This is a genomic window from Erysipelatoclostridium sp. MSK.7.34 (assembly GCF_019041935.1).
GTDB classification, from domain to species: domain Bacteria; phylum Bacillota_I; class Bacilli_A; order Erysipelotrichales; family Coprobacillaceae; genus Thomasclavelia; species Thomasclavelia ramosa.
Map to the genome: position 1 here is coordinate 57672 of NZ_JAHPYJ010000009.1, position 56550 is coordinate 114221.

Annotated in this window: 72 protein-coding genes, 3 tRNA genes and 1 other annotated feature (1 of these 76 cut by a window edge); of the genes, 17 read left to right on the forward strand and 58 right to left on the reverse strand. The window is 30.6% G+C overall.

Features of this window, described 5'->3' with window-relative positions:
• From KTF99_RS07970 to KTF99_RS08015, 10 genes are all read right to left on the reverse strand, one after another.
• Positions 1–716 carry the 5' portion of an MFS transporter gene (locus KTF99_RS07970; RefSeq protein WP_003537490.1) on the reverse strand. The gene continues 487 nt to the left of window position 1, outside the view, so 716 of the gene's 1203 nt are visible here — the first part of the coding sequence; the start codon lies at positions 714–716; the stop codon falls past the left edge of the window.
• Positions 700–1071, reverse strand: a complete 372-nt coding sequence (locus KTF99_RS07975) for a MerR family transcriptional regulator (RefSeq protein WP_003537488.1) — start codon at positions 1069–1071, stop codon at positions 700–702. Before KTF99_RS07975 ends, KTF99_RS07970 begins: the two co-directional genes overlap by 17 nt.
• A 157-nt stretch (positions 1072–1228) precedes the next feature.
• Positions 1229–2026, reverse strand: coding sequence for an MBL fold metallo-hydrolase (locus tag KTF99_RS07980; protein WP_003537485.1), 798 nt, complete (start codon positions 2024–2026; stop codon positions 1229–1231).
• 77 nt (positions 2027–2103) lie between these two features.
• Positions 2104–2985: a LysR family transcriptional regulator gene (locus KTF99_RS07985; RefSeq protein WP_003537483.1), complete on the reverse strand. Its 882-nt coding sequence runs from the start codon at positions 2983–2985 to the stop codon at positions 2104–2106.
• Positions 2986–3510: 525 nt separating this feature from the next.
• Positions 3511–3933 (reverse strand): hypothetical protein, encoded by a 423-nt coding sequence (locus tag KTF99_RS07990; protein WP_003537482.1) that lies wholly within the window; start codon positions 3931–3933, stop codon positions 3511–3513.
• 195 nt (positions 3934–4128) lie between these two features.
• Positions 4129–5496: a MalY/PatB family protein gene (locus KTF99_RS07995; RefSeq protein WP_020994566.1), complete on the reverse strand. Its 1368-nt coding sequence runs from the start codon at positions 5494–5496 to the stop codon at positions 4129–4131.
• Positions 5497–5507: 11 nt separating this feature from the next.
• A complete protein-coding gene (locus tag KTF99_RS08000; RefSeq protein WP_029480212.1) occupies positions 5508–6389 on the reverse strand; it encodes a DUF3737 family protein in 882 nt (293 codons plus the stop codon).
• Positions 6376–6813 (reverse strand): cyclophilin-like fold protein, encoded by a 438-nt coding sequence (locus KTF99_RS08005; protein ID WP_003537479.1) that lies wholly within the window; start codon positions 6811–6813, stop codon positions 6376–6378. The genes KTF99_RS08000 and KTF99_RS08005 overlap by 14 nt, the downstream gene beginning before the upstream one ends.
• A 46-nt stretch (positions 6814–6859) precedes the next feature.
• A complete protein-coding gene (locus tag KTF99_RS08010; protein ID WP_003537478.1) occupies positions 6860–7243 on the reverse strand; it encodes a MerR family transcriptional regulator in 384 nt (127 codons plus the stop codon).
• A 32-nt stretch (positions 7244–7275) separates the two neighbouring features.
• Positions 7276–7512, reverse strand: coding sequence for a hypothetical protein (locus KTF99_RS08015; protein ID WP_003537477.1), 237 nt, complete (start codon positions 7510–7512; stop codon positions 7276–7278).
• A gap of 130 nt (positions 7513–7642) precedes the next feature.
• On the opposite strand from KTF99_RS08015, the gene KTF99_RS08020 reads away from it, so the two are divergent.
• Entirely contained in the window at positions 7643–8515 is an 873-nt protein-coding gene (locus tag KTF99_RS08020) for a LysR family transcriptional regulator (RefSeq protein ID WP_003537476.1), read from the forward strand.
• 7 nt (positions 8516–8522) lie between these two features.
• On the opposite strand, the gene KTF99_RS08025 is transcribed toward KTF99_RS08020, so the two are convergent.
• The 4 genes from KTF99_RS08025 to KTF99_RS08040 form a co-directional block, all read right to left on the reverse strand.
• Positions 8523–9122: a PTS sugar transporter subunit IIB gene (locus KTF99_RS08025; RefSeq protein WP_003537474.1), complete on the reverse strand. Its 600-nt coding sequence runs from the start codon at positions 9120–9122 to the stop codon at positions 8523–8525.
• A gap of 126 nt (positions 9123–9248) precedes the next feature.
• Positions 9249–9530 carry a hypothetical protein gene (locus KTF99_RS08030; protein ID WP_003537472.1) on the reverse strand — a complete coding sequence of 94 codons (282 nt, stop codon included), beginning with the start codon at positions 9528–9530 and terminating at the stop codon, positions 9249–9251.
• Positions 9531–9669: 139 nt separating this feature from the next.
• Positions 9670–10023, reverse strand: a complete 354-nt coding sequence (locus tag KTF99_RS08035) for a spore coat protein GerQ (protein ID WP_008791530.1) — start codon at positions 10021–10023, stop codon at positions 9670–9672.
• A 13-nt stretch (positions 10024–10036) separates the two neighbouring features.
• A complete protein-coding gene (locus KTF99_RS08040; protein WP_003537467.1) occupies positions 10037–10459 on the reverse strand; it encodes a cell wall hydrolase in 423 nt (140 codons plus the stop codon).
• A 285-nt stretch (positions 10460–10744) separates the two neighbouring features.
• Between KTF99_RS08040 and KTF99_RS08045 the strand changes: the two genes are divergently transcribed.
• The gene (locus KTF99_RS08045) at positions 10745–11104 is read left to right on the forward strand and encodes a hypothetical protein (protein WP_003537465.1); all 360 of its coding nucleotides are present in this window, start codon (positions 10745–10747) and stop codon (positions 11102–11104) included.
• Positions 11105–11246: 142 nt separating this feature from the next.
• Positions 11247–11597 (forward strand): hypothetical protein, encoded by a 351-nt coding sequence (locus KTF99_RS08050; protein WP_003537463.1) that lies wholly within the window; start codon positions 11247–11249, stop codon positions 11595–11597.
• Between the two features lie 105 nt (positions 11598–11702).
• On the opposite strand, the gene KTF99_RS08055 is transcribed toward KTF99_RS08050, so the two are convergent.
• The 4 genes from KTF99_RS08055 to KTF99_RS08070 form a co-directional block, all read right to left on the reverse strand.
• Positions 11703–12104, reverse strand: a complete 402-nt coding sequence (locus KTF99_RS08055) for a hypothetical protein (RefSeq protein ID WP_003537461.1) — start codon at positions 12102–12104, stop codon at positions 11703–11705.
• On the reverse strand, positions 12104–13423 hold the full coding sequence (locus tag KTF99_RS08060) for a M18 family aminopeptidase (protein WP_008791529.1): 1320 nt from the start codon (positions 13421–13423) through the stop codon (positions 12104–12106). Before KTF99_RS08060 ends, KTF99_RS08055 begins: the two co-directional genes overlap by 1 nt.
• Positions 13424–13496: 73 nt before the next feature.
• Positions 13497–14918 carry an amino acid permease gene (locus KTF99_RS08065; protein WP_003537458.1) on the reverse strand — a complete coding sequence of 474 codons (1422 nt, stop codon included), beginning with the start codon at positions 14916–14918 and terminating at the stop codon, positions 13497–13499.
• 212 nt (positions 14919–15130) lie between these two features.
• Positions 15131–16243, reverse strand: a complete 1113-nt coding sequence (locus KTF99_RS08070; RefSeq protein WP_003537457.1) for a metallophosphoesterase — start codon at positions 16241–16243, stop codon at positions 15131–15133.
• A gap of 113 nt (positions 16244–16356) precedes the next feature.
• Between KTF99_RS08070 and KTF99_RS08075 the strand changes: the two genes are divergently transcribed.
• Positions 16357–16857, forward strand: a complete 501-nt coding sequence (locus tag KTF99_RS08075) for a nitroreductase family protein (protein ID WP_009300184.1) — start codon at positions 16357–16359, stop codon at positions 16855–16857.
• A 162-nt stretch (positions 16858–17019) separates the two neighbouring features.
• Positions 17020–17883, forward strand: coding sequence for an aldo/keto reductase (locus tag KTF99_RS08080; protein WP_254210112.1), 864 nt, complete (start codon positions 17020–17022; stop codon positions 17881–17883).
• A 96-nt stretch (positions 17884–17979) separates the two neighbouring features.
• Here the strand turns inward: KTF99_RS08080 and hydF are convergent, their stop codons facing one another.
• The 4 genes from hydF to KTF99_RS08100 are packed head-to-tail and all read right to left on the reverse strand — an operon-like array spanning position 17980 to position 21928.
• Positions 17980–19167 carry a [FeFe] hydrogenase H-cluster maturation GTPase HydF gene (hydF, locus tag KTF99_RS08085; protein WP_003537453.1) on the reverse strand — a complete coding sequence of 396 codons (1188 nt, stop codon included), beginning with the start codon at positions 19165–19167 and terminating at the stop codon, positions 17980–17982.
• A 2-nt stretch (positions 19168–19169) separates the two neighbouring features.
• A complete protein-coding gene (hydG, locus tag KTF99_RS08090; protein WP_003537452.1) occupies positions 19170–20591 on the reverse strand; it encodes a [FeFe] hydrogenase H-cluster radical SAM maturase HydG in 1422 nt (473 codons plus the stop codon).
• Positions 20592–20622: 31 nt separating this feature from the next.
• A complete protein-coding gene (gene hydE / locus KTF99_RS08095) occupies positions 20623–21681 on the reverse strand; it encodes a [FeFe] hydrogenase H-cluster radical SAM maturase HydE (protein ID WP_003537448.1) in 1059 nt (352 codons plus the stop codon).
• Between the two features lies 1 nt (position 21682).
• The gene (locus KTF99_RS08100; RefSeq protein ID WP_003537447.1) at positions 21683–21928 is read right to left on the reverse strand and encodes a TM1266 family iron-only hydrogenase system putative regulator; all 246 of its coding nucleotides are present in this window, start codon (positions 21926–21928) and stop codon (positions 21683–21685) included.
• Positions 21929–22137: 209 nt separating this feature from the next.
• Between KTF99_RS08100 and KTF99_RS08105 the strand changes: the two genes are divergently transcribed.
• Positions 22138–23022 carry a MurR/RpiR family transcriptional regulator gene (locus tag KTF99_RS08105; RefSeq protein WP_003537446.1) on the forward strand — a complete coding sequence of 295 codons (885 nt, stop codon included), beginning with the start codon at positions 22138–22140 and terminating at the stop codon, positions 23020–23022.
• A gap of 57 nt (positions 23023–23079) precedes the next feature.
• Here the strand turns inward: KTF99_RS08105 and KTF99_RS08110 are convergent.
• Positions 23080–23155 (reverse strand) — tRNA-Glu (locus tag KTF99_RS08110).
• A gap of 333 nt (positions 23156–23488) precedes the next feature.
• Positions 23489–24925: a glutamate--tRNA ligase gene (gene gltX, locus KTF99_RS08115; protein WP_008791524.1), complete on the reverse strand. Its 1437-nt coding sequence runs from the start codon at positions 24923–24925 to the stop codon at positions 23489–23491.
• A gap of 55 nt (positions 24926–24980) precedes the next feature.
• Here gltX and KTF99_RS08120 point away from each other — a divergent pair.
• Positions 24981–25056, forward strand: a tRNA-Gln gene (locus tag KTF99_RS08120).
• A 105-nt stretch (positions 25057–25161) separates the two neighbouring features.
• On the opposite strand, the gene KTF99_RS17395 is transcribed toward KTF99_RS08120, so the two are convergent.
• From KTF99_RS17395 to KTF99_RS08185, 14 genes are all read right to left on the reverse strand, one after another.
• A complete protein-coding gene (locus tag KTF99_RS17395; protein ID WP_003537439.1) occupies positions 25162–25293 on the reverse strand; it encodes a hypothetical protein in 132 nt (43 codons plus the stop codon).
• A 170-nt stretch (positions 25294–25463) separates the two neighbouring features.
• Positions 25464–26447, reverse strand: coding sequence for a D-isomer specific 2-hydroxyacid dehydrogenase family protein (locus KTF99_RS08125; RefSeq protein ID WP_009300180.1), 984 nt, complete (start codon positions 26445–26447; stop codon positions 25464–25466).
• Positions 26448–26513: 66 nt separating this feature from the next.
• Entirely contained in the window at positions 26514–27389 is an 876-nt protein-coding gene (locus KTF99_RS08130; protein ID WP_003537436.1) for a cation diffusion facilitator family transporter, read from the reverse strand.
• Between the two features lie 49 nt (positions 27390–27438).
• Positions 27439–28119, reverse strand: coding sequence for a deoxyribose-phosphate aldolase (gene deoC, locus KTF99_RS08135; RefSeq protein WP_029480269.1), 681 nt, complete (start codon positions 28117–28119; stop codon positions 27439–27441).
• A 63-nt stretch (positions 28120–28182) separates the two neighbouring features.
• Positions 28183–28815: a GyrI-like domain-containing protein gene (locus tag KTF99_RS08140; RefSeq protein ID WP_003537434.1), complete on the reverse strand. Its 633-nt coding sequence runs from the start codon at positions 28813–28815 to the stop codon at positions 28183–28185.
• Positions 28812–29555 (reverse strand): GNAT family N-acetyltransferase, encoded by a 744-nt coding sequence (locus tag KTF99_RS08145; RefSeq protein WP_008791520.1) that lies wholly within the window; start codon positions 29553–29555, stop codon positions 28812–28814. The genes KTF99_RS08140 and KTF99_RS08145 overlap by 4 nt, the downstream gene beginning before the upstream one ends.
• Positions 29556–29609: 54 nt before the next feature.
• Positions 29610–30584: a helix-turn-helix transcriptional regulator gene (locus KTF99_RS08150; RefSeq protein ID WP_254210113.1), complete on the reverse strand. Its 975-nt coding sequence runs from the start codon at positions 30582–30584 to the stop codon at positions 29610–29612.
• Positions 30526–31302 carry an HAD-IIB family hydrolase gene (locus KTF99_RS08155; protein WP_003537431.1) on the reverse strand — a complete coding sequence of 259 codons (777 nt, stop codon included), beginning with the start codon at positions 31300–31302 and terminating at the stop codon, positions 30526–30528. Before KTF99_RS08155 ends, KTF99_RS08150 begins: the two co-directional genes overlap by 59 nt.
• Positions 31303–31382: 80 nt before the next feature.
• A complete protein-coding gene (locus KTF99_RS08160; protein WP_003537430.1) occupies positions 31383–31835 on the reverse strand; it encodes a VOC family protein in 453 nt (150 codons plus the stop codon).
• Positions 31832–32176: an iron chaperone gene (locus KTF99_RS08165; RefSeq protein ID WP_008791519.1), complete on the reverse strand. Its 345-nt coding sequence runs from the start codon at positions 32174–32176 to the stop codon at positions 31832–31834. Before KTF99_RS08165 ends, KTF99_RS08160 begins: the two co-directional genes overlap by 4 nt.
• A gap of 11 nt (positions 32177–32187) precedes the next feature.
• On the reverse strand, positions 32188–32523 hold the full coding sequence (locus KTF99_RS08170; RefSeq protein WP_003537426.1) for an inorganic diphosphatase: 336 nt from the start codon (positions 32521–32523) through the stop codon (positions 32188–32190).
• A gap of 85 nt (positions 32524–32608) precedes the next feature.
• Entirely contained in the window at positions 32609–33430 is an 822-nt protein-coding gene (locus KTF99_RS08175) for a MetQ/NlpA family ABC transporter substrate-binding protein (protein WP_008791518.1), read from the reverse strand.
• A 9-nt stretch (positions 33431–33439) separates the two neighbouring features.
• Positions 33440–34105, reverse strand: coding sequence for a methionine ABC transporter permease (locus KTF99_RS08180; RefSeq protein WP_003537421.1), 666 nt, complete (start codon positions 34103–34105; stop codon positions 33440–33442).
• Positions 34106–35110 carry a methionine ABC transporter ATP-binding protein gene (locus tag KTF99_RS08185; protein WP_003537420.1) on the reverse strand — a complete coding sequence of 335 codons (1005 nt, stop codon included), beginning with the start codon at positions 35108–35110 and terminating at the stop codon, positions 34106–34108. It abuts the gene before it with no gap.
• 37 nt (positions 35111–35147) lie between these two features.
• Positions 35148–35377 (reverse strand) — a binding site (T-box leader).
• A gap of 176 nt (positions 35378–35553) precedes the next feature.
• On the opposite strand from KTF99_RS08185, the gene KTF99_RS08190 reads away from it, so the two are divergent.
• From KTF99_RS08190 to KTF99_RS08220, 7 genes are all read left to right on the forward strand, one after another.
• Positions 35554–35844, forward strand: coding sequence for a nucleotide pyrophosphohydrolase (locus KTF99_RS08190; protein ID WP_003537419.1), 291 nt, complete (start codon positions 35554–35556; stop codon positions 35842–35844).
• A 101-nt stretch (positions 35845–35945) separates the two neighbouring features.
• A complete protein-coding gene (locus tag KTF99_RS08195) occupies positions 35946–36155 on the forward strand; it encodes a helix-turn-helix transcriptional regulator (protein ID WP_003537418.1) in 210 nt (69 codons plus the stop codon).
• Positions 36148–36615 carry a hypothetical protein gene (locus tag KTF99_RS08200; RefSeq protein ID WP_003537417.1) on the forward strand — a complete coding sequence of 156 codons (468 nt, stop codon included), beginning with the start codon at positions 36148–36150 and terminating at the stop codon, positions 36613–36615. The genes KTF99_RS08195 and KTF99_RS08200 overlap by 8 nt, the downstream gene beginning before the upstream one ends.
• Positions 36616–36681: 66 nt before the next feature.
• Positions 36682–36897, forward strand: a complete 216-nt coding sequence (locus KTF99_RS08205) for a helix-turn-helix transcriptional regulator (protein ID WP_009009025.1) — start codon at positions 36682–36684, stop codon at positions 36895–36897.
• Complete coding sequence (locus KTF99_RS08210) at positions 36884–37345, forward strand: hypothetical protein (RefSeq protein ID WP_003537415.1); 462 nt, start codon at positions 36884–36886, stop codon at positions 37343–37345. The genes KTF99_RS08205 and KTF99_RS08210 overlap by 14 nt, the downstream gene beginning before the upstream one ends.
• A 14-nt stretch (positions 37346–37359) precedes the next feature.
• Positions 37360–38091 (forward strand): ABC transporter ATP-binding protein, encoded by a 732-nt coding sequence (locus tag KTF99_RS08215; RefSeq protein ID WP_008791516.1) that lies wholly within the window; start codon positions 37360–37362, stop codon positions 38089–38091.
• Positions 38084–39256, forward strand: a complete 1173-nt coding sequence (locus tag KTF99_RS08220; RefSeq protein WP_003537413.1) for an ABC transporter permease — start codon at positions 38084–38086, stop codon at positions 39254–39256. The genes KTF99_RS08215 and KTF99_RS08220 overlap by 8 nt, the downstream gene beginning before the upstream one ends.
• A 34-nt stretch (positions 39257–39290) precedes the next feature.
• Here the strand turns inward: KTF99_RS08220 and KTF99_RS08225 are convergent, their stop codons facing one another.
• The 11 genes from KTF99_RS08225 to KTF99_RS08275 all read right to left on the reverse strand — a co-directional run bounded on the left by KTF99_RS08225 (position 39291) and on the right by KTF99_RS08275 (position 47898).
• The gene (locus KTF99_RS08225; protein ID WP_003537412.1) at positions 39291–40457 is read right to left on the reverse strand and encodes a cation diffusion facilitator family transporter; all 1167 of its coding nucleotides are present in this window, start codon (positions 40455–40457) and stop codon (positions 39291–39293) included.
• The gene (locus KTF99_RS08230) at positions 40457–40804 is read right to left on the reverse strand and encodes a hypothetical protein (RefSeq protein ID WP_008791514.1); all 348 of its coding nucleotides are present in this window, start codon (positions 40802–40804) and stop codon (positions 40457–40459) included. The genes KTF99_RS08225 and KTF99_RS08230 overlap by 1 nt, the downstream gene beginning before the upstream one ends.
• Before the next feature lie 85 nt (positions 40805–40889).
• Entirely contained in the window at positions 40890–41675 is a 786-nt protein-coding gene (locus KTF99_RS08235) for a histidinol-phosphatase HisJ family protein (protein ID WP_008791513.1), read from the reverse strand.
• A gap of 1 nt (position 41676) precedes the next feature.
• Positions 41677–42315 (reverse strand): bifunctional phosphoribosyl-AMP cyclohydrolase/phosphoribosyl-ATP diphosphatase HisIE, encoded by a 639-nt coding sequence (hisIE, locus tag KTF99_RS08240; RefSeq protein WP_003537400.1) that lies wholly within the window; start codon positions 42313–42315, stop codon positions 41677–41679.
• Positions 42315–43079, reverse strand: a complete 765-nt coding sequence (gene hisF / locus KTF99_RS08245; protein WP_022007557.1) for an imidazole glycerol phosphate synthase subunit HisF — start codon at positions 43077–43079, stop codon at positions 42315–42317. Before hisF ends, hisIE begins: the two co-directional genes overlap by 1 nt.
• The gene (gene hisA, locus KTF99_RS08250) at positions 43061–43786 is read right to left on the reverse strand and encodes a 1-(5-phosphoribosyl)-5-[(5-phosphoribosylamino)methylideneamino]imidazole-4-carboxamide isomerase (RefSeq protein ID WP_009009021.1); all 726 of its coding nucleotides are present in this window, start codon (positions 43784–43786) and stop codon (positions 43061–43063) included. Before hisA ends, hisF begins: the two co-directional genes overlap by 19 nt.
• Positions 43780–44388 (reverse strand): imidazole glycerol phosphate synthase subunit HisH, encoded by a 609-nt coding sequence (gene hisH / locus KTF99_RS08255; protein ID WP_003537396.1) that lies wholly within the window; start codon positions 44386–44388, stop codon positions 43780–43782. The genes hisA and hisH overlap by 7 nt, the downstream gene beginning before the upstream one ends.
• A 19-nt stretch (positions 44389–44407) precedes the next feature.
• Positions 44408–44995 (reverse strand): imidazoleglycerol-phosphate dehydratase HisB, encoded by a 588-nt coding sequence (gene hisB / locus KTF99_RS08260; protein WP_008791509.1) that lies wholly within the window; start codon positions 44993–44995, stop codon positions 44408–44410.
• Positions 44996–44997: 2 nt separating this feature from the next.
• The gene (gene hisD, locus KTF99_RS08265) at positions 44998–46296 is read right to left on the reverse strand and encodes a histidinol dehydrogenase (protein ID WP_029480278.1); all 1299 of its coding nucleotides are present in this window, start codon (positions 46294–46296) and stop codon (positions 44998–45000) included.
• Positions 46296–46925 (reverse strand): ATP phosphoribosyltransferase, encoded by a 630-nt coding sequence (gene hisG, locus KTF99_RS08270; RefSeq protein WP_029480280.1) that lies wholly within the window; start codon positions 46923–46925, stop codon positions 46296–46298. Before hisG ends, hisD begins: the two co-directional genes overlap by 1 nt.
• Positions 46918–47898 (reverse strand): ATP phosphoribosyltransferase regulatory subunit, encoded by a 981-nt coding sequence (locus KTF99_RS08275; RefSeq protein ID WP_009009018.1) that lies wholly within the window; start codon positions 47896–47898, stop codon positions 46918–46920. The genes hisG and KTF99_RS08275 overlap by 8 nt, the downstream gene beginning before the upstream one ends.
• Before the next feature lie 524 nt (positions 47899–48422).
• Between KTF99_RS08275 and KTF99_RS08280 the strand changes: the two genes are divergently transcribed.
• Entirely contained in the window at positions 48423–48920 is a 498-nt protein-coding gene (locus KTF99_RS08280) for a sporulation initiation factor Spo0A C-terminal domain-containing protein (RefSeq protein WP_003537379.1), read from the forward strand.
• A 32-nt stretch (positions 48921–48952) separates the two neighbouring features.
• On the opposite strand, the gene KTF99_RS08285 is transcribed toward KTF99_RS08280, so the two are convergent.
• The 3 genes from KTF99_RS08285 to KTF99_RS08295 all read right to left on the reverse strand — a co-directional run bounded on the left by KTF99_RS08285 (position 48953) and on the right by KTF99_RS08295 (position 50561).
• Positions 48953–49294, reverse strand: coding sequence for a sporulation initiation factor Spo0A C-terminal domain-containing protein (locus KTF99_RS08285; protein WP_227174142.1), 342 nt, complete (start codon positions 49292–49294; stop codon positions 48953–48955).
• Positions 49295–49619: 325 nt separating this feature from the next.
• Complete coding sequence (locus KTF99_RS08290; RefSeq protein WP_003537377.1) at positions 49620–50165, reverse strand: DUF6431 domain-containing protein; 546 nt, start codon at positions 50163–50165, stop codon at positions 49620–49622.
• A 165-nt stretch (positions 50166–50330) separates the two neighbouring features.
• Positions 50331–50561 carry a helix-turn-helix domain-containing protein gene (locus KTF99_RS08295; protein WP_003537376.1) on the reverse strand — a complete coding sequence of 77 codons (231 nt, stop codon included), beginning with the start codon at positions 50559–50561 and terminating at the stop codon, positions 50331–50333.
• Between the two features lie 145 nt (positions 50562–50706).
• Between KTF99_RS08295 and KTF99_RS08300 the strand changes: the two genes are divergently transcribed.
• Positions 50707–51414, forward strand: coding sequence for a hypothetical protein (locus KTF99_RS08300; protein ID WP_003537374.1), 708 nt, complete (start codon positions 50707–50709; stop codon positions 51412–51414).
• Between the two features lie 70 nt (positions 51415–51484).
• Here KTF99_RS08300 and KTF99_RS08305 read toward each other — a convergent pair whose 3' ends face one another.
• The 4 genes from KTF99_RS08305 to KTF99_RS08320 form a co-directional block, all read right to left on the reverse strand.
• Positions 51485–51823 carry a hypothetical protein gene (locus KTF99_RS08305; protein ID WP_003537373.1) on the reverse strand — a complete coding sequence of 113 codons (339 nt, stop codon included), beginning with the start codon at positions 51821–51823 and terminating at the stop codon, positions 51485–51487.
• A gap of 34 nt (positions 51824–51857) precedes the next feature.
• Positions 51858–52103: a PF20097 family protein gene (locus KTF99_RS08310; RefSeq protein ID WP_022007294.1), complete on the reverse strand. Its 246-nt coding sequence runs from the start codon at positions 52101–52103 to the stop codon at positions 51858–51860.
• A 203-nt stretch (positions 52104–52306) separates the two neighbouring features.
• On the reverse strand, positions 52307–52714 hold the full coding sequence (locus KTF99_RS08315) for a hypothetical protein (RefSeq protein ID WP_003537370.1): 408 nt from the start codon (positions 52712–52714) through the stop codon (positions 52307–52309).
• Positions 52711–54231, reverse strand: a complete 1521-nt coding sequence (locus KTF99_RS08320) for a Y-family DNA polymerase (RefSeq protein ID WP_029480284.1) — start codon at positions 54229–54231, stop codon at positions 52711–52713. The genes KTF99_RS08315 and KTF99_RS08320 overlap by 4 nt, the downstream gene beginning before the upstream one ends.
• 353 nt (positions 54232–54584) lie before the next feature.
• Here KTF99_RS08320 and gdhA point away from each other — a divergent pair, with 353 nt between their 5' ends.
• Positions 54585–55928 carry an NADP-specific glutamate dehydrogenase gene (gdhA, locus tag KTF99_RS08325; protein WP_029480286.1) on the forward strand — a complete coding sequence of 448 codons (1344 nt, stop codon included), beginning with the start codon at positions 54585–54587 and terminating at the stop codon, positions 55926–55928.
• Between the two features lie 17 nt (positions 55929–55945).
• On the opposite strand, the gene KTF99_RS08330 is transcribed toward gdhA, so the two are convergent.
• Both KTF99_RS08330 and KTF99_RS08335 read right to left on the reverse strand, forming a co-directional pair.
• On the reverse strand, positions 55946–56338 hold the full coding sequence (locus KTF99_RS08330; protein ID WP_008791502.1) for a hypothetical protein: 393 nt from the start codon (positions 56336–56338) through the stop codon (positions 55946–55948).
• A gap of 76 nt (positions 56339–56414) precedes the next feature.
• Positions 56415–56490 (reverse strand) — tRNA-Glu (locus KTF99_RS08335).
• Positions 56491–56550 lie beyond the last annotated feature (60 nt).

A 56550-nucleotide genomic window follows, 5' to 3' on the forward strand; every position in this document is an offset into this window, starting at 1 on the left:
ACACTAGTAATACAACTACATAATAATCCGAAGACAAAGAAACTAATAAATGCAACTGTTGTAAAGCTAAATGAATTTGACACTTGTGTCACCATATCTTGTGGCTGCTCCACATGTCCATAAGGTAAACAACCATCTTTTTGTGGATCAAGGTGAAATGGATATAAGACAGCGGGCAAACATAATCCTAATATAATTGCAGCTTTGATTAAATAACCAGTTTGCCATCCAAAATTTTCAATAAAGCTTGATAAAATCGGTGAACAAATCGATCCTGCTAAACCACTGAATCCAAAGACAATACTAGTAGCCAAACCATGACTTTTTTCAAACCAATTATTAATAATTATTGTTAAGGGAACAATTGAAAACATACCTGTACTAAGTCCTCTGATAGCTCCCAGCAGATAAAATCCCGGAATTGATTTAGTTACTGCCATCAATCCTGTAGCAACTACTGCTATTACAACACTAATTGTCAGTAATAGTTTGTAAGATACTTTATTCATAATTCTAGGTATGAATAAAGCCCCAATTGCTGTTGTTAATGAAAAGATAGTCATATGCATAGAAAATGTTCCACGCATAATTCCAAGACTAGTTGAAACAGGTGTATAAAAGACACCTGACGAATTAATTGAAACCCCTATTGAAGATGCCGCTAAACCACAACATACAATTAAAACTAACCAATGTTTACTACTTTTGCTCACCATGTTTTATCTTCTCCTTATCTTTTAACTGGTAAATCAAATAATCCAAAGAATCTATATTTTTCTGTTGATTATGAATACTATCTAATAGCTTTTGACGTTCTAACTTCAAAACCTGAATTTGCTGTTTCTTCGTATGTGCCCCTTGTTCATTTAATTCGATATATTTCAAAATAGTTTCATTGCTCAAGCCAATATTTTTCAATGTTAATATTAAACTTAATCTTTCAATATCTTTATCTTCATATTCTCTAATACCATTAACACGGTTAACATCTTCAAATAGACCAACTTTTTCATAGTATCGTAAAGCTGTTATTGAAACATTAAATCTCTTACTTACCTCTTTTATTCTCAAGATGTTTCACCTCCATTACCTTATCTATACACTTATATTTTAAGTTAATTATATTGTTATGTCTAATACCTATATTGTATTATCAATAATACCTAAAAAGCATTATTGATATATCAAAAAACCAAGCTATACTAATGACAACTTGGTTCTAACAATTTTATTTTTTTAATACAAAAGCTTCCCCTGGAGCTACAACTCTAATCCTTTCTGGATTAACAACACGTCCATTCAAAGACTTAGGATCACCATTAAATGCATTCATTTCCGGAGCATCAACAGTTCCCCAATGAATTAAAATTAATTCTGTATTAGGATATGTATTGGCCAATTTGATCGCATTATCTAAGCCGATATGCCAAGAATTATCTGAAAAATCAAATAACATAACATCTGGTTCTGGCATTTGCAGATGTTCTTGTAAAAGTCTCGAATCTCCAACCATCCAAATCGTCCCATCAGGTGTATCAATCCAATAACCGCAATAATCTTCAAACTGATATTTACGAATTTTACTATACTTACTACTTTCATTTTGCCAAGCATGATCAGCAGGAGTTAATTTTATTTTCATGTTTCCAATTTCAAATGATTCACCAATATCATATCCATTTCCTTTTAAATCTTCTTCTGCGAATAATTCTGCTAAATAATGAGGACCATGAAATGATTTAGTCACTGGAGCTAAATTTTTACAGGTTAATCGACTAAAATGATCATTATCGCAATGTGTAATCAGTACTCCATCTAAACTAGGTACATCTTTAGGTAAAATTGGCATTTCAACTAATAAAGGTAGATCAAATCCTTCTAATAATGGATCAATCATCAAAGTAGTACCGTGACTATTGATCATCACACCAGCGCTTGATAACCAATAAATTCTAGTTTCATCAATGGGCTGAAAATCCTTTTCCGTCATAAAAATTGTTCGTGGTGCAACAGCTTGTTTTGTCATTATAATTCATCCTTTCTTTTCAATGTTATTATAAATCGTCAGAAATTATATGTCTAATACCTATAATCTATAATCAATCATGCTTTTAGAGAATGCTTTATTTTTTCAATAAATCGCGCTGTAGCAGGTGAAAAAATTTGATGCTTTTTCCATACGATTACTGTTCCAGTTAACAATGGAGGATAAAATGGAATAAAGCGAATTTTTGTTTCATCATTAATATTGACTAACTTTTCTAAACAAATCGCATACCCAATCCCCTCTTCTACCATAATTGCAGCATTATAAATAAGATTGTATGTCGCAATAATATCTAATTGCTCATAATCTTGCCCAAACCAATTAGCTATTTCATTTTGAACGATTGTTCTTCGAGTACTTAATAATGGCAATTTTAATAAATCTTGTGGTGTTGCATATTCCTTAGCTGCAAGTTTACTATCTTTAGGTGCTAAAATACCCCAAACTTCCTTTTGCTCTAAGCGTACAAACTCATACTTTTCAATATCAACTGGTTCAGTCAACAAACCAATATCAATCAATCCTTTATCTAAACGCTCTTTAATATCATCAGCATTCCCACTATAAAATTGATATTTGATTTGAGGATATTCTTCTTTAAATTCTTTGATTATTCTAGCAAGAATATGCATAGCATTTGTTTCCCCACCACCAATAAAAATTTCTCCTGTAACTAGATTATCTTGTTCTAAAAATTCTTTTTCCGTTTTATTAGCTAGATCTACAATTTCCTCAGCTCTTCTTCGAAGCAGCATTCCTTCATCTGTTAAAACAATTCGATTTTTTCCTCGGATAAATAATTGCGCGTTTAACTCCTCTTCAAGCTGCATCAGTTGTCTTGATAAGGTTGGTTGAGTTATATGTAAAAACTCAGCGGCTTTTGTGATATTTTCTTCACGTGCTACCGCTAAAAAATACTTAAGTACTCTTAATTCCATGCTTACACCTCACTTTATTTTATTATATAAAATTTATGACAAAATTCCTAATCCAATCTAAAGCAATTTAAAATAAGTCCATCGTACTATAAAACAGTCTATCCTATTATAGACTGTTTTCATTATATAAATTCTACTTCTCTTTCATTTAATCTTATGACATTCATACTTACATAAGTAAATACATTAATAATTCCACTGAATATATGCCAAAAACTAGTGAATTCTTTTGATTTGTGTTGTCTAGTTATATAAAATATTTCAGTATTTTTCTAAGATTCCTTCCCAAAATACAAATATTCAATTTTATTTAAATGAATTTTCATCAAATACACTTGCTTCAGACAGTACGAACATATTCATAAATGGTTGAAAACCATATATTAACATTAATCCATTTTCTTTTAAACAACTTGTTACCTTTAAAAATTGTACTTCTAAATCTTCAAACTAAGTAGTTACTTCAATCATTTGATTGATTATGTTATCCATAATATCAAATCATACCTTCATTTTACAATATTTCTAGACTGCAAGGGTCAGTAACGTATTTTTAATACGATTTAATTCTCGAATAGCTTTATCAACTTGAAATCGAGCATCTTTGATCTTTGATTGAACCATCCAATCAGCAATGATTCCATCAAAGAAATAATCTGCAAAACTTAAAAAATCACTAATATTTAAATCAACATCAACCAGCTGATCTACATCACTTAATTCTTTTTTTAGATTTCGTATCGAATTACGTGCTGCTGCCATTGCTCTTTCAGCTTCATTCATTTTACCATGTTTGATCATCGTTGTAATAAAACCACCACCAATCATATCAAAAAGTCCCCAGTTTCCTGCACTACTTAAATAATCCTGAGCCCTTGATAAATGACCTAAAGTTTCTTCAATTGCATGAAGTGCTTCATTAACTTCTTTTTTCTGATTATTTTCCATAAACTTTCCCCTTTGTTATCAAATTTCAAGAATATTTTACCATATAAAAAAATAATAATCAGTTAATTATATAATGGCTTGTAATTTTCTTTTCTAATTAATATAACATTCCAATAAAAAATATGCTCCCTTCTAAGTACAAGTTTTTATTTCACTTATTTTCCTAGAAAAGAGCAATTTAATATAATTTTTTAATTAAATTTTTATTAATTGATCCAACACCCTTAATTCTTCGTCAGTCAACGTAAAATCTTGCATTGCTAGAGAATCTGCATTTTCTCTTTGCAAATAGTATTGTTCCATAATTTCTTGAGTAGTTTTATTATAAAATATTTCCATATTAATAACATCTTCAAATTGATGCATTTTTTCTATGTCAATCTCTTCCATTTTTATTTCTCCTTGCTGATAGGCTCTTATACCCTCTTTAAATCTCTCTAAACCGTCGAATAATCGTGATTGTGGACAAGCTATATTCATTCGAATAAATCCATTACCATTTTCACCATACTCAATTCCGCTAGTCAAATACAAACCCGTCTTATCGCGAATAAATTGTGTTAACATTGTACTGTCAGTTGTTATTCGTGAACAATCAAGCCACAATAAATAAGTAGCCTCACTAGGAATTAAATAAATTTCTGGTAAATAGCATCGAATAAATTTAGATACTATATTTTTATTTTCTTCAATATATTCCCTCAATTCATCAAGCCACACTGCCCCTTTAGTAAACGCAGCAACTGTTGCCGTAATAGCAAAACTATTAGGTTCTGCCACTTCATCAGTATTAATGCCCCGATTTACCTTATGTCGTAATTGTGGATTAGCGACAACAATACAAGCAGTTTGTAGTCCAGCTAAATTAAAAGCTTTAGTTGGAGCAATACAAGTAATACTATTCATCTGATTAACTTTTGAAACACTAGCAAACGGAATATAATTCTTATTAGGTGCAGTAAGATCACAATGAATCTCGTCACTAATTACTAAAACATTATATTTAGCGCACATTTCACCGATCCGCTCTAATGATTCAATGTCCCATATTTTTCCAATTGGATTATGTGGATTACAAAGAATCATCATAGTTGTTTGAGGATCTGCCAGCTTCATTTCTAAATCTACAAAATCAATATAATATTCTTTTCCATCAAAAATTAAATCACTCGAAATAATATGCCGTCCATTATTTAAAATAGAATTATAAAAAATATTATATACTGGTGCTTGAATTAAAATATTTTCTCCTACACTTGTCATCTTTCTAACGAGTGAAGAAATTGCTGGGACTACCCCTGTACAAAATAACATCCACTCTTTTTCTAGATAATAATTATGCCTTTTTAGCCACCAGGTCTGAATACTTTCAAAGAATTCATCAGGAACGATGTTATATCCAAAAATACCATGCTCAACTCTTTGTTTTAGAGCCTCGATTATTTCTGGCGCAGTTTCAAAATCCATATCCGCTACCCACATAGGAAGTTCATTCTCTTTAATTTCCCACTTCAAAGAACCACTATTCCAGCGGTTCGTCAGTTTTGAAAATTGATTTTTCATTTTCTCCTCCTCTAACAACATATACATTCGATATTTGTTTGGCTTTTTATTGGAGGATTTGTTATCACAATTTTTGTTTCACTAGGATTTATTTTGGTCTTGTCTAGAATTAATTCACCGATACTATGTGCTTTAATTACACCTGAGATTGGATTCACAACACTATCAATATGCGAATTTACCTCAACTTCAACTGTAGAATATTCAAATGCAAGTGTTGTATTAATAAGTTTGCAGTTAATCAGTTTTAAATTTTCAATATAACAAAGTCCTTGTAAACTCTCAATCGTACAATTTATAAACGTTATATTTTTAGAATTCCATCCTAAATATTCACCAATGATCGTTGAATCATAAACTGTAACATTTTCACAATTCCAAAAGGCATCTTTTGAAATCAGCTTTGAATTATGCACTTCAATATTTCTTCCACCATCAAAACTATAATTTCCTGTTAAATTCAAATCATCAATCTTAATATTTATACTATTAAACCCAAAATAGTCACCATGTACCCTCGCTGCCTTTAAAACAATATCCGTGCAATTCCAAAGCGTTTCTTGCGCTATTGGCAAATCTACATTTTCTAAATAAATATTTTGTGCTCGACGAAATGTTTTTGGTGCCTCAATAATACTATCTATAATATTAATATTTTTAGTGTACCAAATTCCTGAGCGTGCCGTTTCCAACAATGTTGAATTAGTGACTTTAACATCATTACAATACCATAATGGATATTTCCATTTAAAAATAGTCTCATTGATTTCTATATTCTTACTTTCCTTTAACGGTGATTCACCATCAGCAAAAATAGAATCTTCAATTTTTAGATTATTACTTTTAAAAAGTGCTCTTTCACCGCTTAAATATTTTTGTTTAATTATTTCCATTTTCTTCTCCATTTCTATATTTCATAAAGCTAACTACCAGATCTCCTGCACCCACAATTTGATTTATATTACCTGCATCATCTATTTGACCAATTCGCGTATACTGATACTTAGATAAGAAGTCTTGATAGAATAATACTAAGCAATTGTCATGAAATAGCATCAAGTCTCCTTTATTAATTTGATTAACTGATTGACTAGTTACTGGCAAAGAGTATTCTAAATTATAGAATTTTTCATTACCATTTAACTCTTTCATTGTAAGTACCATCGGCAATTTTTCCAATAAAGCCTGGGATGTTGGAGTATCATCTAATGTAGCTAAAAACATTTGTCCATTAATCTCAATCTTTATTTTTATCATTTCTTTTGATTCTTCTTTTCCTTGTTTATCTATATTTTGTTTAACCAGATAGCCTATCAATATTAATACTAGAAGTAAAAAATATATTTCTTTTTCATCTTATTTATTAACTGCAAATAATTGCAGTATGATTTTTATTGATAATATTGCTATATTTTAAACGTTCCGTTTCAATGATCTCTAGCGTATGCTGAAGTTCTTCAATTTGTTCAATAATTACAGTATGTTGTTGATCAAGTATCATAATTTTTTGTTCAAATGACAGTTTTCCCTTTGAATATAATTGATTGAAATTCTTAATATCTTTTAATGTCATCCCCATATCTTTTAGTTTTTTTATTCGCTTTAAATCAGTAATATTTTCATTTGTAAACACACGTTTTCCTTCAATTCTTTGAATTACTGGTAATAACCCCAAATTTTCATAATAGCGAATCGTCGAAACTGGTATTTTTAAAATTTCAGATACTTCTCGAATAGTGTAACCCATCAAAATCTCCCCTTTGTCATATAAATAATCAATTAGTCATTTAAATAAAGCTTTTTTATTTTATAAATTAAATAATCCAAACAGTCTAATTCTTTTTGAACTAGATGAAGTTCATCTAATAATTCCTTTCTTTGTTCTGACAAAATTTGTAATTGTCCTTGATAGTTTTTATGTGCAAATAATAGCATAAATCTATCTACTAATTTACTATCACAACCTGCATCTAATAAGTTTTGATATACCGCTTCAGGTGTATCATTTGAACACATCACTTTATCATCTCCTTCAGCTATATTCTAAAATATAGCTTTTCGGATAGCAAATACTTATATTAAATAGTTTCCTATGCTTGAAAGGCATATTGATGCATGTTAAAATATTTTAAAGGAGTTGATTTGTATGGAACTTAGAGTTCTAAAATATTTTATTACTGTAGCTCGTGAAGAAAGTATTTCTGCTGCAGCTGATTATTTACATATGACCCAACCAACCCTGTCAAGACAATTAAAAGATCTTGAAAATGAACTTGGTAAGCAGTTACTAATTAGAGGTAATCGTCGGATTACCTTGACAGATGATGGAATTCTCTTTAGAAAAAGAGCCGAAGAAATTATTGACTTAGTTAATAAAACTGAAGCAGAAATGACTTCTGATAATGAAACTATTAGTGGTGATATTTATATTGGTGGTGGTGAAACAGAAGGAATGCGATTAATAACGAAAGCGATTAAAGAAACGCAAAAAATTCATCCAGAAATCAAATTTCATCTCTATAGTGGAAATGCCCAAGATGTGACTGAAAAACTTGATAAAGGTCTATTAGATTTTGGAATTTTAATTGAGCCGACTAATTTTTCAAAATATGATTTTATTAAGCTCCCTTATACCGATTGCTGGGGTGTATTGATGAAAAAAGACGCTTTTCTAGCATCCAAAGAATATATCAACCCCCAGGATTTAAAAGACCTGCCACTGATTTGTTCTAACCAAGACCTTGTTCGAAATGAACTTTCAGGGTGGCTAAAAGATGATTTTGACAAATTAAATATTGTCGCTACTTATAATCTAATCTACAATGCTTCATTATTAGTTGATGAAGGTTCTGGATATGCCTTAACACTTGATAAATTAATTAATACATACAATAGTACATTATGTTTTAAACCATTAGAGCCAAAGCTTGAAGTTGGACTAGATCTTGTTTGGAAAAAATATCAAATTTTTTCCAAAGCTGCAGATTTCTTTTTAAAAAAAGTAATTGAACTTATCTAATGCTTCATTAATTAACTGCTTTTTTTATAATGGCATTAAAATCATTCGTTGCAAAATCTAGCGAATCAATAATAAAAATCTTATTTCCATATTTATTTTTCAACTGTGGCAGTAAATAAGCAACTTGTGGTGCTAATAAAACCATATCATAATCATCAATAACTTTATCAATTTCCATATATCCTACCGCATCAACAACTATATCCAAGCCTTGACGTTTAAAAATTTCCTGCATTGAATAAGCAAAATATGAAGTTGTCAGACCGCCACTACAACTAAGTAAAATTTTATTAGTATTTACATTATTGAAAATGCTCTCACCAAGCTTAATTGTGGGTAAACAAAGATAATTAAAAAATGTATTAAATTGATCCATTGTAGATTTAAAATCATGCATTTGAAAATGTAAATAAAACAATATTTCATCACTATCTTTATTCTTTACACTCAATTCAACGATTCCCTCATTATGAAAACTGATTATTCCGGTACTGTTACTTCCATCAATACATAGAGTGCATTGATTTTCACAGACTTTGATATGTTCATGCGTCTTAACCCAGCGATAAACAACCGGTTCTAATAAATCTTGATAAAATTCATCCATATTAATTTTCCCCCTTACATTGCCTAGTATAAACCTAAAGTTAACTTTAATGTCAAGAGGGTAAGTAACTGAAAAATATTCTATATACAAAAAAACTCTATCTTAGTAGAGCTTTAACACATAATTTTAAATATTTTGCAACGTAAAAATTGAAAAAGCATCTTTCAGGGTACATTCAAAATAGGCTAACCCAACCTTTGAATTGAACCTACTCAAAGTATAACTATAAAAAATGTCATTATCTAAATACATTTTTACAAGTTCTTTTTCACCAAATTCTAATATATCATTTTTACATTGCAAAATAAGATGTTCAGAATCATAAGAAAGATAACGATTTGCTGTCTTAATAAAATCTAAGTCATATCCTTCCCTTTCCAAAAAATCGATTACGTCTCCGGTTGCCATATAATTATCCCTCCAACCTTATTATAGTATTAAGAATAAGGATTGTATATCTACTTGTACATTTTTTTAGAAGCTTTATTATAACAACAAAGGATAACCTCAAAAATTTATCATTAAAGTGGCTATCCTTTATTATTAGTTATTGTGGCGGTACCGTAAACGAGATTGCGCCCTTAAATCGAGCCCATAAAAAATATACTAACGGTAATAAAAACCGATCTTCACTATTTACATCTTTAATAATAAAATAGTCTCGACCTGCATCCTCAACTATACCAACAAAAACTTCATCTCGCCATTTCTCACTATCACTATAAGTGAAATAAAAAGTCCCAAGCTTACCGATATTCAAACGAATGATATTTCCCATATATATTTGTGGTACAGCTGCCGGATTAGGGTTTTTAGGCGGTATCAGTGTACCGTCAGGATTCACTTCAGCATCTGGATCCTGTCTAACAAAATAAGGATTTAAATCTTCAAAATAATTCATAAATGCATCTCCTTTAGATTTCACATACTAAATTTGGTCCGGGATTATAAAAACAATGATTCTTAAATCGACCCGAAAATTCTCCATAAAATGTTTTTGGGCAAGTAACATTATCCCCAGGGTTTTTGAACCATAACGCATATGTTGCTGGAGCATTCCGATAACCTTTAATTGTTTTAAGCGCTAGTTCTTTTTCTTTGGTATTAACAGGTCCATTAAATAAATCTGTTCCAACTCCAGCAAAAGCATTTTTCTGATAAATTGCTTCCGTAATAGTAACAACATTTTTAAATACATCACAAACTGCAGCAACTCTATTAACGACAACATTCCCAACTAACAGCATTCCTTCTTGACCTTCGCCTAATGCTTCAGCCTTGATCAACCGTGCTAGTAATTCTACTTCCTTACTGTTGTAAGCAATCCTTGAGCTCATCTTCTGATATCACCTCTTTAAGACTATATGCCGATAAAGCAACAATATAACTAATTTATACAGTAATTTAAGCTTTTTTCGACTTATTCAAAAAATATTATTAGATATAAAATTAATCTTTCGAATAATAACTTTATTCCCGATATTTTGTTAACAACATTAACAGAACTATGATAAAAAAACTTCTAATTTTGTTAATAGTATTTAAATCAACTATTTTTTACTTTCCAAAATTATCAGTAACGATTATGATACGAGTGTAGTTAAGGAAAGAAGGTAATTAAAATGAATAAGAGAGAAATTGAAAAACAAGCACTCAATTCATTAAACACTTACTTTAAAGATAATCCCGATAAAGTATTGAATGATTTTGAGCGAAAGCCTTTGGATAAAGAAGATATAACTAAAATTGTCAACGAAGAAATCCAAGCTCAAGAAAAAAAAGTTGAATCACTTGAAGTGCTGAGAAAAAATATTGCTATTGAGGCAGAAGAATCGTTAGAAAAGGTTTTAGGTAAAAGGATTACCAGCAAAAAATCTCCAAATAAATTAACTGTTGATGAGATGGCAGTTAAACTACAAGAAGAAAAAACTCATCAAATTGAAACTGCAAATAAATTAAAAACAGCTAAATTAAGGAAATAACATTTGTTAATGCCATTAACAAATAATCTAAATTGAAAGTAGAAATTTTGTTAACAGCATTTATAAATGATTATTATATATAGAATTATTTTGCACAGAAGCATATATTACAAATGAAAACAAAAGAAAGAGGGAAATTATTATGAATACTAAAAAAATCAATGAACAAGCTATTGAATCTTTAAAAACTTATTTTAACGAAGGTAAAGATCTTATTAAAGAAAATGTTACACCACTTACTAAAGATCAAATTAAAGCTATCGTTAATGAAGAAATTGCTCATCATGAAGCTAAATTACATGAATTAAATGATTTAAAACAAAAAATTGATTTAGAAGCAGAAGAAGCTTTTGAAAAAGTTTTTGGTAAAGCTAAAGAAGAACCAAAAACACATAAACTAACTACTGATGAAATGGCAGTCAAACTTCAAGAAGAAAAAGAACATCAAATGGATGTTGCTAATAAATTAAAAGAAGAAAAATTATCTCATTAAATTAATTATTCTAAAAAAAGTCACGACAAATCAATATCGTGACTTTTTTATTAATCTGATAACATTATAAAAAGTAGTTATCAAAATAGCCATACAAACGTACAGTTATTTCATTAGTTCTTTTTCAAACATTTTTTTACTTGTTAAAAAAGCAATTACAAGAATCGCAAAAGAAATATCAAAAGGACTCTTTAAAGTAAGTATTACAATGAACAAACCAACAATAATTCCAAAAATTTGAAAAGAGAAAGGCTTTAATGACAACCGATTTTCCTTAATTAGTTTGTATTGATTAACTAGATTATGTAATGTAACATAGAAAGCAATAATCGCAATCAAAACATCAACAGAAAAACTGACTAAATAATTATCAGTTAATAATTCTTTGATAAAAAGTAAAACAATATAGCCACACATCGTTTGCCATAAACCAGCAATAATATACTTTTCAAGTACTTCTTTTTTTATCTCTTTTAATCGCTTTTTACTAGTTTTTTCTTTTTTCATTATTTAGTAACCTTTAAAATATGTCCACTCATTTCTTCAATATGACTATTAAAGAATTCTTCCATCACTTTAATCATATAAGCAGTATCTTTGACACCAGCTGTTTCATAAGATGAATGCATTGCTAATTGAGGTAATCCTATATCAACACTGTTCATTGAAACTTGTGCCATTGCAATATTACCTAACGTGCTACCACCAGCAGTATCACTGCGATTAGAGAAAAATTGTACTGGAACTCCAGCCTTTTTACATAATCCCTTAAAAACAGCTATACTAACTGCATCACTAGTATATTTTTGACCAGCATGAGATTTTACAACAATACCCTCATTCATATAAACACAATTATTAACATCTGTTTTCGCAGGATGATTTGGGTGTACAGCATGAGCATTATCAGCACTTAACATAAAGCTTGAAGCCAATGCCCGATAATATTCTTCTTCACCTTTTCCTAAAGCATTGTTGATTCTACGCATAGCATCATATAAAAATGTTGATCCTGCACCCTGTTTAGTACCTGAACCTACTTCTTCGTTATCAAAGCAGGCAAATACATTGATTGATTGCTTATTTGCTCCCTTGAGAAAACCTTGTAATGAAGTATATGCACATTGTAAATCATCTAGTTGTGGACATGAAATAAATTCTTCATTAGCTCCCCAAATTGATGGTTCCATGCGATTATATAAATATAGATCTGTTCCATAAATAGTTTCAACATCAACACCTAATTCATCAGCAATCAGTTTCTTTAAATCTCCTGGTTTAGTTTCAGATCCACCAAATAACGGTAACATATCAACTTGTTTATTATAAGCATAACCATCATTGACAGTACGATTCATGTGAATTGCAACATTCGGAATCATTACTAGATCTCGATCAATATTTACTAGTTTGGTAACATAGTTATCACCTTCTTGAACTAAAACCCTACCTGCAATAGATAATGGGCGATCAAACCAGGTAGCACATAACATCCCACCATAACCCTCTGTATTTAATTGCGTATACTTACCTTTTATTTCAATTTCAGCATTCTCTTTGACTTTAAAAGTTGGTGAATCACTATGTGATGCAGCAACATTAAAACTATAATTATCTAAATTCTCACCAAGATTAAAAGCAATAATGCTGGAATTATTTCTAGTGACAAAGTAATGACCACCCTTCTTAATTTGCCACGTTTGTCCTTCTAATAATTCTTCATACCCATGTTCAATTAAAATGTTCTGCATATTAGCTACAGCATGAAAAGCAGTTGGGCTTTGCTTAATAAAAGTTACTAATTCCTGTGATATTTGTTTATCCATTTTCATGACCTCCATAATTACGGCTTTATTGTAACATATCCTTTAACATGTGTTAAAGGATATGTCTAAGATACTATTGACTTGTCTTACCACGTTTAGCTAGAGCAGGCATAATTGCTCCTAATCCAACTAAAATAATTGGGGTAATAATATTCATTGCGATTTCAAATGCACTTCCTTTAAACATTCCTAAAGCACAACAAGCTGCAGTGACAATAAAACACCACCATCCAAAAAATTTCGCAAAAAATTGACTTTTAGTAAAGCGATATTCTGCTGGAAATTTATCAATTGCTTTACGCAATGCAATATATGCAATAAACACCCATAAATAACGCAGTGGCATACAAACTGAATTTAGTTGGGTCAAGAATTTTAAAAATGCCGTAACACTTCCTATTCCTAACGCCGGAATTAAAATTAATGGTGTAACAATTGCTACTACCAACAAAATTCCATTGGTATATGCGCCTTTGTCATTTTTCTTTAATAATTTTGCAGGAATAAATTGACGCGCATTTTCATTGTCTAATAACATTCTAAGTGGCGCATCGATAGAAATTACCAAAGTTGATAATTGCCCGACCATATTACATACTGCATAAACAATTAAGAAGGTATTACCAATACCATAATACTCTCCTAATTTTTGGAATGACCAATATGCTCCATTAGCTACATATGAATCAAAATTAGCATTAATTTCAGCAACATTAAACATCATTCCCATTGAAATTGTACCCAAAATGGCACAAATAATTACCATGATTGCCAATGCAATCATCCCCTTAGGAAATCCTTTTGAAGGATTTTCTACTTTATTTACATATGGTGAAATTTTTTCACATCCACCTACGGCAAATACTAATATCGATAATGAAGTAAAATATTCTAACCTAAACGATGGAATTAAATTTTTAAAACTCCAATCAATAGTTTGATATCCTCCATTAGGATTTAAAGCCGGTGCTGCCATCATTAAGATAATAAATAAAATTGACATTACAAACATCGACGATCCAGCAATAGTCGCCAATGATTTTAATGGATTTAACCCCCGTGATGCTACCCAGGCAAATACTAAAAATACTACCAGGGTAATAATTTGGACTAGGCGAATATCCAAAGAATCATAAAAAGATGAATTTTGGAACAATACCCAACTTAAAGCTTTTAGCCCACCTGATGCTTTAGAAGCAATATAAGGCATATGAACAACCCAATAAGTCCATCCAGCATAGTAAGCTAATTTTGGTCCTAAAGTTTCTTGAATCCATGAACTCACACCACCACCAGCATTTTTAAATGCTGAGCCTAACTCTCCTACCATTAATGCATATGGTACGAAGTATAGTGCAAACATCATGATCCAACTAAAAATTACTTGGACTCCGTTAAAGTATACAAAACCATTAACCACATTTCCGAATCCCCAAACAGTCGAAAAGGCCATAAAGGCTAAGTTATACCAAACGATTTTCTTCGAATTTGACATAAAACCCTCCTAATCTTGAACAACACCGTGTTCGTTTTAGTCCCGTCGGGTTGCAAAACTAATTGTTTATAAATAAAAACAGTTCATTTGCTTCGCAACGTTTCTATTATAACAAAAATCTTATATTTAGCCTACACATTTACATTTTTTTATTATAATAATGAAAATTATTCCCGCTGTATAAAAAAAGATACCCAATTATCCTCAGATATCTAATTTACTTTTTTTAAATAACGATATTTAACCCATCCTATTTCGTTATCTTTGATCACATAAGCATAAGGACCGTATATTCCCACTAATTTAATTACCTCACCTTTTTCCAAAGGAATCAAATAATCAACATAGTCATCCAAACAATAATATTTTTGATTATTTAAATACAAAAATTCATTCTTGATCTTAAAAATCTTACCTGTTTTAATTTGTTTGCAGGTTGAAAATAATTTTCCCTGCTTAAGCACCTCGACTTCAAAATTAGGCCATGCCACTTTATTGACAACTTGTTTTTCTACATTAACATCAACTACTGCCTGATATAACGGTAACGGCTGTATATATTCTTTTGATAACTTAAATCTATCGCCATCACCAGTAATTATCAATGCATTTAATTGACTAATAGATTTTACCCCAGTTCCCCCATCAATACTAATAATACGCTTTTGCTTATCAATGATAATATCATTATTGATTGCATTAGCATATTGATTTGATGTCGGTAAATGTCCAACCACAACATATTTATCTAAACAGTGACCAGTTTGATAAAACGTTCGCATTTCAATAAGCGATGAAGTAGATGAATTTTGCCAGTCTTTTCGATTTTCAATTCCTGCATGAACAAAAATAAAATTATTGAATTCTAGTATTGTTGGTAAAGTTTTAAAATATTGAAAATATGGCCGCAAAAACTGTTTTATTTTTACCTGCATTACTTCAGGATTTTCTTTTTTTATGTCTATATTCAATTTTTCTAGAGCTTGTCGAATCATTCCGCCTTTACCAATACGATTTAAATAGTGAACTATTTGGTTAGCATATTTAGGATTATCTACCATTTCTTCTAACGCATATTCACAATTACCAAGAATCACATATACGCGCTCACTTTTTGCCTGAAGTTCTTGTAAAAATCTAACAGTTTCTAAAGCTTGCGTACCTTTTTCAATAAAGTCACCTAAAATAATCAAGTAATCATCGTATCGATAATCAACCTTTTTTAGCAGTGCTTTAAATCGATCTAAGTGAGAGTGAATATCACTGATTACAATACAGCGATATTCTCCTACTACTTTTATTTTTATATGCTGTGCCTCCAACATTCACTTCACCTCTAGTCCTACTATAGCATAAATATATAAATAATTTACAGTAATATTATCTTAAGTATTTATAAATTCTGCGTTATAATCATACTAGAAACGAGGTAATAAAAATGTTAAAAGAAATTGAACAACGTCAAAGCATTAGAAAGTATTTGAACAAACCAGTTGAACCTGAAAAAATCTTAGAACTTTTAAAAGCAGCAATGAACGCGCCGACAGCCCGTAATACACAAGAATGGAAATTTAAAGTTATTACAAATTCTCAAGCACTAAATGATATGACGAAATTATCACCATATACAACAATGATGAAAGAAGCTCCTTGTGCTATTCTCGTAATAGCTGATTTAAATAAAGCTATTTCACCTGAATATGGTCTAATCAATTGTAGTGCAGCAATTGAAAACCTTTTAATTGAAGCAGTCAATCAAGGGCTTGGTTGCTGCTGGTGTGGAATCGCTCCAGTTTCGGAAAGAGTTGAAGGTTTTAAAAACTATTACAATCTAGCTGATAATGAATATCCCGTTGGTGTTGTAGCTGTTGGTTACAGTAATGAAACAAAGCCACTGATTGATCGCTTTGATTCTAAAAATATTAGCTATTTTAAATAGAATCAAAAATTATTCTTTGTTAAAACTATTTTTATTTATTCAAATATTGACTTCTAGTTAACTCTAAGATGTATGATAAATTTATTAATACAACTATAATAGAAAGAAGGTTAATTATGGAAAATAAATTTGGTTTTGGTTGTATGCGACTACCAATGAAAAATGATGAAGTCGATTATGACGAGTTTAATCAAAAATGAGCAATTACAAAAAACAGGTGTTTCATATTTTGATTATTATTTAATGCATGCACAAGACCGTGAAAATTATAAGCATTTTCAAAAATGTCAAGCTTATCAAGCTGCTCAAGAATTAAAAGCAACAGGAAAAGTCAAACACATTGGAATTTCATTTCATGATACTGCAAATATTTTAGAGATGATCTTAAGTGAACATCCCGAAATAGAAATTGTCCAAATTCAATTTAATTATGCTGATTTTAATAATCCTAGTGTTGAAAGTAAGAAGGTTTATGAAGTATGTCGCAAATTTAATAAACCTATTTTAGTAATGGAACCAATTAAAGGCGGTGGTCTTGCGAATCTTCCCGAAGCAGCAAATAGAATTTTAACTGATCTAAATAAAAATGCCAGCAACGCTAGTTATGCTCTACGCTTTGCAGCGTCTTTTGAAGGTGTATATAAAGTTTTATCAGGTGTTAGTAATTTAGAGCAAATGAAAGATAATTTGAAGGTTATGAAAAATTTCATTCCTTTTAACGATGAGGAATACGAGGCGGTAGCAAAAGTTCGAAAAATATTAGATTCCTTAGGAGGAATTCCTTGTACCGCTTGTCGTTATTGTACAGACGGCTGCCCGATGAAAATTTCAATTCCTGACTTATTTGGCTGTTATAATGATAAAAAAATATTTAATGACTGGAATAGTGATTATTATTATGGAGTTCACACAAAAACTAATGGCAAGGCATCTACTTGTATTGGATGTCAACAATGCGAACATATTTGTCCGCAGCATCTGCCAATTATTAAATATTTAAAAGAAGTCGCTGAAACATTTGAGTAATTAAAAAGATACTCCATGATGCAAATGTAATGAAAAGGTAGATATTAGTTCCAATATCTACCTTTATTTTACTTCTATATCATTTGAATAGTCCTTTTAATATATAACTTTATCCAAGATCCCATTTACATATGCAATAAAAATGCCATAATTTGTCATCGGAATCATTTGCCCTTTTGCCTGATTAACTCTTGTCATAATATACCGGCGATTAAACATACAGCCACCACAAGTAATAATTAAATCGTACTTGGTTAAATCATCTGGAAAATCTGTTCCACTAACAATTTCAACACCAATTCCAGGAAATTTTTTCTTTAACATTCGAGGAATTTTAACCCGTCCAATATCTTCACTTAATGGTGCATGACTACAACATTCTGCAATTAAAACTGTCGAATCACCATTCAGCCGTTCTAAGATTTCAACACTTTTAGCATAATAATTTAAATCTCCCTTATAACCTGCCATTAAAACAGAAAATGATGTCAATTTGCTTTCTGAAGAAATATTTTCATAAACATATTTAAATACTTGTGAATCTGTAATAACAAGATCAGGGGCTTGATTTAATTTTTGTAAAGCTGATTTTAGTTGTTCCGTTGTTACAGCCATAATTTGACAACCTTTATCAAGCAATTCACGCATTACCTGAACTTGGGGTAAAATTAATCTGCCTTTGGGAGCTTGAATATCTTGTGGCATTACTAATAGTATAAGATCACCTTTTTTTGCTAATTCACCTGTAATGCTTTCTTTTTCAAAATCAGCCGGTACCTTTTCAAGCAATTTTTCCTGTAACTCTTTTATTCCTTGCTTCGTTAACGAACTAATCAGTAATGGTGTTTCACTAGTTGCTTCAGTAATTTTCTTTAGAAGATTATCATTCCTTTGTAAATCAGCTTTACTTATTACTAATATCGTAGGAATATGCTTCTCTTTAAAATAATGATACCAGTCTAATTCTTGACAAATCTTTCTATCATTAAAAAGAATGATTGCAATATCAATCTTTTCACTAGCTTTTTTTGTCTTATCGTTTCGCAATTGCCCTAGAGTCCCAATATCATCAAAACCTGCAGTATCAACTAACAAGCATGGTCCCAAACCATCAATTTCCATCGCCTTATAGACAGGATCAGTAGTTGTTCCCGGTTCACTTGAGACAATTGAAACTTCTTGATTAACAAAGGCGTTGATCAATGCCGATTTGCCACTATTACGTTTTCCAAAAAAACCAATATGGAGCCGATTAGCTCCTGGTGTTTTATTTAACCCTGCCATTATTAGAACCTGAAATCACGTTTCCCGTCTTCAATCATCGTAAGACGTTCTTGACAAATTTTTCTAACTTTATCACTAGTGATATTATCTAATTCCTTCATAATTAAATTATCAGCTTTTAACTTAGTATCATCACCGGCATAATCTTGACTATATTCCTTTAATGTCATCAAAGCATTAGGATGACAACAATTCGAGATTTGACCAGATTTACATAATTGCATAAAACGATCTCCCGTTCTTCCTTCGCGATAACAAGCAGTACAAAAACTTGGAATATAATTTAATTCACATAACCACTTAACAACCTCATCTAAAGTTCTATTATCACTAATATCAAATTGTGCAGAAGTAGTATCTTCTTCAGTTTCAGGTTCATCATAACCGCCAACACTTGTCTTAGAGCCACCACTAATTTGTGAAATACCTAACTCTAACACTCTTTCTCGAACCCGTTTAGATTCACGTGTTGAAATAATCATTCCCGTATATGGTACTGCCATTCTGATGATCATTACAATCTTTTCAAAAATTTTATCGCTGATAGCATTACTAAAGTCTGATTTATCAATATCATCTGCTGGACAAATTCTCGGAACACTAATCGTATGTGGTCCAACTCCTTTTGCGGCCTCTAAATGTTCGGCATGCATCAATAAACCCACAAAATCATATCGATACATTTCTAGCCCAAATAAAACCCCAATACCGACATCATCAATTCCACCATCCATAGCCCGATCCATTGCTTCAGTATGATAAGCATAATCATGTTTTGGTCCCGTTGGATGCAGTGCTTCATAATTTTTCTTATTATATGTTTCTTGGAAAAGAATATAAGTTCCTATCCCAGCCTCTTTTAGCTTTTTATAGTTTTCAACTGTTGTTGCAGCAATATTAACATTAACCCGCCTAATTGCTCCATTTATATGTTTGATCCCATATATAGTTTTAATGCTTTCCAATACATATTCAATTGGATTATTGATTGGATCCTCTCCTGTTTCTAATGCTAAACGCTTATGCCCCATATTTTGAAGTGCGATGACTTCTTTTTTTATTTCTTCTTGAGTTAATTTTTTTCTTGCAATATGCTTATTTTTTAAATGATAAGGACAATAGACACAACCATTAACGCAATAATTTGATAAGTATAAAGGTGCAAACATTACAATTCTATTACCATATAATTTTTGCTTAATCATTTTAGCAACTTTTTCCATTTCATCAATTGCTTCAGGAATTTCACACTCCAATAACAGCATTGCTTCACGGTGCGTTAATCCTTTACAGTCTTTAGCACGCTCAATTAAAGAAAAGATTAATTCTCGATTATCTTTATTTTCTTTAGCATATGCAATTGTTTCCAGTATTTCTTGATCATCAATAAATTCTTCAGCCTTATTAGATTTTACATTATACATTTTCCTTTTTCTCACTTTCTTTTACTTAGGTCTAACCCTCGTAATCAAATTTACAATAATCTCCACGCTCATATACAACTTCATATCCCGCCGTCTTTAGCGTATCAATTAATTCTTTTAATCCTTCACTCGCTTCTTGTCCACTCGCTGCTTTTCCATCATATAACGAGTATTTTTTTCTTACCTCCTGAGGTGATAAATTAGGCATCACAACATTACAACCATGGTTAATTCCCTCTAAGCGCCCATTAGAATCTAAAGTTGCTAAAGCAGTTGTTGCAGGCAATAGAACATCCTTTGTCATAATTCTAATCAAACTTAATAAAAAAAGAGTAAGTTTTAAATCACCATTTGGTTGGTTTTTAAAAGGCGTATTTTGATGCACTAAATATGGTCCAATCCCTACCATTTCCGGCTTTAGCTCTTTAATAAACAATAAATCATTAACCAGACAATCAATATCCTGATGATAACTTCCTACCATAAATCCACATCCTGTTTGAAACCCAATTGCTTTTAAATTCAAAAGACAGTCAATTCGATTATCAAATGACATCTCATGAGGATGAAGCTGATAGTAATGCTCTCTATTATAAGTTTCATGACGAAGCAAATAACGATCAGCACCTGCATTAAAATACTTTTGATAAGTTTCTTTACTTTTTTCTCCTAACGATAGCGTAATTGCACAATCAGGATATAATTCTTTTATTTTCTCAATAATTTCTACCATTCGTTCATCTTGGTAATATTCGTCTTCTCCACCTTGTAAAACAAATGTTCGAAAGCCTAAGCGATAACCTTCTTTGCAGCATAATAATATTTCTTCTAAATTTAGCCGATAGCGTAATGCTAATTTATTACTGCGACGTAATCCACAATAATAACAATCATTTTTACAATAACTGCTGATTTCAATTAATCCCCGAATATAGATCTTATTTTTAAATATTTGTTCAGTGATTTTCGCAGCAATCTTCTTAGCGTAATCAAAATCGTTTTGATCAAATGTTTTTAATAATCTTTTAAACTCATCAAAATCCAATGCGCCTTCTTGATGAAGCTTGTTAATTAAATCAATATTACTCATTCTATCCTTTTGAATATAGTGCCTTTACACTGACACCTTTGAGCATTCCGATTTTTCCCGATAAAGCCCCTATTACATCATTTGGTCCATCAACGATAACAGACATAACTGATACTTGCTTATCTTTATAGGGAATTCCCATTCGCCCAATAATATAGCGACTATATTTATGCAACAAGTCATTAATCTTATTAGCACTGTCTAATTCATAAACAAAAATTCCTAAAATTGCAATTCTACTTTCCATTTTACCTCCTTAAACTAAAAACCATTAGGGCGTACTAATGGTTGAACAAAACAAAAATAATTGTTCACCCTTTGACTCAGAAATTTCCTCATCATTAGCTGCATACTTATATTCTACCACATTTGAAATGAAAACGTTATCATTTTAATTCTTTTTGGTTTACTCTTTTGTCTTCGACACGTATAATGAAATAAAGCGAGGTAAAAAATATGTTAATAATTCACAAACTTGAACATACTCACTTTTCATCAAGTGAAGCTATTATTATTGACTACATTCTTGAACAAGGTTTAAAAATAAAGAATATGTCAGCCAACAGTATTGCTAAAGCAACATTCACTTCTGCCCCACTTTTAGTACGTATTGCCAAAAAATTAGGTTATTCCGGCTGGAACGCCTTTAAAGAAGATTTTATTGCAGAACTCGAATATTTATTTAAAGAACAAAAGGTCGATGCTAGTATTCCTTTTGTTGTTAGTGATGATATTATGACAATTTCTAATAATATCGGTCAACTTCAAATTGATGCGATTCAAGACACGATGTCCATGCTGAATCATGATGACTTACAAACGGCCTTACGTTATCTTCGAAATGCTAAAGAATTAGATCTCTATGGAGTTTCTAATAACCTTTTATTAGCAGAAGGATTTAGAAGTAAATTATTTTATATTCATCGTAATGTAAATATCTGTCGTCTGCCTGGCAATCCCAAGGTTCAAGCGGCAATGAGTGATGAAACCCATTGTGCTATTTTAATTTCATATTCTGGAGAAACAGAATTTATTATTGAGGTTGCTAAGGTATTGAAAAAGAAAGAAACTCCAATCATCGCGATTACCTGTATTGCAAATAATCGCCTTTCTAAAATTGCTGATGTAACATTACGAATTTCATCACGTGAAATGTTACATACAAAGATTGGAGATTTTGCAACAACAACATCGATTAAATACTTACTGGATACTCTTTATGCAGGAATTTTTTCATTTGATTATCAAAAAAATCTTGATTATAAAATTCAAATTGCTAAAGCTGTTGATGACCGTCACTCGGGTTATGAGTTTATTGATGAAGATGAATTTCCTCAATAAACTCGTCAATTCAAAACCAAACAAAAAAACACCCCTTACGTGGGTGTTATTTTTATTTGGTAGCCTGTACGGGGTTCGAACCCGTGAATGCTAGGATGAGAACCTAGTGTGTTGACCGCTTCACCAACAGACCATGTAAATATTATAGCACTATTTATAAAAAAAAGACAATCATTATTCAAAACAATTTTTATCAATATAATTATTAGATGTTTTAGATAGTGTAGTGAATCTATGGCAAAATTATCTATACAGTTGAGTATATTTTAGACATGGACCCAGAAATATCAACATCAATAATTATAAAACTTATATTCATTATAATAATAAGTACCAACTTTAAAGCAATCAGAGCTAATAAAACAGTAATATATGCCACTTTTAAAAGCCTTTTTAATAGAAACAAAATTCCTGTAAAAAAGGCTTTTATGTATATTCAAAATACTATTTCAATTTAAGTATCAAATTATTTCATACTTAATAACTTAATGGCCAGATCGATTCTTTTAAGTGATTCATTTTTCCCTAAAATATGTGCAATTTCAACAGCTCCGCCCGGAGTAAATGACTTAAAAGTCAAAGCAACTCTGACAGGATACATAATCCGTCCATTCTTCACTTCTTTTTCTTGAGCTAAATTAATAAATAAATCATGTAACGCTAGATCATCATTAAAATTATCAAAAGTACTTAAAGCATCTCTAACCCAAATAAGAGCTTCTAATGAGTTTTCAGGATTTGTTTTCATCTTTTTATTTTTAAATAATGTTTCATCAGCATTACATGGTTCATTAATAAAATCAATCATCTCCGGTATTTCATTTAAATAGGAAATCCTCAATTGTAGTACTTGGCTCAGTTCTAATAAATCAACATCGCGTGTAATTATTTTTTGATAATACGGCATTGCTAGTTGATGAAAATTTTCTAACGTTAAATTTCGTAAATAAAGTCCATTCATCCACTTTAATTTATCGAGATCAAAAATTGCTGGTGCCTTTGATATTCTTTTAATATCAAAATTTTTAATCAGTTCGGATAAAGAAAAAATCTCTTCCTCACCTTCTGGAGCCCACCCTAATAAAGCAATATAATTAATGACTGCTTCATTTAGGTATCCTTGCTTAATTAAATCTTGATATGAAGCATCTCCATTGCGCTTTGATAGCTTATGCTGTTCATCTTTCATCACTGGCGGAACATGAATGTACGTTGGAATTTCCCAATTAAAAGTTTGATAAATTATATTATATTTCGGCGTACTAGCTAAATATTCATTTCCTCGTACTACATGGGTTATACTCATCAAATGATCATCGATGATATTAGCAAAATTGTATGTTGGATAACCATCACTCTTTAGTAACACCCCCTCATCTAAAGTATCATTATCGACAGTTATTTCTCCGTATACTTCATCATTAAAAGTTGTTTGCCCCTGCTTAATTGTTTGTCTGATAACATACGGTTTATTTTCTGACAATAGTTTCTCTATTTCTTCATCAGATAATTGATGACATGGATCTTTAAATATTTGATCCTCTTTATTACCCTTAACATTTTCTTGATTACAAAAACAGTAGTGAGCTCCATTCAGCTTAACAAGCTCATGAGCGTACTTTTGGTAAATTTCTAATCTTTGTGATTGAATATATGGTCCATATCCGCCATCTTTATCAGGTCCTTCATCATATTCAAGTCCAGTATCTGATAATGTTTGATAAATTACATCTATTGCCCCAGCTACTTCCCGGGCTTGATCTGTATCTTCAATCCTCAAAATAAAATCACCATCGTCTTTTTTAGCAATCAAATAACCATACAAAGCTGTTCGTAAGTTACCTATGTGCATATAACCAGTTGGACTAGGTGCAAATCTTGTTCTAATTTTCATAAATTTCATTCCATCCCCTTGTATTTTTTCCAATAAAGTTTTAAAATTATAAATGTCCACTAATTAGGGTATAGCCAAGCGGTAAGGCATCAGACTCTGAATCTGACATTTCCTTGGTTCGAATCCAAGTACCCTAGCCATGCATTTAAAAGTAGAGCTTTCTACTTTTTTTATTATATTCCTTTCTTATAAGTAAATCTATAAAAAACAAGTTGAATTAACATATGTTAACCAACTTGTTTTTATTAATTGCCTCCGGGACCATCTTGACGCTCGCGTTCATCAGGATAATATTTGGTATTATTATTTGTCCATTGATTATTACCAGCTGTTTTTACTGCTTCATTTGACTTATTTTGTTTTTTCTTATTCTTCACTATTATCACCCCATAATAGTTTGTCTCCAATAAATAAATTAATACTACATTTCTAACTTATTCATAACTTTCTAACTACTTATTGTTAAAAAGTATGTAGCTAAATATTTTTAAGCTTATAACATTATTGAAAATAATATTTATCTAAAATTTATAACTATAAAACTATCTTAACATACTCTAAATTTATTTTCTTTACCATCACGATCAGCTACAATACTTTCAATCGAATGTTCAACCATATCACTGACTGCTTGTTCTGTATAAAAGGCCATATGTGGAGTTAATAAAACATTGGGCATATCTCGTAATATAGATAATTCATGGTTTCCAATCACTTTGTATTTATAATCATTATAATATAATCCTAATTCATTTTCGATTACATCTAAAGCACAGGCAGCGATTTTACCGCTCTCTAACGCACTAATCAAATCACTGGTATCGATAATACTTCCACGAGCGGTATTAATTATAATGACACCATCCTTCATTTTTTCAATAGTTTCTTGACAAACAAGATGATACGTATCTTCTAAAGCCGGAACATGAAATGTTATGATATCGCTCTTAGTAATAATTTCTTCCATTGCCACATAATCTGCATATTTTCTTACTTCTTCTTTTTCAAATGGGTCATAAGCAAGTATCTGACAGCCAAAACCACTTAGATTTTTAATCACTTTTTGACCTATAGCACCTGTTCCTATCACCCCAACAACCATATTTTCAAGTTCTAATCCAATACTCCCGTTTAATGAATAATCAAATCCAATTGCTCGACGCATGATCATCTTCATTTTTCTTAAAGCCATTAACATTATCATTACTGTATAATTTGCAACGCTGGCAGTCGAATAGGTTACATTACTTACGATCATCTTATTCGCCTTAGCTGCTTTCAAGTCAATATGATCATAACCAATAGTTCTTGTTGAAATATGTTTTACACCTTGTTCATGCCAAATCTCAATAATTTCCTTAGTGATTGCTGTAGTAATAACACTTACCCCGTTACAACCTTTTGCTAAAACTGCATTTTCTTTATTTGGTGAATCATATATTTTAATTATTTCAACACAATAATGTTGTGAAAACTTTTCAAAATATTGTCCCTCATCAAATTCTCGATAATTATATACTGCAATTTTCATGTTTTACCCCCTATTATTTACAACTACTATAGTTTAGCACTTGCCTTAGAAGATGTAAACTCTTTGTCAACTGTCACTAGGATTAACATGAACATTACAATGTTTGACTGTTGGAAAATTATTTTCAATCAAATCATGCACTTGATGAGCAATAGCATGAGCATGACGTAAATTATCATTTCCATCAACCTGTACTTCTAAATCTACATATACTTTATTACCAAATAATCTTGTTTTCAAATCATCAATATTAATTATTTCACTTTGCTCCGTAATTAAAGAAATCAAATCCTCTTGAAATTCTCTACTACAGGCATGATCAATCATTTGATCAATCGCATCATTAAAAATCTCGATTGCTACCTTTAGAATAAAACCACAAATGAGAATACTAGCAATTGCATCTAAAATATAATATCCTAAATAAAAACCAATAACGCCGACTAAACTGCCAATTGAAGAAAAAGCATCACTTCGATGATGCCAGGCATCTGCTTTCATTGCATTTGAATTGATACGTTTTGCTTCAATAATCGTATACCAATACATCGCTTCCTTAGCCACAATCGATATTACAGCTATAACAATAGCTAACGATCCATATTTTAATTTAACATTACTTGGGTTAATAATTTCTATAATACCGCTATATCCTATCAACAACGCCGTTAAAAACAACATAACTGCAAGAATAATTGCTGCCACACATTCAAACCGTTCATGACCATATGGATGTTCTAAATCACTTTCTTTACTGGATAATTTTACGCCAACCATAACTACAACTGTACTTAAAACATCTGACGCAGTATGGATACCATCGGAAATAATTGCATTAGAAAAAGATATAAACCCAATTAAGATTTTAAAAAATGCTAAAATTAAATTTCCTAATAATGTAACTGTTGAAACACGCATTACCGTTTTTTGATACTCTTCCATATTATCACCTAGGTTATTATATGCAAAAAAAGTAATCTAGTGACCTAGATTACTCATCATTTTCCTTAAATTCTTTAATAATTGTTTTAGTCGAACTTGTCCCAATTCGTTCAACTCCCAAATTTATAAATTCATTAAAAGTTTTATAATCCCTAATCCCGCCTGCTGCTTTGACTTTACAAACACCATCTACAGTTTCTAACATTATTTTCACATCTTCGATCAAAGCTCCACTTGTTCCAAAGCCAGTAGAAGTCTTGATAAAATCCGGTTTAACTTCTTTAGCAGTTTGTGCACATTTCCTGATTTCATCTTTTGTTAAATAACAATTTTCAAAAATTACTTTACTAATGATTCCTGCCTCACGGCAAATCTTAACAATTGTTTCCATCTCTTCCTTGATATAAGTAAAATCACCGTCTTTAACTTTAGCAAGATTTAAAACATAATCAATCTCGTCAGCACCATCTTTGATTGCCTCAATAGTTTCAAAAGCTTTGACTGCTATTGTTGTTTGACCTAAAGGAAAAGAAATAGCTGCGCCAACATGGATTGTGGTGTCTTTTAATAATTCTTTACAAAATTTAGTATAGTAAGAATTTATTGCGACCATCTTTACCTTTAATTCTTTTGCCTCATTACAAAAAGCTTGCATCGCTTCTTTTGACGCATATGGCTTTAATAATGTATGATCAATATACTGAGTAATTTCTTCTAATGTTCGTTGCATTTATATCCCGCCTTTCTATTTATCATAATTATACTACAAACCCTCTATTATGATAACGTATTTTTATTTAACAGGATAACGTATTACTGTTTTTAAATTTTCAGGTTTACATTTTCTTGGATCACTTAAATAAATTTCATGATGTCGGCGGACTTCATTGAGATCAATTTGTAATCCTTGAGTTTCGATAAATTGATATATTTTTTCAATACTCGTATTTTCTTCATCATAACTGCCTAGATGCATAATTTGAACACATTTCCCTTCTTCAATAATTTCGTAATTTACTTTATCAAGATTTAAGTATGGTTTTTTTACTTTTAATAATTCTTTAGCATGTTCAAAAACTTCAAGTGTAACAAATTCAGGTAATCTAATCATTGATTTCCAATAAAATTTACTTTTATCACCGATTACTTTTTCAGTTGGTTTTTTATCCAGCCACCATAAGCCTTCCAAAGGGGGAACTACATATTCAAAATAGCCATCTATTTTATTATCCGTCATTTTGGACATTTTAATTGTAAAAGAAATACCATATAATAATTCTAGAGCCTCTTTATATTCAGCTGATGTATTAGGATTACCTTTACCATCAACTGTTACATACGTGATTTTATCTACATTAATCAACATTGGGGACCTTTTTGGTAAATATAAATCTTTATATTCTTTCTTATAATCTAATTTAGTCATATTAATTCCTCCAATATTTTCTCAAATTTTTTAACCGATAAAATTTCTCTTGTAATAAATTTATGATTATAAAACAAACTATATGTGGTAAAAAGAATTCCCGCATTTTTTGCTTCCTCACTACTATTTAATAGTTTTAATTTAATTATTAAACCTTTTTCTTGACAATACGCTTCAATCATCGGGGCATATTTAGCTGTAAAAGGACACTGATGACTATAATATAAAACTAATCCACCTTCCTCACAAGTCATTTCTTTAATCGTAAAACTTGGTTGAACTGCTTGAGAATCTAAACTTAAATACATTAATTCATATTTATCTAGACTCATTATTGAAATAAAACCATGCTTAATTAAAAATTTATAATCCATTACAAACGGCATTTTCCTTTTTGCAGAAATAACAGTTATTCCATGTTTCTTCTGTTTACGACAATCTTCAATACAAGCTTCCAACAATTTTTTAGCTAATCCCTGTCCTTGATATTTTCCAGATACCCAAAGACAATTAATATGCATAAGATCATCACCTACGATAGGTACCCAAGCTTCTTCAAGTGGTAAATATTCAATAAAACACTTTCCCCTTACATCCATCTTTTTAAAAATCAATCCGCATTTAAACTGTTCCTCAAGCCAAGCTTTTTTAGCTTTAACTTGGATATCATTATTACTAGAAATTGCACAACAAATATGCTCCTTCTCCAAATTATTTTGATCGACTGTGATTATTTCCATTTAACTCATCCTTTCTATAGAATCATTATAACAAAACAAACTTGACATCCTCTGTCAAGTTTGTTTATAAACAGCCTTAATTTTATTAATTTCTATAATTACCTTATCTTTAAGGTCTTGAGGTTCTATTACCTCAACTTTAGATCCAAATGAGAGAATAAAACTAATCAACCAGTAATCATCAGGGACAACACTACTTACTATATAATTTCCAGCAGTATCCTCACAGATTACACCATCACCGAATTCATCAAAAACAACACTCCCTATACTTTTATCAAATTTTAAAATCACTTTAATCCTCGAGGTATTCAAATTAGGAATTTTATTTATTTTTGGTGGTAAAGCAATTTCTTCAAGTTGAAAATAATTTGATGTCGTTAGTAATTCTATAATTCTTGTTAGCCGAAAAACACGATAGCTATTTTTTTGAAGACAATATCCTTGTAAATACCAAGTATTTGCTTTAAAAAACAGTTTATTTGGAAAAACACATCGCTGTGATTTCTCACCATAAGAATTAATATATTTAAATTTAATTTCCTTTTGTTCAAAAATAGCTTTTTTTATTGTTTCAAACTTTTCATTTTGACTATTGTTATGATGCCAAGTAGTAAAATCAACTTCAATCCAATCTAGTTTATTTTTATTAAATAACGCTGCCATCTTATCAATTAAGCCTGCTTCATCTCTATCTTGAAGCCTCTCTATACATTGAAGTGCCATTAAAATTTGATTCTGTTCATCATCACTGAATGTCATTTTATCCAAAACAAATTCACTATCTATATAAATTCCACCCTTAGCTCCTTGATTGGCATAAATTGGAAATCCAGCTACGATCAAGCGATCTAAATCACGATATATTGTCCGGGTTGAAACTTCAAAGTGTTCAGCCAATTCTTTAGCAGTAGTCTGCTTATGTTCGATCAGATAATAAATAGTTTCAAATAGTCGATTAACGGACATATTAGTCGATCCAGCCAAAATGTTTACAGGCATTATAAATACCGTCTTTGTCACAATCATCTGTAATATATGCAGCTTTAGCTTTCAAAGCATCAATTGCATTTCCCATTGCGATACTAGTCCATTCATCAGTAAACATACTCAAATCATTTTTTTCATCACCAAAAACAACTACATCACTATAATCCCCATCAAAATGATCAACCATCATTTTGATTCCAACTGACTTATCGCCAGGTTCTACAAACAAGTATTCTTGATGAAAACGACACCAAGGCAGTTCCTTTAAAGTTTCCAGCTTTTCTTCCTCTGGAGCATAACAAGCCACATATACTTTATAAATTTTATCAAAGTCTTTTGGATCCAAACCTTCTTGAACTATGGTATCCATATAGATATCATGTGTAAAATCATAAAAGCGATTATCTGGTGCCAATCGTCTTGTCGCATTATCAGGTGAAATTGCCCAAATATATCCTTTTTCCTTACATTCATTAATTAAATTGATACATTTATCGTAATCTAAGGGTTTAATTTCTACTAATTTATTATGTATTGTAATTCCATTTCCACCGTCACTTACCATATTTTCAAACCCTAGTTCTTTCATATGTTCTACTGCCATCGCATAACTCCTTCCAGTAGCAATAGCAACAAAATGACCAGCCTCTTTTAATTTTGAAATAGCTATTTTAGTCGATTCTGGTACATATTGATTTCCTGGTGTCCCAACTGCCAAAGTACCATCAATATCAAAAAAGAAAAATTTACGTTTCATTATTAAAACCTCCAACTGTTTTATCCTATCATATTTTAATATAATTATTTTTTATTTACTGAATATGAAAAGATAAAAATTTACTCATCTGTTAGCTTGTCGCTTCCATTATAATTGCCAGTAATTTCAATTTCATTACCATCTGGATCTTTGATTGTAAAATACCAGTATGGCATATGGATATTGACAAATAACAGTTCAGATACAGCCCCTATCTTTAATTTTTTAATTCGTTCATATTCACTTATTAAATCCTCTACTTCAAAATTGAATATAACTGATGTATTTATTTTATCACTATTTTCATTTTTCAAAGTTGTCAAATATGAATGATTATAATGGCCACGATAATCGTTATTTACAAGAAAATCAATATCAAATTGTCGATTATATAATGATAATGAATTCCCACAATCAAATGTAGCCCACCGATCATCATTACAATATAATGGTTCTTGCTCCAATAAAAGCTGATAAAAAGCCAGTGACTTAGCAAAATCATTGACACTAATATATGTTGTTCCTAGCCTCATTTAGTGTTCTCCTCTATTTTAAATAAAACCATCTTTTTTATTAATTCTACTGGTAATTCTTGTTCAAACATAAATTGCACTGTATTTTTATTATTTGTCTTATAATTAGCTAATTCTGTTTTAAAAGCTTCTATTGTTTGCGGTGATGTATAGAAGCCGATATGTTTTTTATATGCTGCAAACTGGACTAGAAAACCGTCTTGAAAATATGTTGGTACACCCCATGATATTTTTTCTTGAGCTTCAGGCGCCGTTTCTTTAATTATTTTTCTTAACTTAATTAAATTTATTTGTATCTGTTGGTAAAAACTATTAATATATTCGTCTACTGTTATAGTCATCATCTTCTCCTTTATCTTAGAATAACTGAATTGAAATATCTCTCTTGAAACTCTGTTAAGGCTCTAATCTGTTCATCACTATAATCAACATTATGAGGAACAACAATCAATTTATCATCATTATCATTAGTCCGCTGGATAACTGCAATAACTACCCCACGATATCTTTCTACCGGCTCAAAGACACCAAGCAAATAAGCATCAAGTTCTTCTCCATCTCCGCTAACTGTGTTTTCAATGAAACCATAATTAAGAGGATATATGAAGCCGTATTGAGGATGCTGAGAACCTAATGGACGATCAATGAGAACCTCTACTTCTTGATACAAATAATCTCTACATAACATTGGTAAAACCTCCTAACTTTAAAAATTATATGTTATTTTCTGTATCTACGCAATCGCCATAATAAAAAAAGATGCCTAAGCATCTTTATTTAACCGGAATCACTGATCCATCACTATACGTATTGGTAATAAAATCTTTAATTTTTTGAGATTGTAATACTGCTACTAAAGCTTTGATTTTTTTATCATTTTCATGTCCCTTTTGACACGCCACGATATTAACATATGGATTACTTTCATCTGCTGATTCTAAAAGAATCGCATCTTTAGTTGGATTCAAGCCAGCATCAATTGCATAATTCCCATTGATTGCGATTAATGCACCTTCATCATTTTTATACGCATTAGTTAGCAATTCTGGTTTAATTTCCTTGAATTCCAAATTTAATCGATTAGTCTTAATATCTTCAATCGTTGCATCTTGCACTTTCACTTTATCATCTAATTCAATGATCCCTGCTTCATCTAAAATAGCTAGAATTCGTCCATGATCAGCAACAGAATTAGAAATAACAACAATATCATTTTTCTTTAATTCATTAATATTTTTAATTTGTTTTGAATAAAAACCAAATGGTTCAATATGCACTCCACCAGCATTAACTAGATCATATTTATTATCCTTAATATCCTTTTCAAAAAATGGGACATGTTGGAAAAAGTTTGCATCTACATCACTATCATTTAAAGAGCGATTAAAAATATAATAGTCATCTAAAATTTTTATCTCTAGATCAATATCATAATCATCCTTTAAAATGTTCTTAGCTTCTTCCAAAATATCACCATGTGGCTTTGAGGTTGCAGCCACTAATAATGTTTTATCATCACGTTCTGTTTTTCCACCACATGCAGTTAGTGTAACTGCTAATAATAAACTAATAATTCCGATAAATAATTTTTTCATAATATTTCCCTACCTTTTATCTATTTTCCTTACAAAATAATCACCAATAAATTGAATAATAAAAACAATAACTAAAATTAAAAATGTGGCTGTATACATTACATAATTGTTAGTTCTTACAAACCCATATAGATATGCCAGATTCCCAAGACCACCAGCTCCTATGGCACCTGCCATTGCTGTATAACCAACTAATGAAATGGACATAACTGTAATCGAAGAAATCAAAGCTGGTTTAGCTTCTGGAATTAAAACCTTAGTAATGATTTGAACATTACTTGCCCCCATTGCTTTACTTGCTTCAATCGTTCCACCATCAACTTCATTTAAAGCAATCATGACCATCCGTCCATAAAATGGTGCACTTGATAAAATCAATGACGGTAATGCTGCCTTAGCACCTAACATTGAACCAACCAAAAATGTAGTCAATGGAATTAGCAAAAATACTAAAATAATATATGGTACCGCTCTAAATACATTAACGATCAAATTTAAAATTTTATTAACGATCAAATTAGGATACAGTCCATCATCTTGAGTTAAATATATAGCAATTCCCAAGACCATTCCAAGAATTACCGCAAAAATCAATGAAATCAATGTCATAAAGAGCGTTTCATTTAGAGCTGCTATCATCGCATTGATATCAATGTTTTCTAAAATACTTCGCATCTACATCACCTCCACTTTAGCTAAATATTTTTCAAATAAAGTTATTACTTTTTCATAATCACCGATTACTTGCAAAATCATAATCCCAAATGAACTATCGATAGTATTGCTTAAATTAGCTTCAATTACATTTATATCACTATCACATTCTCTAATTACTTTAGTCAAAATTGGCAAACGACTAACATTTTCATCAAACACTACTTTCAATAATCGTCCTTTAGAATAAATTTTCTTTAGAACAGTCTCATCAAATTCATTATGATTTTTTCCTTCTTGAATAAAACTTTTAGTTACTGAATGTTGCGGCGAAGTAAAAATCTCTTTAACAGTTCCTTCTTCGATAACTTTTCCTTCTGACATAACTGCAATATGATTACAGATCCTTTGGACTACTTCCATTTGATGTGTGATCATAATGATCGTAATATTTAATTTCTTATTTATTTTTAATAATAATTCTAAAATCGATTTTGTCGTATCGGGATCTAATGCACTAGTAGCCTCATCGCATAATAAGATTCTAGGATCATTAGCAAGAGCTCGCGCGATCCCCACCCGTTGCTTTTGTCCACCTGATAATTCGCTAGGATAAGCATTCTCACGACCTGTTAAACCAACTAGCTCTACTAGTTCTTGAACCTTTTGCTGACGAATCCTTTTATCTTTATTACCAGCAATTTCTAAAGCTAATTCAATATTTTCACTTACTGTTCGTGACCACAATAAATTAAAATGCTGAAAAATCATTCCTACTTTAGTTCTCAATTTTCTTAATTCTATTTGTGATAAATTCCCTAAATCTTGTCCATCAATAAATATTTTACCACTATCTTGTACCTCTAATTGGTTAATTAGACGCACTAATGTAGATTTACCAGCTCCGCTATAACCAATTATTCCATAAATATCGCCATCTTCGATAGTTAAAGAAACATCATCTACAGCAACTACTTCACGATCCTTTAATCGATAAACTTTACTAACGCGCTTAATTTCAATCATAAAATCCTCCTTAAAATATAAAAACTCGTCCTTTAAGCCAAAGGACGAGCATTGCCCGTGTTACCACCTTAATTCATTATTACCTCACAGCAATAACCTCTTCGAGTACAATCATACTCTAGTGCGCTAACGGGCACACCCGTCATAGGCTAAATATCGCCTACAAGACTCCAAGACCATCTTCATTCATTATCCCCTATCCTTTTCCACCATCCAAGGATTCTCTATAAAGTTCAAGTGAACTACTCTTCTTTTCATTGTCGTTGGCAATATATTAACTAAATCTATTTTAAAAGTCAAGAGTATTTTTTAATTATTTCCTACTTTTTTACTATGCATTATTTTCCTGTCTTTTTTATATCTAAATTTATTCCCGTTTGTATCGACATTTATTCATTTTACTTGATTATCTATCAATAGTTCATATAATTATAAAAAAGGAGATGTTTATGAAAGAGCTTGAAAATAAAATTATTGAATTTGTTCAAAAACGTGGTTGGGATCAATTAGAACATCCCGAATGTCTAATTAAAAGTATTTCTATTGAAGCTGGGGAATTACTTGAATGTATTCAGTGGGATAATGATTACAAAACAGAAAATATTAGTGAAGAACTTGCCGATGTAATGATATATTGTTTTCAGCTGGCATACTCACTAAATCTTGATGTAAGTACAATTATTGAAAAAAAACTTATAAAAAATGCTGAAAAATATCCTGTTAAAGAATTTTAATCTTTAGCAGGTTTTTATTTTGCAAAGTTAGCTTGACATATATTGCAAAGCAAACTATACTTTAATTGTAAAGCGTACTTTGCAAAGATAGGAGTGTTATAATGAAAACTAAAATTCCTGAACTTAGAAAAGCCTATAAAATTTCTCAAGAAGAACTAGCAAGGTCTGTCGGGGTAACCCGACAGACAATTACTTCAATTGAAGTAGGCAAATACACAGCTTCATTAATTTTAGCTTATAAAATTGCAAAATATTTTAACTTGACAATTGAAGAAATATTTGATTTTGAGGAGGAACTAAATAATGGATAAAAGAATTGTTCTAGCACGTGAAGACTTGAAAAAAACTAATTACTGGATGATTACTTTAATGATATCTGCTTTAACTTTAATCATCTTGTCCTTAACTAATGTTTTAACTATTAATTCAAATAACGAACATTACATTGACTTTGTACATGGATATCAAACAGGACTTTCTTTTGCTTTATTTGTTTTTCCGTGCATTAATCTAATTTCTAACTTCTTTTTAGCTAAAAATGAAGTAAAGTTAATTGAAAAATATATAAATGATCATGATGAACGTAAATTATTTATTGCTGACAAGGTTGGGGGAAATTTTTCTTTTACCTTTGAGATTATTACAATGGCATTGGTTTCTGTGATTGCCCCACTCTACAGTTTTGACTTATTGCTTGGAATCGTAGCTTGTATTTTCATTATCATTATAATCCGAGGATGTTTATATTTATATTATAATCATAAATATTAATTACAAAATGTAATATATATTTGACATTTATTAAAATATACACTACTATTATCTTGAGGTGATGAGATGGCTAAAAATCTAAGGATAAAAGCAGCTCGAGCTGCACTGGATATGACCCAAAAAGATTTAGCAGATGCTGTTGGGGTATCACGTCAAACAATGAATGCGATTGAAAAAGGAGATTATAATCCAACAGTTAAACTTTGTATTAAAATTTGTAAAGTTTTAAATAAATCGTTGGATGAATTATTTTGGGAGGATATTCTTGATGAAGAAATTTAAGTCATTATTTAAATGCCGACTCGATGAACGACAATTGAAAATTAGAGGAAATATCTATTTTAAGAGTTTTTCAGTATTGAGTTTTATTATTATTGCAATATTTTTTATTAAAGAGATATTTAATATTGACCTAATGATTGGTGATTGGGAATATTTAATTGCTTTGTTCATTAGTATTACTTATTGTTTTATTTTAATGATCTACTATGAAATATATCCTCTAACAAAGGCCCGGTATCGTTTATTATTTATATTTTTTGGTCTTTATGGATTTGGTTTTTTTGGTTTATATCTATTTTTAATTATCAATGGAAAACCTTTAATCATAGACAATCAATTATCCGTATTAGGCTGTGAACTAATTTTCACTTCCTTTTACATCATTATCTTTATCACCTATGTAATCAAAGTAATTTATAACCATTATCATCAAGATGATGATAATTAATGGAGGGGAAGAACATGTTAAAAGTAGAAAACTTAACAAAGACATTTAAAAAAATTAATGCTGTTGAAAATGTATCTTTCGAGGTCAACGCTGGAGAAATTATCGGTCTATTAGGAGAAAATGGAGCCGGTAAAACAACAACATTAAGAATGGTAGCAACAATGTTAAAGCCAACTAGCGGTAACGCTTATATTGATAATTATAATATTATTGATAATCCTAGTAAAATTAGAGAACATATCGGTATTTTATTTGGTGGTGATGTTGCTTTATATGATCGTTTATCAGGACGAGAAAATATGACATATTTTGCTAAACTAAACGGGATGAGTGATCAAGAAGCTAAACAAGCAGTTGATCAAATTGCTCAAGATTTAGAAATGGTAGAATATATTGATCGTCCTGTTGGTAAGTATAGTCGGGGGATGAAACAGAAAGTATCATTAGCAAGAAGTATCATTCATCATCCTGATGTTATGTTATTTGATGAACCAACTACAGGATTAGATGTTTTATCAAGTAAATTAATTCATGACTTTATCTTAAAATGTAAGCAAGAAAATAAAGCTATTGTTTTTTCTAGTCATAATATGTATGAAACTGAAAAACTATGTGATCGCGTTATCATAATTCATAAAGGAAAAATTGTTGCCAGCGGCACGATTGAACAATTAAAAAAGGAATATCAACAAGATAATCTTGAGGATTTATTTATTGAATGTATTGGAGGTAATGATCATGAATAATATTATGACAATTGTAAAAAAAGAATTTAAAGATATTTTACGCGATCGTAAAACATTACTAATGACTTTCGTTATCCCAATCATAGTCATGCCCCTATTGTTTACCTTTATCTTTTCATCAATTGGTGATATGGCATCACCAAGCGAAGATAATAAATATAAAATTGTTTTAGAAACAAATAATCCGGAAATCACTGCTCTTTTTAAAGAAGCGGGTATTTACGAACTTGTTAATAGCAAAGACCCTATTAACGAAGCTTATGATGGGAAAATCGTAGCTTACATCATCGCTAATGATATTAATGAATCATTAACACAAGGAAGTACACCTGAAGTTGACCTATATTATGATACAACCTCGCAACGTGCAATGACTGCTATAAGTACTGTTCAAACAATGTTCAGTACTTATCAAAATAGTTATTTAGCATCATATTTAGAAGCAAATCATTTATCAAGTAAAGTTTTACAACCATTTACTTATAATGAACATGCTAAAGACGAAGAAGCTGATAGTATGTCCTTAATGATGCTAGGAATGTTAATTCCTATGATGATCATTGGTTATTCTGGTTCAGGAATCGTACCTATTGCAACCGATTTAGGTGCTGGTGAAAAAGAACGGGGAACTTTAGAACCATTACTTTCAACAAGTATTTCTAGAAGTTCTATTTTAATTGGTAAACTGATTGTCACTGCAACTTTTGGTAGCATTACTTCAATTTTATCAGCAGTCGGTTTACTGCTTGCTTTTAAATTTGGAATGAGTGATACGATGGCCATCACTATCGATTTATCACTTCAAAGCATGCTGTTAATCGTATTATTAGCAGTATTATATGTAATCTTTATTTCTGCAGTGATGTTATTAGTTTCAACATATGCTCGTTCTTTAAAAGAAGCTAATACGTATTTAACTCCTGTAACCCTTATTCCGGTGTTACTTTCAGTAATTACAATGTATATGGAGCCAAGTTCAGTTTCAATGGCGATGATGAATATCCCAATTCTCAATGTTGTAATCGTTATTAAAGAAATTATATTCAATCAATTAAATTATGTTCATCTATATATGACAATTGGCTGGTCAATCGTTTATGTAATTGTTTCAATGATTGCAGCTAAAATGATGTATGAAAAAGAAGAGGTAATCTTTAGAGCATAAAGAGCCGCTGCAGATAAACTGCAGTGGCTCTTTTTTAAATAAAACTATGTTCAATTTGCATAACCGTATAGTAATTAGGGTTAATTGCACGTAGTTTCGTATTGATTTCTTCTTTTAAAACTTTATGTTTAATTTCATCATTTGAAGGAATCATAACGTCAAAAATTAAATTTGTATGTGTTGGTCCAGTAACAATTCTAAAATCGTGAATACTGTATTCTTTGTTAATTCCTTTGACAACTCCTAAGACTACTTGTTTTAATTCATTTGTTAGAGCATCATTTGTGTCTACTGGATCCATATGAATCGTTGTCAGGATATGATATTTCTCCAACATTGAACGCTCAATCAAGTCCATCGCATCATGAACTGCCATAATATTATCATTACAATCAACTTCAACATGCAAAGTTAAAAATTTTCTACCCGGTCCATAATCGTGCATCATTAAATCATGGATTCCTAAAGCTTCTGGATAAGAAAGAATATATTCTTCGATTTCATTAATCAATTCCTTATCAGGTGCCATCCCCAATAAAGGATCAACAGTATCTTTAAAGATATCAATTCCTGCTTTTAAAACAATAATTGATACAACAGCTCCCATTATCCCATCTACTGGTAAATCAGTATAAAGGGATAAAATTAATGAAATTAAAGTCGCTGATGTCGCCATCACATCGTTTAAACTATCTTGACTGGCAGCCATTAAGGTAGCAGAATTAATATTTTTAGAAACCGTTCGATTAAACATTGCCATCCATAATTTAATTAAAATTGAAACAATTAAAATAACTACAGCTACGATTGTAAAAGTTACTTTTTCAGGAGCAATGATCTTAAAAATAGAATCTTTTAAAGCTTGAAAACCAACTAATAAAATTAAAAAAGCGATTATTAGACCAGCTACATATTCAATTCTACCATGACCATAAGGATGCTCTGAATCAGGATGACGATTAGCTAATTTAAAACCAAATAATGAAGCTAAATTACTACCAACATCTGAAAGGTTATTCAACCCATCAGCCTGAATGGCAATACTATGAGTAATAGCCCCCATTGTAAGTTTAAAAATTACTAAAACAATATTGCAGGCAATCGAAACGATTGAACAAAGCATGCCATACTGTTCTCTTACTTTAGGGTTATTATAATCATTATAATTCTTAATGATTTTTTTAGATATAAATTTAAACATTAATCAATATGATAAATATAAATGTCTTGTTTATTAATCTCGATTAAATTAGCTTCTATTAGTTCATCTAGGTATTTAGCTACTTTTGCCTGATTTACCTCTTTATTTGCCATCGCTGCCAAAGTTTGAGCAATTACTGGATTATCTATTTTTAACAAAGCAATATTTTCTTGATTAAAAACAGGCTTTCTTAATAATGTATCTAGTAAAGCAGCATATGCTAGTTTTGTTTCTAAACGAATATTTCCAAATTTACTGCCTTGAAATAAAGCTTTTGGCAGATAATAAGTACTATCATCGACACTTTCTTTCAATGCTTTTAATGTTTCCTTGTTGTATAATTCCATATTTTTACCTCCAAATATATTATCCATTATACCATAAATGATTAATGATTATGATAATAAATTAAAAAGATTAGATTTTTGCTATCTAATCCTTTAAACGCCCTGTAAATGTACTAACATCCTCAAAGCCGATTTTAATTAAATTTTCTTTAACGTCATTGACATACTGACCAACTCGATCACTTGTATGACTATCTGTACCAATAGTAATAATACGACCTCCTAAATCATAATAACGTTGAACTTGTTCAAAATTTGGAAAGCCGCAAGTCTGATTAACTGCATATCCAGAAGTATTTACCTCAATCCCCTTATTTTTAATAATCAAATTTTTAAATATTTCATCAATTATATTCTGATATTTCTTATGTTCAACTTTTTTATCTTCATAAGGCCCGTATCGCATAATGTAATCTAAATGTCCTAAAACATTAAAACAGTCAAAATTTTTAACGCACCTTAGCGTTTCTTCAAAGAAAGCCTGATGAGCTTGCTCTTTATTTAGATTTTTAAAAAAATCCCCATAATAAAATTCAGTATGATCAATTACATGAATTGAGCCAATTACAAAATCAAAAGGATACTGGTTAATCAAATTATTAATCTCTAATTGATGATTCATATCTAGACCTATTTCAATGCCCCATTTTATTATAATTTTATCTGCAAATTCTTTTTTTAAAGCCATAATTGTTTGATAATAACCTTCGACATCTAGATCAAAAACATCAATTGGGTAATCGAAATCACGATGATCAGTAAAACAAATCTCATCTAGTCCCATTTTAATTGCTTGAATTACATGTTCACGCGGATCAGCCTCACTATCACCTGAAAATCTAGTGTGCATATGATAGTCAATGGAACGCATTTTAATAGTCTCCTTTAGTATGAAAATCTTTCTTATTTCCAGTTATTTTATGACGATCTTTTAACTTATTTTCAATATCGTCAAGTGTTACCCCTTGATTATTCATTAAAACAAAAACATGATAAAATAAATCACTGATTTCACCGATTAATTCTTCCTTATCATCATTTTTAGCCGCGATAATCGTTTCACTTGCTTCTTCACCTACTTTTTTACAAATTTTATCAACACCTTGATCTAATAAGTAATTAGTATATGATTTTTCAACTGGGTTTTGTTTCCGATTTTCAATTAGATTTGATAGACTTCTAAAAATATTAGTATTATCATAAGCCATTATTTCATTAAAGAAACAAGAGTACGCTCCAGTGTGACATGCTGCTCCAATTTGTTCAACAAAAATTAACAGTGTATCTAAATCACAATCTAAATACATCCCTTTAATATTTTGAAAATGACCTGATGTTTCACCTTTATGCCATAGTTCATTCCTACTTCTTGAAAAAAAACAAGTTTGATTTGTTTCTAACATTCTTTGATATGCTTCTTCGTTGACATAAGCTAACATCAAAACTTCATTTGTTTTATAGTCCTGAACAATAGCAGGAATCAACTCCATTTTTGTAAAATCTGGTTTCATTACATTGCTCTCCTTACATTTATATCATGTTTCCTTAATTCTTTACGAACATCTTCAACAGTTGCTTCGCCAAAATGAAATAATGAAGCCACTAAAGCGGCATCACAATTAGTTTGTTTAAAGACATCAACAATGTCTTGAATACTGCCACAACCACCACTGGCAATTACTGGAATATCAACAGCATTACATACAGCATTGATCATGTCGATATCATAACCTGCTTTAGTCCCATCTGCATCCATTGAAGTCAATAGAATTTCCCCAGCACCCAATTCTTCACATTTAGTTACCCATTCTATTAGATCAATTCCAGTATTTTCACGACCACCTTTTACATAAACGTCATAACCGTCATCATCACGTTTTTTAGCATCGATTGCAACGACTACACACTGTACCCCAAATTCATCAGCAGCCGCTTTTATTAAATCAGGGTTTGCAATAGCTGCCGAATTAACAGATACTTTATCTGCTCCACTAGCTAAGATCGTTCGAAAATCATCAAGCGTCCGGATTCCCCCGCCAACAGCTAGAGGAATCGTTAATTCACTAGCCCCGCGTTCAATAATATCTTTAATAATATCACGTTCTTCATAACTTGCAGTAATATCTAAAAACACTACTTCATCAGCACATTGCTGATCATAACGTTTAGCTAATTCAATGGGATCTCCAACATCTTTCAATTCTACAAAATTAATTCCTTTTACAACTTTACCATTTTTTATATCCAAACAAGGTATTATCCGTTTTGTAAGCATGTAATAACCTCCTTGAGATCTACTTTACCCTCATAATAAGCCTTACCAACAATACATGCATAATAGTTCTTACTAGCTACATCTTTAATATTTTGAGCATCTTTAATGCCCCCTGAAACAACAAAGTTAATAGTAGAAGTTCTAGCGATCTGTTCATACATATCAAAGTTAGGACCTTGTAATGTTCCATCTTTACTAATATCTGTAGCAACAATGTATTTAACCCCTAACTTCTCTAACTCTTTGATAAACTCCAAGTATGGCACGTTACTGATTTTTAACCAGCCTGAAGTTGAAACAAAGCCATCTTTAACATCAACTCCTACGACAATTTTTTCAGGACCATAGGTATTAATAGCACTTTTTAAAAACTCTGGATCATTAATTGCAGCAGTTCCTAAAATTACCCGATCTATTCCTACTTCATCTAAATATAAAGCAACTGTTTCAATATTTCTAATCCCCCCACCAAGTTCTACTTGCATTGAAGTATTTTGTTTTATTTTCTTAATTGTTTCAAGATTAATACATTCACCATCTTTAGCACCATCTAAATCAACAACATGAAGCAGCTTAGCACCCATTTTCTCAAAATTCTCAGCTAATTTTTCTGGTTCATTACTATATACTGTTTTTTGATTATAATCACCTTTAAACAATCTAACGGCTTGACCATCTTTTAAATCTATTGCTGGAATAACTAACATTCGATCATCTCCTTAAACGCTAATAATATTTTTTGTCCTACAGCTCCACTTTTTTCAGGATGGAACTGGCAACCAATCACATTGTCTTTAGCCGCAATTGCCGTTATATTTGTCTTACCATAATCACTATAAGCAATTAATTGTTCATTTGGGCATGTTGCCATAAAAGAATGAACAAAATAGACATCATCATTTTCATGAATATTTTTTAAAATTGGATGGTTTTGGTTGAAATGTAATTGATTCCAACCCATATGAGGAACCTTTTCATCAATATCCATAAAGACTACTTCTCCATCTAGGAAACCTAATCCTTTAGTTTCTTCAACTTCATACCCTTTTTCAAATAAAATTTGCATTCCCAAACAAATTCCCAGAATTGGTATTCCAGCATCTTTTCGTTCATTTAAAACATCAATTAAATCAAACTTTTTTAAATTATTCATAGCTACCGGAAAAGCCCCTACTCCAGGTAATACAATTGCTTTAGCTTGGCGAATAATATCTTTGTCACGAGTAATTACAGCTTCAATTCCGACCCTTTTTAAAGCGGAAATAACACTACTTAAATTACCAATATTGTAGTCAATGATTACTACCATCTAAATCCCCCCTTGATTTTTATAAGACTCCTTTTGATGAAACAACTTTATCTTTGTTAGCTTCATCAATACTAACCGCTTCTTTTAAAGCTCTTCCTAAACTTTTAAATATAGCTTCAACAATATGATGATTATTAGTTCCATACTGTTCATTAATATGTAAAGTAATCAGTGAATTAAATGCCAATGCCCGAAAAAATTCTTCCGTCATTTCTGTTTCAAATGTGCCAATTCTTTCACAAGTTAGATTAACATTATAAACTAAGAAAGGACGCCCACTAATATCTAAATTGGTTGTTACTAGCGTTTCATCCATCGGAATAGTAAAAGCTCCATATCTTTTAATCCCGAGTTTATTGCCAAGCGCTTCTTTTAAACAAGTTCCTAAAGCAATTCCAAGATCTTCTACTGTATGATGAGTATCAACTTCTAAGTCACCTTCGCATTTAACGATTAAATCAAAACCTCCATGAAAAGCAAATAGTGTTAACATATGATCAAAGAATCCGATTCCAGTACTAATTTCACTTTTACCTTCTCCATCTAAATCTAATTGCACAAGAATTTTCGTTTCTTTTGTTTCACGTTCAATCTTTCCAATTCTCATGACTATTCCTCCTCAAATCTTACTGCTACTGAATTTGCATGGGCATCTAAACCTTCACTTTTAGCAAATTTAATTACATCTTCCTTGAATTCACCTAAGACATTTTTAGGATAATAGCTATAAGATGAATATTTAACAAAATCATATACCCCTAATGCCGAATAAAACTTAGCAGTTCCTCCAGTTGGTAGTACATGGTTAGTTCCACTCATATAATCGCCTAATGGTTCCGGTGAATATTCTCCTAAGAAAATAGAACCGGCATTTTTAATTTTTGGTAACATATTTACAGGATTATCTACTAATACTTCTAAATGTTCTGGTGCTAAATAGTTGGAAACATCAAATGCTTCATTCAAATTATCAACAATGATTGCTCCACCATAATTAACCAAGGATTCTTCGATAATATCTCTTCTTGATAAATAAGCCATTTGGCGAACTAATTCACCATTTACTTTAGCCACTAAATCACGACTTGTCGTAACTAATAAAGCACTAGCCAGTTTATCGTGTTCTGCCTGACTCATTAAATCAGCAGCAATATATTTAGGATTAGCGTTCTCATCTGCAATTACCAATACCTCACTTGGGCCTGCAACCATATCAATATCAACAAGTCCATAACTAAGTTTTTTAGCCGTCGCAACGAAAATATTTCCAGGACCTACGATTTTATCGGCTTTCTTTATTGTTTCAGTACCATGAGCAATGGCAGCCACCCCTTGAGCGCCACCAAATTTATAGATTGTATCGACCCCACTTACTTTTGCTGCAGCAATAATAATCGGATTAACTTTTCCATCTTCTTTTACCGGTGTAATAATTACTAAATCTTTAACTCCCGCTAACTTTGCTGGAACAGCATTCATTAATACTGTAGAAGGATAACTAGCGGTTCCCCCAGGAACATATAATGCCACCCGTTCAATTGGACGCACCATCTGTCCCATGATTACCCCATTATCTTTAAATAAAGACCATGATTTATCAATTTGATTTTTATGAAATTCAGTAATTTGTTCTTTAGTTCTTTCAAGGATACGTAGATAATCTGCATCTATTTGTTTTAATGCTTCTTCTTTTTCTATCTCACTAACGATTAAATCTTTTTCATCATTAATTTGATAACCATCAAACTTTAAACAATACTCATATAATGCTTTATTTCCACGTTCATTAATATCTTCAATAATTTTTAATACAGCCTCATTTACTTCCTTATTAACACTTTCCTTACGGCTGTCTAATTTAGTCGCTACCGCTTCTAAATTGCCTTTATAATCAACGATCTTTAACATTATTTTCCCTCCGTAACAGTTTCTAATTTAGTAACCAAATTCATAATTTCATCTTTTTTAAACTTAAAACTAACTTTGTTGACCACTAATCTAGTTGAAATATCACTAATTTTTTCAATTACTTCTAAGCCATTTGCTTTTAAAGTCGACCCCGTTTCTACAATATCCACAATTGCGTCACTGATTCCCACGATTGGTCCCAATTCTACAGATCCTTCTAATTTAATGATTTCAACATCTTCTTGTTTTGTTGCAAAATATTTTTTTGCTACTTTAGTATATTTACTTGCAATTTTTTTACGCCGTTCAAATTTCTTGTTACGATACTCTGGATAAGCCGCTACAGCAAAGTAACATTTACCTATATTTAAATCCAATAATTCATAATAATCTTCAAAGTCAACATCGTCTAATGTATCTTTACCAACAAAACCAATATCGACAATTCCGTGTTCTAAGAAAGTTACTACATCATTGGCTTTACCAAAAATCATTTCAATTCCATCTTTTGTTGCAATTAATAATTCCCGATCCTTATTAAAAATTGGTTCCATATCAAATCCCGCTTCTTGTAACAACTTACAGACCTGCTTTTCAATTCTACCTTTAGTTATTGCTATTTTAATCATTATTGCCTTCCCCCTGCTTATCAATCGCTTTTAAAATATGATTCATATGGTAGCAAAATCCAATTGCACCAACATTTTTATTGAATCTTGGTAATAAGTCATCATATCTTCCCCCAGAAATGATTGGCTGCGCACTTTTATCACTATATCCTTTAATCATTAAGCCAGTGTAGTATTTCATTGTTGGCACCATTCCTAAATCAAAAATGATACTTTCTTTATTATCCAAAGAGTTATATAACTCTTTTAATCTTTCCAAAGCCTTTAACAATATTTCATCATTTATTCCTTTGATTGCAGTATCTAATAAAGTGATATCACCAAAAGCAGTCGGCAATTTTAACAATAGTTCATTTAACTGCCCATCAAATTCATTATCGGCAACAAACTTTTTCATTTCACTTATATCCCGATACTTCAATATTTCTGTTAATTCAACTGCCTTATCACCAACCAGTGTGCATAGGCGATTAAAAAAACGTGCTGAACCAATTTCTACAAGAATATTTTTTAATCCAAGATGTGGTAAAGACTCTTGAATCATGTTTAAACATTCTTTATCACCAGCAATTCCAGGCTTGTTGATCAACTCAACTCCACCTTGAAAAAACTCACTGGAACGTCCTTTATGCATAGTTTCCTTACGGTATACTTTACCAAAATAACAATAACGTGCTTCTTCATCACCATAATTGTTTGTTGAATAGAAACGTGCTAATGGAATTGTAAAATCACAGCGCATTGCAACATTTTTACCTTCATGATTAATGTACTGAAACATTTTTTCTTGTTCAAAACCACAATCTAATTGAGTATATAAGTCAACATACTCAAATGATGGCATTAACACTTCATTATAGTTATTCTTTGCAAAGATAGCTCTTAAACTATTTTCAATCTCTCGTAATTTCGATACATTAGTAATAATTGCATCAATACTTTCTTCCGGTATTAAATACTTAAATTCTTCCATTTTATTTCCCCCTTTAGTTACAAAAAAACGAGTCATTACACTAATGACTCGCTAAAGTAATATTGTCATTAGATACACCCAAATAATATTTAACACAAAATGGGTTGTATCAATAAACTGATAAAACCCTAGGCAATCCAATGATGGTGATGTAATTGTAAATTTGTTGTTGTTTTCATAATTAACACCTCTCATTGTATACAATATATCATATCTAATGATAAATGAAAAGATAAAATTAATTAAAATTATAGATTTATCATAAAGTTTATTTATCTAACTTGTTAAAATCTTAAATTTTTATCTTCAACATTACCATTGCCATTTATAATCAAATATTTACCAAAATTCGTGAGTATTAGCAAATATTCGTTAAATATTAGCTAAAAAAGGCGAAATATTTTAGAAAAACATGAATCTTATTACCTAGTTTACTAAAAGAAAATAAATAATAACAATTCCCCTTTTACTAAAATCATTGTCTTTATATAATAGTTTTTGTCATTATTTGGAAGGAGAATAATATGAAACAATACTACATATATATTTTAGAAGAAGATGAAGAAATATCTGCTGAACTGATTGATCATTTATCAAACAATAATAACATTTGGATAGAAGCAGTCAATAATCTTCAGTCCACAAATCATAGTGAAGTTAAACTTGAACATAATATTACAACAATTCTAAAGCAGGTTGGCATTCCGGCTCACTTGAAAGGCTACATGTATTTAAGAACTGCTATTTTAATGGTATACTCTGATATCGAATTATTAGGTCAAATAACAAAAAGACTTTATCCAAATATTGCTCGCCAATACAGTACGACAGCCTCAAGAGTTGAAAAAGCAATTCGTCATGCAATTGAAAACAGTTGGAATCAAGGTGACAAAAGAAAAATTAATACCATTATTAGGGCCGCCCCAGATTCTCTTAAAGGAAAACCAACAAATTCTGAATTTATTGCTTTAATTGCAGATAAACTCAAAATAAAAAATCGTTATGCATTTGAAAGCAGATAAAAAGAAGTTTTATATGAACTTCTTTTTATAAATTACTCATTATATATTTTATATTCTGACAACAGTCGATCAGTTACCATTGAAATAAATTCTGAATTACAAGGTCGATGTTTAGCTCGATAACCAAACATTTTTTCTAACTCTACAAGATTACCGTTTGACCAAATAACCTTGATTATATGTCGGATTGATTGTTCCACCCGTGACGAAGTTGTAGAATACTCTCTTGCTACACTTGGGTATAATTCTTTTGTAATTTCTGTCAAAATTTCAATATCACTGCATGAACGTTTTATTGCTGAAACTAAATAACCAAATCCGTTTAAATGATTTGGTGCACCTATCGATAAAAATATTTCATATAGTCGTTTCATTATAAATATATTTTTATCTCTACTATTCTTTTCTATCATTTGATCCTTTGGTAAGATCACAATACTAAATTCCCTATTCATTTTTAATAACTTAGTGTCTAATACACTTATCTCCTCACTTTAAACTTTATCCCATATTGAATCTGTTTTTGAGCGCATTAAAGCCCTTATCCCGAGATAACCTTGTACTTCACTAAGAATTTATATCTTAATATATTTTTTATATCAAAATAATTCATTATACTCACTCCCCTCTCTTTATCCCAGGATTAGTATAACAAATTTAGGCCCTTTAAAATATAAAAATTATGTGTATTGATCAAATTTAGCTAAGCTTTTCACTTAGCCGTAATTGAGATACTATTTTTGAGTATGATCTCATCTGCATAAATTGCATTTGATATTTTTTTATAAATACTTTTATTATCTTCTTTTCTTCATCCATTAACGAAAGACCTGTTAATTTCAAAATTTTCGACCATTTTTTTTCATAATTTTTAACTACATAAAAAGCATTAGAACGTTCAATGGTTGGATATACCATCAAAAATTCTTCAAGTCTATGATTATAATATGAACGCAACAATTCAATTTGAGTTGTTACTAGTAACATTGACGAAGGAACCATACATTCTACAAAAAGCGCATGTGTTCTACCGCAATGTTTACACATCACTCGTTGAATTTGAATACATATTTTTCGCGTGGATGTTTTATAATACCTTTGATAATAGCCAATTTTAACTAGTTTACCATTGCTGCCACAGTCACATTCAAGCCCCTTCATATCAACCCGTATCAGTGCTTGATCATATGTTTCTTGTGTGAATTCCTTTTTTAAATATACTGTATCATTTGAAATTATAATCATTTTTAGCTCTCCCGTTTATACTTATATATTACGCTTAATCAGGTAATCAAATCAATAAATATTTTGCTATTATTTGATATACTAAAGATAAAAAACTACGTCTTACTAAACCATTTCCATTAAATACTTATATATGAAATTTAGTTCAAATAACGTAGTTTTATTTTATTTAGTTTCTTGAGGCGGAATATAAGTAACTAATTCTTCTATGTTACACTCAAGATAATAACATAGTTTACAAATAAGATTTGCATCGATCCTTTGAAAAGAATTTTTGCAATATCGATTAAAATTAGGTCGAGGTATATCCAATTCTTTGCATATTTTATTTTTGCTTATTCCTTTATTTTTTAAAATCTGCTCTATATTCATTATTATATGTCCATATTCATTCATTGAAATCACCTCTTTGAAATAAGTATAAATAATAAATTGCCTTTTAGTAATTATCTATATAGATATTTGCTATTTAGTAAGGTATTATATTGATGTAGCTATTTTTCCCAAAATTAATACTTATAACAAAGAAGGAGTAAAATTTATGTATATGTATGATTTTTTTAATTCATTAGACTTATTACAGCAGGTCCCCAATATTAATGATTTACCAAGAGGTAACTATCTATATTTTGGTATTTGTAAAAAAGATGAATTAATTCAAAGAGGTTATAAAGTTAGCTGTGACAAATTGTATCTAACCTATGCAAGATATGATGATTTATCTAATTTATCATACTATCCAATTGATAAGTTCTATAACTATATGAATCAGCTCACATCAAATCTAATTGATTTAAATGAGTTAGACAATAATGAACTTAAAGCTAGCTTATTTGAAGCAATATGGCTTATAAATGAGATTGCATATTTAGAAGAAATTCCTTTTTTTAATGCTAAATTAAACATTGAAGTTTCTACTTTATGTGACATGATCGATCATAATGGTGATGAATTTGATCACAGCATTGACTATTTTGATAATATTGGTTTATTGAAAAAAATTCATATTGCTCAAATTAGATATTTTATTTCACAGTATCTTCGTGCTAAATTGAAAATTAATAAAACTTATTCAAACATTGATTTAGCTAAATTTGATAGTTTCGTTTTAGATTCAATGAATCGATTTATTGAAGTCGCTCCAATTAAGTATAAAGTTGAAATTTATACTAATCTGGATAATCCTGAATTTGACAGTATTTTTGAACAAATCGTAGTTTTAAATGAGCGACAAAGTAACAAAACCTAGTCTTCTTTATTTCTGAATATACGTCATAAAAAAATTCCCTTATTAGGGAAACTTGATTTAATTATACTTTTTAAATTATGGCTTTAACTATAAATGCTCCTATAACAACAATTATCAAAAATTGAAAAAATATACTAATTATATCTATCACTAACGAGGATTTAATCATTTTATGCAATTCTTTCATCAATGGTATCTCATATTTAAATGTAAATAATAAGTTTATTAGAACTATAATTAGATAGAAAACAATAAGTGTAGATTTATTACCATAAGAGAAATTCCCTGACAAATCAGCATGAATAATGACTGGTGATTCAATTGTTTGCCAATTTAGTAACAAGGCTATACCTAAAAGAGCAATAATGATCCAAGAAATAATCTTAATAATTTTCTTAATATTTACCATAGTTTCTCTCCTTTACAGCTTTTCAATAAGCGAATTATAACTCTTTTTCATTAATAATCTCTATTTGACAGCTAGCACATCTAAATACTTTAATTCGACAGCCTTTTATCAAATTTAATTTTGCTAAAATAACCTGCTGTTTATTTGGATGATTAATAATCCAACTATTTTTTTCATTATCCGGAGTCCAACAAATATCATTTTTCCCCGAATAAATATAACCAAGGATCATCTCGCTAGCACAATATGGATATCTCATTGATACTTTCTCAACTTTCATAATTATTTAAATAATCAATTTAAGTATACAATTTTTTATTCAAAAATAAAAATGATTAGATAAACTAACAGCTATTAGTTCTAATCATCTCTATTTTGATACCATAAAATTATCATTAAAACTAAAATATTATATACATCCAGCCACATGAAAATAGCAATATTTTTTTACTAAAATAAACTTATCTCATAATAACCATTAACTTATTCAAGCTCGTATATATCATCAATATTTATTTTTACACCGTTTTCAAGCACTAATAAATTTTCATATTCGTTAATTTTTTTTAGGTGATTTATAATTGTAATGTATTGTCCACCCGACTTTTTTTGATCTGCTTCAAAATATGTTATTTTTATTAACGGTGCTTCAGTAAGATGCTTTAATAATTGTTGTAATCTGAAATTAATAATTGCTATACGATCTTCATCCAAGATTTTTCTTTGAGCTGTTAGTCGCTCAGTTTCCTTAATTGAGTCCTTATGCCCTGTCAGTGCAGCAAAAGGAGCAAATTGAGCTGCACGATCTTCTAATGACATCTGTGGATGCTTGATTGAAATATGATGTGGTAAATTAATAATATCTTGATAGTCATGAATGTTTTTTGTCATGCTTTATGCCCGCCTATTGTTTTATTACGTTCTCTCCCTGTTGCTCCTTCTGCTAAGTTCATCCCTTTTAAAACAGCATTCTTACCATATTTCTTTTTTAACTCCAAAGTTGTTTTTTGAAGTCTTTTTTCTTTCTCTAAATCACGTCTTTGTTTTTCTTCATCTTTCTTTTGTTGATCATAATCAGTAAATAGATCCATTTGTTGTATTGTCGGCTTTATTTTAATACTGCTTTCATCAATAATATGATTGGCAGAAATATTAAACCTTCTAATTGTTAAGAATCTTTTAACATGTTCTTCATACCATTTTAAAACTGCCAAGATAATTAATTTTGCTGATGCAGTATAACTATCAAGATTAATTGTTCCATGGGCATGCTTTGGAATCTTTCGCCCATATCTATCGGTAATTATTTCCTCGCGATAAAGACTACCCGTAGTTACATTTTCAATATCATATCCAATAGTAATAATAATTTGGTTTGTAACAAGCTTTTTATCAACTAAACTTAATGCTAATGCGTCCAGCATTTCTTTAAGTATCAATTTACCTTTTTCGAATGAATAAGGTGAACTCAAAACCTGTCCAATTCCAATGCTATTATTTTCTGGTTTATATGCCTTAATATGTTGCATTGTACAAGGTTCACATCCCCAAGCATGATCAATCAGCAATTCAGCGTTAATACCAAATATACTATAAAGAAGGTCTTCATTATAATATTCATCTTCACTGCCCACTGAACATTTGGCAATATCGCCCATTGTAAATAAACCTATTTTCTTTAATTTTTTTTCATAACCTCGTCCTATTCGCCAAAAATCTGTAATCGGCTGATGATGCCATAAATATTTTCGATATCGCATTTCATCTAGATAGGCAATCCGAACCCCATCTTCATCCGCTTTAACATGTTTAGCAACAATATCCATTGCCACTTTTGCGAGGTATAGGTTTGTTCCTATTCCTGCAGTAGCTGTTATGCCAATCGTTTCTAGAATATCTAATATTATCATTTTAGCAAATTCTCCAGGTGTTTTTCTTGAAGCTTTCAAATAACTAGTTGTATCAATAAAAACTTCGTCAATCGAATAGACGTGGAGATCCTCAGGTGATACATATTTCAAATAAATGTTATATATTCGTGTACTATATTCCATATACAAAGCCATTCTGGGTGATGCTGCTATATAGCTTAATTCTAAATAAGGATTTTTCTTTAGTTGAGAATCAAAATAAGATTTATCTATAAAATTTCTGTCGTTAATTGCTCTTTTTCTTTGAAAATTAACTTCTTTGACTTTTTGTATGACTTCAAACAATCTTGCTCGGCCTGAAATACCGTACTGTTTTAAAGATGGTGATACCGCTAAACAAATCGTCTTCTCTGTTTTACTAGTGTCAGCTACAACAAGATTAGTAGTTAAAGGATCTAGATTTCTTTCAATACATTCAACTGAAGCATAAAAAGATTTTAAATCAATCGCCATATATACATGTCCCGCTGCTTCCATTTTAACACTCCATTTCTAAAAAGAATCCACTGTTTATTCTACTATAGTTTGCCCTTTTTCACAAAGAAAAATCTATTATTATCAAATAATAAATTTTATTTTTAATCCTCACGCTAAGTATACAAAAAATAAGTTTATTAACTTATTAGCTCACTATATTGGAAACTCTCTTTATAGCAGCTATGTATTTATTGATATACAAATAGTATTTTAAAAGACAATATTATAAAGATGGTATTTTTTTATCCAATATAATAATTATATTTATTTATAATATTTTTTTCTTAAATGATTTATTTATTATCAGACTAATAGTATTATATTAAATATACAAGAAGGAGGACAATATAAAAATGGATTATATTACTAAAGTATTTAAGCAAGTAAAAGAAAAAAATGCTGATCAACCTGAATTTATTCAAGCAGTTGAAGAAGTATTAGAAAGCTTACGACCTGTAATCGAAGCTCATCCTGAATATGAAAAACAAGCTATTCTTGAAAGATTAGTAGAACCTGAAAGAACTTTAATGTTTAAAGTACCTTGGATGGATGATAATGGTCAAGTACAAGTAAACCGTGGATATCGTGTTCAATTCTCAAGTGCAATTGGACCATATAAAGGGGGATTAAGATTACATCCTAGTGTAAATCTTGGAATTATCAAATTCTTAGGATTTGAACAAATTTTCAAAAATGCATTAACTACACTACCTATCGGTGGTGGTAAAGGTGGATCTGATTTCGATCCACAAGGAAAATCTGATAACGAAATTATGCGTTTCTGCCAAAGCTTCATGACTGAATTATATCGTCATATTGGACCAGACGTAGATGTACCTGCTGGGGATATTGGTACAGGTGCCCGTGAAATTGGTTATATGTATGGTCAATATCGTCGTATTCGTGGTGCTTTTGAAAATGGTGTTTTAACTGGTAAGCCATTGCCATATGGAGGAAGTTTAATTCGTCCCGAAGCAACTGGATTTGGAGCATGCTACTATGGTAAAGAAGTATTAGAACATTTCAATGATTCTTATGAAGGAAAAACAATTGCTTGTTCTGGATATGGAAACGTAGCATGGGGTGTTTGTTTAAAAGCTCGTGAATTTGGAGCTAAAGTCGTATCAATTTCTGGACGTGATGGATATGTATATGATCCTGAAGGAATTACTACAGATGAAAAAATTGATTTCTTATGTAAAATTCGTGAATCAAATGATGTTAAACTAAAAGACTATGCTGAAAAATTCGGATGTGAATTCCACGCTGGTGAAAAACCTTGGGGATTAAAAGTAGATATGGCTTTCCCATGCGCTACACAAAATGAAATTGGTATAGAAGAAGCTAAACAATTAACTGCTAATGGTGTTAAATACATTATTGAAGGTGCTAATATGCCTACTACACCTGAAGCAATGGAATACTTTATTAGTAACGGTGGAACTCTAGGACCTGCAAAAGCTGCTAATGCTGGTGGGGTTGCAGTTTCTGCATTAGAAATGGCTCAAAACTCAATGCGTTATAATTGGACACGTGAAGAAGTTGATGCTAAATTAAAACAAATTATGAAAGACATTCACGATCATTCAAAAGCTGCGGCTGAAAAATACGGTCTTGGATATGATCTTGTAAAAGGTGCAAACATTGCCGGATTTGAAAAAGTTGTTGCAGCAATGATTTCTCAAGGAATTTATTAATAGATAAGATAAAAGCGCTAATCTTCTTGATTAACGCTTTTTTTATATTCTTCGATATTTTCCATTACTTCTTCATAAAATGACTCAGCATCTAAAATATAAAGTGTTGAAATACCTTTATGTTTTATCTTAACTTTGTGTTTGCTCACTAATTTTATTTCTTTAACATCTTTATAGTCTATCAAAGCTGGTAAGATTCCAATTCCTTTAAATTCATAAACTAGCATCGAATCATTAAATATCTTCATATTATATTTTGTTGTTAACATCATTAATACAACAAACGATAAGATTACACCAATAATCACTTTTGAACGATTATGATCTAGTGCAAAATAAACACACACACCGCCAATCACAAAGAAAAAGATAATTGAAAAAATTAACATTCTAAACTCTTTATATTTCATGAATCCACCTCTTATTAATATTCAATAGTATATCATAATCAAAAATAAAAACAACCCAAAGGTTGCTAATTTCAAATGGTGACCTGTACGGGATTCGAACCCGTGAATGCATGCGTGAAAGGCATGTGAGTTAACCGTTTCTCCAACAGGCCAAATCAATGGTGGTTCCGGCCGGAATCGAACCAGCGACACGAGGATTTTCAGTCCTCTGC

Bases quoted from the DNA above. Each gene is read 5' to 3' on its own strand.
- KTF99_RS07985 (WP_003537483.1), bottom strand. From the start codon at position 2,985: ATGGAATTAAGAGTACTTAAGTATTTTTTAGCGGTAGCACGTGAAGAA.
- KTF99_RS08230 (WP_008791514.1), bottom strand. From the start codon at position 40,804: ATGGAATTATACAACAAGGAAACATTAAAAGCATTGAAAGAAAGTGTC.
- KTF99_RS08165 (WP_008791519.1), bottom strand. From the start codon at position 32,176: ATGACTATAACAGTAGACGAATATATTAATAGTTTTTACCAACAGATA.
- KTF99_RS08290 (WP_003537377.1), bottom strand. From the start codon at position 50,165: ATGATTATAATTTCAAATGATACAGTATATTTAAAAAAGGAATTCACA.
- hisIE (WP_003537400.1), bottom strand. From the start codon at position 42,315: ATGAAACCAGATTTTACAAAAATGGAGTTGATTCCTGCTATTGTTCAG.
- KTF99_RS08205 (WP_009009025.1), top strand. From the start codon at position 36,682: ATGGCTAAAAATCTAAGGATAAAAGCAGCTCGAGCTGCACTGGATATG.
- KTF99_RS08235 (WP_008791513.1), bottom strand. From the start codon at position 41,675: ATGCGTTCCATTGACTATCATATGCACACTAGATTTTCAGGTGATAGT.
- hisB (WP_008791509.1), bottom strand. From the start codon at position 44,995: ATGAGAATTGGAAAGATTGAACGTGAAACAAAAGAAACGAAAATTCTT.
- KTF99_RS08105 (WP_003537446.1), top strand. From the start codon at position 22,138: ATGTTAATAATTCACAAACTTGAACATACTCACTTTTCATCAAGTGAA.
- KTF99_RS08275 (WP_009009018.1), bottom strand. From the start codon at position 47,898: ATGGAAGAATTTAAGTATTTAATACCGGAAGAAAGTATTGATGCAATT.
- KTF99_RS08150 (WP_254210113.1), bottom strand. From the start codon at position 30,584: ATGATTGTGACAAAGACGGTATTTATAATGCCTGTAAACATTTTGGCT.
- KTF99_RS08170 (WP_003537426.1), bottom strand. From the start codon at position 32,523: ATGTTATGTAGAGATTATTTGTATCAAGAAGTAGAGGTTCTCATTGAT.
- deoC (WP_029480269.1), bottom strand. From the start codon at position 28,119: ATGCAACGAACATTAGAAGAAATTACTCAGTATATTGATCATACATTA.
- KTF99_RS08145 (WP_008791520.1), bottom strand. From the start codon at position 29,555: ATGGAAATAATCACAGTCGATCAAAATAATTTGGAGAAGGAGCATATT.
- KTF99_RS08080 (WP_254210112.1), top strand. From the start codon at position 17,020: ATGATGAAGTCGATTATGACGAGTTTAATCAAAAATGAGCAATTACAA.
- KTF99_RS07995 (WP_020994566.1), bottom strand. From the start codon at position 5,496: ATGAAAAATCAATTTTCAAAACTGACGAACCGCTGGAATAGTGGTTCT.
- KTF99_RS08010 (WP_003537478.1), bottom strand. From the start codon at position 7,243: ATGGGTTACACTATTCGAGAAGTATCTGAAATTTTAAAAATACCAGTT.
- KTF99_RS08175 (WP_008791518.1), bottom strand. From the start codon at position 33,430: ATGAAAAAATTATTTATCGGAATTATTAGTTTATTATTAGCAGTTACA.
- hisA (WP_009009021.1), bottom strand. From the start codon at position 43,786: ATGTTAGTTATTCCAGCAATAGATTTAAAAGATGGTCAAGCCGTTAGA.
- KTF99_RS08225 (WP_003537412.1), bottom strand. From the start codon at position 40,457: ATGTTTAAATTTATATCTAAAAAAATCATTAAGAATTATAATGATTAT.
- KTF99_RS08070 (WP_003537457.1), bottom strand. From the start codon at position 16,243: ATGTTGGAGGCACAGCATATAAAAATAAAAGTAGTAGGAGAATATCGC.
- KTF99_RS08050 (WP_003537463.1), top strand. From the start codon at position 11,247: ATGAATACTAAAAAAATCAATGAACAAGCTATTGAATCTTTAAAAACT.
- hisD (WP_029480278.1), bottom strand. From the start codon at position 46,296: ATGTTAAAGATCGTTGATTATAAAGGCAATTTAGAAGCGGTAGCGACT.
- hydF (WP_003537453.1), bottom strand. From the start codon at position 19,167: ATGGCAGGGTTAAATAAAACACCAGGAGCTAATCGGCTCCATATTGGT.
- KTF99_RS08125 (WP_009300180.1), bottom strand. From the start codon at position 26,447: ATGAAAATTGCAGTATATAATTATCGAGAATTTGATGAGGGACAATAT.
- KTF99_RS08130 (WP_003537436.1), bottom strand. From the start codon at position 27,389: ATGGAAGAGTATCAAAAAACGGTAATGCGTGTTTCAACAGTTACATTA.
- hydE (WP_003537448.1), bottom strand. From the start codon at position 21,681: ATGAGTAATATTGATTTAATTAACAAGCTTCATCAAGAAGGCGCATTG.
- hisF (WP_022007557.1), bottom strand. From the start codon at position 43,079: ATGCTTACAAAACGGATAATACCTTGTTTGGATATAAAAAATGGTAAA.
- hydG (WP_003537452.1), bottom strand. From the start codon at position 20,591: ATGTATAATGTAAAATCTAATAAGGCTGAAGAATTTATTGATGATCAA.
- KTF99_RS08305 (WP_003537373.1), bottom strand. From the start codon at position 51,823: ATGGTAAATATTAAGAAAATTATTAAGATTATTTCTTGGATCATTATT.
- KTF99_RS08055 (WP_003537461.1), bottom strand. From the start codon at position 12,104: ATGAAAAAAGAAAAAACTAGTAAAAAGCGATTAAAAGAGATAAAAAAA.
- KTF99_RS08155 (WP_003537431.1), bottom strand. From the start codon at position 31,302: ATGAAACGTAAATTTTTCTTTTTTGATATTGATGGTACTTTGGCAGTT.
- gltX (WP_008791524.1), bottom strand. From the start codon at position 24,925: ATGAAATTTATGAAAATTAGAACAAGATTTGCACCTAGTCCAACTGGT.
- KTF99_RS08025 (WP_003537474.1), bottom strand. From the start codon at position 9,122: ATGGATGAATTTTATCAAGATTTATTAGAACCGGTTGTTTATCGCTGG.
- KTF99_RS08285 (WP_227174142.1), bottom strand. From the start codon at position 49,294: ATGAAACGACTATATGAAATATTTTTATCGATAGGTGCACCAAATCAT.
- KTF99_RS08015 (WP_003537477.1), bottom strand. From the start codon at position 7,512: ATGTGTTCAAATGATACACCTGAAGCGGTATATCAAAACTTATTAGAT.
- KTF99_RS08215 (WP_008791516.1), top strand. From the start codon at position 37,360: ATGTTAAAAGTAGAAAACTTAACAAAGACATTTAAAAAAATTAATGCT.
- hisH (WP_003537396.1), bottom strand. From the start codon at position 44,388: ATGGTAGTAATCATTGACTACAATATTGGTAATTTAAGTAGTGTTATT.
- KTF99_RS08315 (WP_003537370.1), bottom strand. From the start codon at position 52,714: ATGACAAAAAACATTCATGACTATCAAGATATTATTAATTTACCACAT.
- KTF99_RS08030 (WP_003537472.1), bottom strand. From the start codon at position 9,530: ATGGCAACCGGAGACGTAATCGATTTTTTGGAAAGGGAAGGATATGAC.
- KTF99_RS08040 (WP_003537467.1), bottom strand. From the start codon at position 10,459: ATGAGCTCAAGGATTGCTTACAACAGTAAGGAAGTAGAATTACTAGCA.
- KTF99_RS08195 (WP_003537418.1), top strand. From the start codon at position 35,946: ATGAAAACTAAAATTCCTGAACTTAGAAAAGCCTATAAAATTTCTCAA.
- KTF99_RS08160 (WP_003537430.1), bottom strand. From the start codon at position 31,835: ATGAGGCTAGGAACAACATATATTAGTGTCAATGATTTTGCTAAGTCA.
- KTF99_RS08075 (WP_009300184.1), top strand. From the start codon at position 16,357: ATGTTAAAAGAAATTGAACAACGTCAAAGCATTAGAAAGTATTTGAAC.
- KTF99_RS08310 (WP_022007294.1), bottom strand. From the start codon at position 52,103: ATGAAAGTTGAGAAAGTATCAATGAGATATCCATATTGTGCTAGCGAG.
- KTF99_RS08020 (WP_003537476.1), top strand. From the start codon at position 7,643: ATGGAACTTAGAGTTCTAAAATATTTTATTACTGTAGCTCGTGAAGAA.
- KTF99_RS07980 (WP_003537485.1), bottom strand. From the start codon at position 2,026: ATGACAAAACAAGCTGTTGCACCACGAACAATTTTTATGACGGAAAAG.
- KTF99_RS08295 (WP_003537376.1), bottom strand. From the start codon at position 50,561: ATGAATGAATATGGACATATAATAATGAATATAGAGCAGATTTTAAAA.
- KTF99_RS08320 (WP_029480284.1), bottom strand. From the start codon at position 54,231: ATGGAAGCAGCGGGACATGTATATATGGCGATTGATTTAAAATCTTTT.
- KTF99_RS08000 (WP_029480212.1), bottom strand. From the start codon at position 6,389: ATGGAAATAATTAAACAAAAATATTTAAGCGGTGAAAGAGCACTTTTT.
- hisG (WP_029480280.1), bottom strand. From the start codon at position 46,925: ATGATTAAAATAGCAATAACTAAAGGTAGAATTGAAAAGCAGGTCTGT.
- KTF99_RS08300 (WP_003537374.1), top strand. From the start codon at position 50,707: ATGTATATGTATGATTTTTTTAATTCATTAGACTTATTACAGCAGGTC.
- KTF99_RS08220 (WP_003537413.1), top strand. From the start codon at position 38,084: ATGAATAATATTATGACAATTGTAAAAAAAGAATTTAAAGATATTTTA.
- KTF99_RS08065 (WP_003537458.1), bottom strand. From the start codon at position 14,918: ATGTCAAATTCGAAGAAAATCGTTTGGTATAACTTAGCCTTTATGGCC.
- KTF99_RS08060 (WP_008791529.1), bottom strand. From the start codon at position 13,423: ATGGATAAACAAATATCACAGGAATTAGTAACTTTTATTAAGCAAAGC.
- KTF99_RS08210 (WP_003537415.1), top strand. From the start codon at position 36,884: ATGAAGAAATTTAAGTCATTATTTAAATGCCGACTCGATGAACGACAA.
- KTF99_RS08200 (WP_003537417.1), top strand. From the start codon at position 36,148: ATGGATAAAAGAATTGTTCTAGCACGTGAAGACTTGAAAAAAACTAAT.
- KTF99_RS08330 (WP_008791502.1), bottom strand. From the start codon at position 56,338: ATGAAATATAAAGAGTTTAGAATGTTAATTTTTTCAATTATCTTTTTC.
- gdhA (WP_029480286.1), top strand. From the start codon at position 54,585: ATGGATTATATTACTAAAGTATTTAAGCAAGTAAAAGAAAAAAATGCT.
- KTF99_RS08180 (WP_003537421.1), bottom strand. From the start codon at position 34,105: ATGCGAAGTATTTTAGAAAACATTGATATCAATGCGATGATAGCAGCT.
- KTF99_RS08100 (WP_003537447.1), bottom strand. From the start codon at position 21,928: ATGGAAAGTAGAATTGCAATTTTAGGAATTTTTGTTTATGAATTAGAC.
- KTF99_RS08280 (WP_003537379.1), top strand. From the start codon at position 48,423: ATGAAACAATACTACATATATATTTTAGAAGAAGATGAAGAAATATCT.
- KTF99_RS08140 (WP_003537434.1), bottom strand. From the start codon at position 28,815: ATGACTAAATTAGATTATAAGAAAGAATATAAAGATTTATATTTACCA.
- KTF99_RS08190 (WP_003537419.1), top strand. From the start codon at position 35,554: ATGTTTATGAAAGAGCTTGAAAATAAAATTATTGAATTTGTTCAAAAA.
- KTF99_RS08045 (WP_003537465.1), top strand. From the start codon at position 10,745: ATGAATAAGAGAGAAATTGAAAAACAAGCACTCAATTCATTAAACACT.
- KTF99_RS08035 (WP_008791530.1), bottom strand. From the start codon at position 10,023: ATGAATTATTTTGAAGATTTAAATCCTTATTTTGTTAGACAGGATCCA.
- KTF99_RS08185 (WP_003537420.1), bottom strand. From the start codon at position 35,110: ATGATTGAAATTAAGCGCGTTAGTAAAGTTTATCGATTAAAGGATCGT.
- KTF99_RS07990 (WP_003537482.1), bottom strand. From the start codon at position 3,933: ATGGAAAATAATCAGAAAAAAGAAGTTAATGAAGCACTTCATGCAATT.